The sequence below is a fragment of the Gilvirhabdus luticola genome, assembly GCF_040117515.1.
Classification (GTDB): Bacteria; Bacteroidota; Bacteroidia; order Flavobacteriales; family Flavobacteriaceae; genus Gilvirhabdus; species Gilvirhabdus luticola.
The window spans coordinates 288,357-346,027 of record NZ_JBEEEN010000001.1; the positions used below are offsets into that span (position 1 = coordinate 288,357).

Below are 57,671 nucleotides of genomic sequence, written 5' to 3' on the forward strand. Positions count from 1 at the left end.
ACTCAACTGGCACCATTTCTGCCATATCATATCTGAAACCATCAACTCCAAAATCCAACCAATATAATGCAATATCTCTAAACTTTGCCCAAGAATTTGGAACGATTTTGTCATTCCAAAATTCGAAGTGAGCTTTATAATCTTTACTTTCAAAGCCTTTCGGTAATTCAACAAAATCTTTTGTGCCATCTGGTTTTATACCATAATTTACTTTTACGGTTTCGTACCAATCATGGAAACTAGGCTGCGATAAACGCGAGCCATTTCCTGTCCACTTTGCTGGAATTTCTTTAAATTTCTTATCAGACATTGGGTGCTTTTCACCACCTAGCGGCAAATATCCATTCAGAAACTTTGGTACTTTAAATGCTTCTCCCGGGTTGTAATAAAAATTATTGTTTACATGATATGTTTTCGACGTATCGTCTGAAGCACCAAAATCTTCAACGCCTTCAGGATTTGTTAAGCTTTTATAATTACGAGCCACATGATTAGGAACAATATCAATTATGACCTTCATTTCGGCTTTGTGCGTACGAACAATTAACGCTTTAAACTCTTCCAATCTATTCTCAACATTCAATGCCAAATCTGGATTTACATTATAATAATCTTTAACGGCATAAGGTGAGCCAGCTCGACCTTTAACAATATCTGGATCGTCATTTGAAATACCAAATTGTGTATAATCTGTAATGACATCATGATGTGGTACACCAGTATACCAGATATATGTTACTCCTAAATCTTTAATTTCTTTGAGTGCTTTATTTGTAAAGTCGTTAAACTTTCCTACACCGTTTTCCTCTATGGTTCCCCAAGGTTTATTAGTTGTATTTGAGTTTCCAAAAAGCCTAGTAAATACTTGGTAAATAACTTCCTTTTTGGCTTGTTTTTTTGATGATATAGGTGCTCTGACTGGTTCTTTATATCTATTACAACTAAATAACATTACAACTACTGTAATTAAAAGATATGTAAGCTGTTTTTTCATTTGATAACTTGTTATAGGTCAATTTTAAATTCAGACACATTTTTTGTGTTCCAAATAAAAGGAATCGTTAATGTTTTGGTATTTGTATCCCAAATCATCTCAATTTTTTTTCCGTCCTGTTTAACGCGTCTAGGTTTTTCTTTTATATTATATATAACAACTTCTATTTGCTTTTGTGATGTGTGATAATCTGAACCCGTTTCTGCTTCAAATTCAATTTCTAAAATGTCTTTTTCTAGTTCGAATTCAAATTCTAAAAGCTCATATTGTCCCTTTTCAAAAGCTTGGTTTGTCAATCCGTCGTCATTATATAGTTCATATACACTTTCTTTAATAGATTCGTCAAAATAGTAATGAATAACCAATTCATTACCAGCATACTCTTTTGTAGATTGCATTGGTTTTGCCATAGGAATAATGGCTCCTGCACGAACAAAAGTTGGTATATTTTCTTTGTTTACCAATACAGTTTTTGTTTGTCCTCCAACCACTTTTTCATCAGTATAAAAATCGAACCAGATATTATTTTTTGGGAAATACACTTCTTTTTCTTTTACGCCTGAATTCACTATTGGGGTTATTAAAAAATCATTCCCCCATAAATATGTTGACATATTTGTTTGCAGCGATTTATTATCAAACTCTTCAAAAAATAAAGGTCGCATCAAAGGTGTTCCCTTTTGATTATTCTCAAAAGCAAGTGAATAATTATACGGTAGTAATTTATAGCGTAGCTCTATAGATTTTTTAGCATTTTGTTTTGTACTTTCCTCTCTAAACACAGGTTCACTTGGCACTTCTTCTTGTGCATGTGGCCTGTAAATAGGCTGAAAGACACCATATTGTAACCAACGCTTATAGAGCTCGTTGTCAGGATTTGCGCCAGCAAATCCGCCCAAATCAGAATGCATATAACTTAATCCTTGCATACCCATTTGTAAGGCAATTTCTGTTTGACTTTGCAAACCGCCCCAAGTTCTATTCACATCACCAGACCAAGGTATTAAACCAAATCGTTGAGACCCAGAATAGCCAGCCCTCATTAATATAAAGGGTCTTTGGTTTGGTAATACTTCATGGTAAGCCTCATTAACTAATTTTGCCCAATCATGCCCATAAATATTGTGTACTTCGTCTGCTGTTCCCATAGCGTGAATCAGATTTTTTGGATGCACTTCTGGCTCACCTAAATCACCCCAAAATCCGGTAACACCCAATTCAGATAAATCTTTATAAATATCTTTAAACCAATTATTTCCTTTTTCACTATAGATGTCAATTAAACCCGTATTTCCGAAATAGAAATCGTACTTAAATGGGTTTCCTATTGAATCTTTTGCTAAAACATCTTTATTCACTGCTTCTTCCCACCGCTTTGAAGTAGTTAAAATAAAGGGTTCTGTGATAAGAATAGTTTCAACATTATTATCTTTTAAATCCTTTATCATTTGCTTCGGATTTGGAAATGAATCTCTATAAAATTCAAGATTCCCCATGGTTCCTTGTATTGTTTTTCCAAACCAGTATAAATCAAGTATAATACCATCAACTGGAATTTTTTCTTTCTTAAATTTATTAATTGTTTCTATTGTCTCGCGTTGTGAATGATACCCAAATCTACTACAGAAATTACCCAAAGCCCAACGTGGTGGCATAGGTTGCTTTCCAGTTAAATTTGTATAGTTATCTATTAAATCATGCCAAGAATCACCTACAATAACTTGATAAGTTTTTCGTCCAGAAATAGTTTCGTAAGTAAGTGTATTGTCTTTTTTACTGTCTAAATCTAAAAAGCCAATTGGCGCATTATCAAAATGAATCATATATTGGTTTGAAGACAAAACTATTGGCAATGTGAAATTCAGTAAATCGCTGTATGTTTCATAACCATAATCGGCTTTATTGTAAAGTTCTAAACGGTTGCCACGACGATTCATTCCAAGAGCTCTTGCTCCACCACCATACAAAACTTCATCTTCATTCAAATTGAATTGTATGGTTTCAAATTCATCGTTTTTTTGATAGCCATTTCGTTCAGATGTTAATTCAGTTCCTTTATGCAAATATGATATATGAAAAGGCTCTTTTTGAATCTTAACCGTTATTCCTGAAGTTTTAAATGTAGCCATATTGCCTTCATCAATAAATTCATGAGACTCGAAGGTTGGTTCTAAAATGACAGCGTGTGAATTTTTATTAAATTTTTCTCCGTTTGGAATAAATGATGTTTCTACAATTTTAGAATTATAAAACTGAATTAAATAATTTCCATCAGAAACTTCAACAATCACTTGATTATCTTCAGTTAGATAAGCATTAATAAACTCTCTTTTCTTAATAGCTTCTGGAAACAACCAACGCATAGTTTCTTCAAAACTATTTCTCCAAAGCGCTTCGTTATGTTTTCCTTCAGGTACTAATTTGGATTGGATATTTTCAGGAGGAAATTCTTGACCTTTTAAGATATCAATAATGTTATTCATATCTTTTACTGTCTGATTAATTTCTTCAAAAGTTGTATTACCACCTTCTTTCCCTCCAGCTAAAAAATACATTTTTGTATCTTGAATATTTCCATGCGTTTTAGAAAAATCAATCATTTCTGGAGCAAACCAAAACGCTGGAGAATACACGCCAACTTTACCAAAGACGCTTGGGTATTTTAATCCTGCATAATGCGAAATAAGACCGCCCATTGAGCTACCAATAATGGCTGTATTTGCTTTATCTGTTAATGTATTATACTGCGAATCAATAAATGGTTTTAATGTTTCAACAATGAATTCAAGATACTCATCACCTTCTCCACCGCCATATTTCTCGTTAGACCAAGGTGAGTATTCATCTAATCTCTTATCGCCTCCATTATCAATTCCAACAACAATGACACTGAAACTTTCTTCTTTAAATAAGTTGTTAAGCGTTTCATCAACTTCCCATTCACCTGAAAATAATGAACTGTTGTCAAAAAGATTTTGACCATCGTGCATATAGACAACTGGAAAAGATTGATTAGAAGTTTTGTAGTTTGGTGGTAAATATATCCAAACTCTACGTTTTCGCTTTAATTGTGGGATTTCAAATTCTTCAGATAACACAAAAACATTATTTGCTTTTGTTGATTGTACACCGCCACTACTTTTATCCCAAATTAAAATTTTGACCTTTACAGTATCGTTTGATTTTTTAATAGTGTAACTACGATTATCAATTTGATTTCCCTCAAGATCTAGTTCTACAGTATCCCAAGAACCTTGTGTAAACTTAAAGTTAATCGTGCCTTTTAGATCATGAATTGTAATACTGTATAAGCCATCTTTTTTAACTAACTTATAAGAATCTTGTCCTCCAGACCAGCCTTCAAAATCTCCTGAAATATAAATTGACGCATTTTCTGATGTGTTTTCAGGTAATTCACTAACTATAAAAGTAACTTGAGCAAACGCAGTTTGATAAAGTAGAACAAATAGTATGTAAATCAGTTGTTTCATATTTAGTTAAACCTCTCGATTGCACTTCGACAAGTTCAGTGAGATACATTAATTTAATTTTGTTGTTAGTATGATGCTGCCTTTTTCTTTTAGTTCAATGGAGTCGTTCCAAATAAAAGTTTCGTTTGTAATAATATTTTTTAAGGATTTTCCTTGTAAGCCTATTTCAACATAACGATTTAAATCTAAAGTAATTGGTGAATCATTTTTGTTTATTATATGCACAACAATTTCATCATTAAGTACTCTAAACAAAAAATAAGTTCTCATAAAAGGTGAAAAGTGTACTGTTTTACCTTCGTGTATTGCTTTACTGGATTTTCTGTAATTCAACACTTTTTTCATGAAGTCTTGCATACTTTTTTGTTCATCTGTCAATCCTTCACCGGTAAACGCATTGACTTTATCTCCTTTCCAACCTCCTGGAAAATCTGTTCTTATTAAACCATGGTCCCCTGGATTTTCAGTATCGTTCATTAATATTTCTGTGCCGTAATACACTTGTGCAATTCGCGGCAAACACAATATATAACCCATTGCCATTTTGGTTTTGATTATATCTTCTCCAAACTCTGTATATACTCTACTTTTATCATGATTATCCATAAAAACCATGATATCATTCGGTTTAGCATAATTGAAATCGTTAGCTAAACCTTCATACATTTTAACCAAGCCTTCGTCCCATGATTCTTCTTCGTTTAAGCCTTCTTTAATGGCTTTAATCATTGGGAAATCCATGGTAGATTTTAAATTAGACTCGTACCCGTCATTATTCTTGTTTCCAGCTTGCCAATAAGCAACCAACAATGGGTTATAACTCCATTCTTCCCCAACAATCGAGAAATCAGGATATTCATTCATTATCGCTCCTGCCCAATCTGCCATAAAATTTTTGTCTGGATATGGATATGTATCTTGTCTAATTCCACCCAATTCTAACGTTTGAATCCACCAAATACTATTTTGAATGATGTATTTAGCCATGAACGGATTACGTTGATTTAAATCTGGCATAGTTGCAACAAACCAACCATCTGTATTTCCGCTTCTGTCACTTTCTGAAGCATACATGTCTTGATTTGTAGTTCTTCTATGATTAGATCTTTTGACAGTATTGTTGTTCCAATTTTCTTTATTTTCTTCAAAGTATTTTTGATTATTCACCCAATCATTAAAAGGCAAATCTTTCATCCACCAATGTTCCAATCCGCAGTGATTAGCAACTTGATCCATGATGAGACTTATACCTTTATCTCTTAATTTAATAGCAAGGTTTTTATAATCATCCATCGTTCCAAAACGAGGATCTACTTGATAATAGTCTGTAATTGCATATCCATGATACGACCCTATGTGCATATCATTCGTTAAAACTGGCGTTGGCCAAACAGATGTAAAACCCAATTCATGTATATAATCAATGTGGTTAATTATTCCTTGAATATCACCTCCATGCCTAGCGTAACCATCTGTTCTATCAATTTTAGTTTCGTTTAAACCTTCAACTATATCATTTGACTCATCTCCATTTGCAAAACGGTCTGGCGTTATTAGAAATATAGCGTCAGAACTATTGAAACCTATGAATTCTTCAGATGGTTTTATTTTTTCTTTTAACTCATAAGTATGTCTTTTTTCTGCGCCATCTTCATATTTAAAAACAATATCAAATTTACCTGCTTTAGTGTTCTCTGAAATTGTAAAATCAATAAATAAATAGTTCGGACTATCGGCTTTATGAACTTTATCAATTGTAACTCCAGCATAAGATATATTTGGAGTTGAGTTTCCAATATTATCTTCTTTAACTAATAATTGGAGTGATTTGTCCTTCAAACCAATCCACCAATTAGGTGGTTCAACTCTGTCTAAAGAAGTATTAGATATTTTAACTTCTTGAGCTACATCCTGATCTGTATTTTCTTCTTGTTGCTTGCAAGCTACAAATAGTGTAACACATATTAGCGCTAAAACAATATTTTTCATTTTTTAAACTTTAACAAGGTTATTTGGAGTTATATTCACCTTTTTGCCGTTAACCAAGATTTGTAAATCTTCAGTTCCGTTGAGTTGAAAATATGTTTCGTTTTGATTTACAACAACTTTTAAAATTTGGTTTCTAAAGTTAATTTTAAATGAGTAACCATTCCATAAATCAGGGATTTTAGGTTCAAAAGAAAGCATATTATTTTTAATTCGCATACCACCAAATCCTTCAACAACACTCATCCACGTCCCAGCCATAGATGTAATATGCAAACCTTCATGTACTTCTTTGTTGTAATCGTCAAGGTCTAGTCTAGATGTCCTTAAATAGAATTCATAAGCTTGATCCATCCTATCTAACTTCGCAGCCTGAATACTATGAACACAAGGAGATAAAGAACTTTCATGAACTGTAAATGGCTCATAGAAATCGAAATGTCGCTCTAACTCTTCAGATGTAAAGTGATCTTCAAAAAAGTAAAACCCTTGTAGGGTGTCTGCCTGTTTTATGTATGGTGAACGCAAAATTCTGTCCCAAGACCATTTTTGATTAATTGGTCTCTGGTCTTTTGGTAAATCTTTAACGGTAATTAATTCTTTATCTAAAAATCCATCTTGCTGAAGAAAGATATTTCTTTTTGTATCAAAAGGAAAATACATGTTATCAGCAACTTTTTTCCATTGATTCAACTCGTCATTCTCTATATTGGTAATATTAGTAATTCTCTTATAATCTTCTCCATATTCATTTTCAATCTTATGGATATTATCTAATGTATAATCAATGCACCACTTTGCTATATAATTGGTGTAAAAATTATTATTTACATTATTCTCATATTCATTTGGTCCAGTCACACCTAGTATAACAAACTTATCTTTGGCTTTAGAAAATGTAGCTCTTTGATTCCAAAAGCGTGCAATACCTATAAGCACTTCTAGTCCTTTTTCAACTATATAACTGTAGTCATTTGTAAATCGATAATAATTGTAAATAGCAAATGCAATGGCTCCGTTACGATGTATTTCTTCAAATGTAATTTCCCATTCATTATGACATTCTTCTCCATTCATGGTCACCATTGGGTACAAAGCTGCTCCGTTTGTAAAACCTAATTTTTGAGCGTTTTCAATAGCTTTTTCTAAATGTTTATGACGATATTCTAATAAGCTTCTGGCAACATTTTGATCTTTAGTTGCCATATAAAATGGAATACAATACGCTTCTGTATCCCAATAGGTGCTACCTCCATATTTTTCACCAGTAAATCCTTTTGGTCCAATATTTAAGGTTGAATCTTTGCCTAAATATGTTTGATTTAAATGAAAAATGTTAAACCTAATGCCTTGTTGGGCTTTGATGTCTCCATCAATCGTTATATCTGCCATTTCCCAAATGCTTGCCCAAGCATTTTTTTGCATTTTTAACAGACCTTCAAATCCTTTTGAAGTGGCTTTTGACAATACATTCTTTGCTGCTTCTTTTAATTGATTTTTGTCATGATTCCTATCAACCACATAGCCTCCAAACTTTTGAATAGTAAACGTATCATTTTTCTTAATTGAGGCAGAATACTGAAAGGCTATTTTAGTTTCATTCTTAAAAATTTCAGGAGCCAGATTTACTGCCGTATCATTAATTAAAAACTGTGATTGCATATAGGTACATGTATGAAAATGCGTTTTCATAGTATGTGCTTCTATAAAAGCCTGGTCATCATTATGGCTAACATTTGTTGTATTCCAAAATTTGTCGTCCCAATTAGTGTCTTCATTTGTAACGCCAGAATCTAAATATGGTTCAACGCAAATGTCCGCATCAGAATTCAAAGGTTTAATTGAATACTCAATGGCTCCAATCTCATCCAACTCAAGACTTAAAAATCGTTTGGTTTGGACACTAATTTCTACATTATTCTGAAGGATTGCAGTAAATGTACGAGACAACCATCCTTCTTTCATATTGAGTTCTCTTCTGAAGTTTTCTACTTTTTTACAGGAATATAAATCCAGTTGTTCTCCATTGATAGTAATATTAATTCCAATCCAGTTTGGTGCGTTAATTACTTTTGCAAAATATTCTGGATAGCCATTTTTCCACCAACCTACTCTTGTTTTGTCAGGATAATAAACACCTGCTATATAGCTGCCTTGAAAGGTTGATCCAGAATAATGTTCTTCAAAATTAGCACGTTGCCCCATGGCTCCATTACCAATACTAAATAAGCTTTCTGAAGATTCTACTCTACCTGCATCAAATCCTTCTTCAATGATTGACCAATTATCTGGTTTAATATAATCTTGGTTCATTTTAATCTTTTTTTATCAATTCATTTATAAATTCGGTTGAGATTTGTGTAAAATCCTTGAACACATAATCTGCTTCTTTTAATATATCTTTATCTCCAATGCCAATGGTGGTCATATTCGCTGAATTGGCTGCTTGAATACCAGCAATGGCATCTTCAAAAACAATACAATCCTCTGGTTTTATATTCAGCTTTTCTTTGGCTTTTAGGAAGACTTCGGGATTAGGTTTTCCTTTTGTGACACCATTACCATCTATAATAGCTTGAAATTTATCAATGAGTTTCACTCTTTCTAATATGGCTACAGCATTTTTGCTAGCTGAACCTAAAGCAATACCTTGTTTTTCTTCTATTAAATAATTCAATATCTTCGGGACATCTGGTAAAATTTCATTTTCGTCCATTTGATTTATATAACTCAAATAGTCTTTATTTTTTTGCGTCATAAGATGGTTGAAATCTTCTTTAGAAAGATTTTTTTGTCCCCATTCCAAAATTTTCTCTAATGATTTAACCCGGCTAACGCCTTTAAGTTGTTCGTTTTGTTCTTCAGTAAAATCTATTCCAATGCTTTTAGCTAGTTTTTTCCAAGCTACAAAGTGATACTTAGCTGTATCTACAATAACACCGTCGAGGTCAAATATAAATCCTTTTTTAGTCATTTGTTTCAACTATTTATCACTTACTCTTAATGTTAATATTCCTGATAATATCATTGAAACACCTCCAATAAATAGTGCATATACTGGATGGTTATCAAATATTTTGGAAACTAAAAAACCTAATATAGAAGCCGCTACAAGTTGAGGTATCACAATAAAGAAATTAAAAACACCCATATAATATCCCATTTTAGAAGCAGGAAGAGCTCCTGACAGCATAGCATATGGTACTGATAAAATACTCGCCCATGCTATGCCAACACCAATCATAGGTAACCACTCAAGGTTTAAAGAGGTTGGATTGGAAATGAAATAAATTGACATAAGACCAATACCTCCTGCAACCAGGGCTAGAAAATGAGTAAATTTTCTGCTTGTTTTTTTAGCTAAAATTGGAAGCAGAAAAGCAACTGCTGCAGCAATGATATTATAATTTGCAAACATTTCTCCTACTTGATTAGCTCCTTGATTATAGAGATGGGAAGTTGTGTCTGACGTGCTATAAATATGCTCTGTAACTGCTGGTGTCATATAAATCCACATAGAAAATAATGCAAACCATGAAAAAAATTGTACCCAAGCTAATTGCTTCATTACTTTTGGCATGGTTTGAAAATCATTCATTATAGTAACAAAGCCATTTTGATAATTATTATTTTTTTGCATTAGTCCAGAAAGGATCATTGCCAATCCTCCAAAGCTCAACAAGCCTAATGTTAGAACATATAGATCTTTTTTCATGTCATACATATAAATAAAATATGTGGATATAAGACCAACTAATAAAACAATAACACCATTTTTTAAATGAGAGCTACCGTTAATATTATACCAGTTTTCAGATCTAACTTCTTTGACAAAATCCTTTTTTTCTGATGCTGCAAATGCTTTCATTTCATCTGGTGAATATTCTTTTGATTTAATGACAGTCCATAAAACAGCAATAAAAAAAACAGCTCCACCTATATAAAAGGAGTATTTAACAGAGTCTGGAATTATACCTTCTGGAGCTACATTAGCAACTCCAAAATACGTTAAAATATTAGGCAGTTTAGAAGCTACATATGCGCCAATGCCAATAAAAAAACTCTGCATTGCAAATCCTTTAGTTCTTTGTGAGTCTGGAAGATTATCTCCTACAAAAGCTCTAAAAGGCTCCATAGAAATATTTATGGACGCATCCATAATCCATAGCATTCCTGCTGCAAACCAAAGTACAGGTGAGTTAGGCATTACAAACAATGCCAGCGATGCTAAAATAGCGCCTACTAAAAAATATGGTCTTCGTCTACCAAGTTTTGGATGCCAAGTTCTGTCACTAAAATAACCAATAATTGGTTGAACAATTAATCCTGTTAAAGGTGCTGCGACCCATAAAATAGGTATGTCTTCAATTTCTGCTCCAAGAGTTTGAAATATCCGACTTACATTAGCATTTTGAAGGGCGAACCCCATTTGAATTCCTAGAAATCCAAAGCTCATATTCCAGATTTCCCAGAAACCAAGTTTACGCTTTTGCATAATAGTATAATTAAGTTATTATTATTTCAATAAGAACTCTTATCAAAACCTAAATGAGAAGTGAAAATATGGGTTTTGAATTATGTTTGAATGCTGTAAATATATAAAAGTTTTTAAATATCTGATACTAAATTTTTATTTTGTTGATTCCCTTTCAATTAGTTCGGTTTCAATTATTACAGTCTGATAACTGTCATCTTCGCTATCTTTTTCTAATTTATCTATTAACAAATCAGCTGCTTTTTCACCAATCTTTTGCCCATGCTGACTAATGGTCGTAAGACTTGGGGTAGCGTGTTTAGACAATACACCATCTGTGTAGCCTATAAATTGAATGTCTTCAGGTATTTTCTTTTTAAATTTCCTGGCAACTTTCATCGCTGTAATGGCATATAATTCATTGACTGCAAATACACCATCAAGCTTTTTGTTTTGTTTAAATAGCTGCTCAATTTCTTGCTCCAAAGCCTCTAAATGATCCTCTGAAACAAGCCTGTCATCTACCTTTAAAATTAAACTTGCTTTTGCTGGTATTTGATTTTCCTCTAAAGCTTGCAAATACCCTTGAGTTCTTAATTTTCCAACATTTACGTAATCTTTGGTAGTGATGATAGCTATATTTTTACATCCAGAATTTATCAATTTATTTATAGCCTTCTTTGAGCCTTGAAAATCATCAACAATAACCTTATCGCAGTTCACTTCATTAACTACTCGATCAAACATAACAATAGGCATCCCTTGATTTATAGTCTCATGAAAATGATGATAATCTTGCTGTAATAGAGTCTCTTTAGAAATTGACAATATAAAACCATCTATACTACCATTGGCCAGCATTTCCATATTAATTACCTCTTTATCAAATGACTCGTTGGATAAGCCAACAATAACATTATAACCTCTTTTATTTGCAATCAATTCAATACCTCTTATTACTTTTGAAAAGAAATGGTGAACAATTTCTGGAATCATAATTCCAATTGTTCTGGTCTTTCTGTTCTTTAAGCTCAAAGCAATATTGTTGGGCTTATAGTTATATAATTTCGCGAATGCCTGAACTTTTTCCCTCGTATCCTCACCTATTTCTTTACTGTTTCTTAAAGATTTTGAAACAGTAGAAATAGAAACATCTAACTCTTTGGCAATCTGTTTTAGCGTAACTTTTCTTTTCATCAAAATCAATTTGTGATATTAAATATACTATAATATTAGTAATATGATAATTTGTTGGTTTTTTCTGTCATATTTATTAAATTAAAAAAAGTTTTCAACACGAAAACGTTTGCGTAGCAGTAATAATAAGGCCTCGCTCAAATCTTACATAAATTTTACATAAATTTATCTTGAGAAGTGAAAATATAACAAACTTATTAAGACATTAATTTAAAAGTATTGTATGAAAACATTATTTAAAGGTTTATTGTTTTCTTTACTTTTTGCTCCAATTATTGGATTTGGGCAAACTCAAGTAAATGGAACAGTAACAGAGCAATCATCAACTTTACCACTTCCAGGTGTAAATGTCATTATTAAAGGCACTGCATCTGGTACGGCAACAGACTTTGATGGAAATTATAATATCAATGTCAATAATGGAGATGTACTTGTATTCTCTTTTATTGGCTATCAAACACAAGAAATTGCTTATAACGGGCAAGCTACACTTAATGTACAGCTTGTAGAAGATGCTTCAGTTTTAGACGAAGTTGTTGTTATAGGTTATGGTAGTGTGAGAAAAGAAGATTTAACTGGAACTGCTGACTTAATCACATCTGATGATTTTAACCAGGGCCCCGTTGTTTCTGCACAACAGCTTATCGCTGGTAAAGTAGCCGGAGTTTCTGTAACTTCTGGAAGTGGAGCACCAGGAGATGGCCAATTAGTTAGAATTAGAGGAAATGGTTCTCTTTCATTAACAAACAACCCGCTTTACGTTTTAGATGGTATTCCTTTAGACGATGGAGGAGTTGGAGGGTCAAGAAATCCCCTTAATATCTTGAACCCAAATGACATTGAAAGCATGGTTGTTCTCAAAGATGCTTCTGCAACAGCCATTTATGGCTCTAGAGCAGCCAATGGTGTTATTTTGATTACTACTAAAAAGGGTAAGGATACTGATTTTAGATTTAACATACATTCTAAAGTAAATTTTCTTTCTCCAGTAGATAAAGTAGATGTTTGGAATGCAGAACAAGTAAGAGGTTATATTCAAAATATATTGCAAGATCCTGCAGCTGTTGCTCGATTAGGAAATGCAGATACCGACTGGCAAAATGAAATATATACAGACGCCGTTGGTACCGACCATTCTTTTAGTGCTTTAGGAGCAGCTTGGGGAATACCAATGCGTGCATCATTAGGTTATACAGATCAAGATGGTACTTTAGAGACCGATAATTTTACGCGAACAACTGCCTCCTTAACATTAACCCCTTCTTTATTGGATGATCACCTAAAAATTGATTTAAATGCTAGGGGCATGTACACGGAAAATAAGTTTGCTAATAGAGATGCCATTGGGAATGCCGCAACTTTTGACCCTACTCAACCTGTAATGAATGGTGACCCATTATTTGGGGGTTATTTTGCTTGGATAGACCCTTCTACTGGTTACCAATTGAATTTGGCAAATACAAACCCAGTAGCATTGATAGATTTTGTTGATGACACGGCTGAAGTTAAACGTCTTATAGCCAATGCTAAATTTGACTATAATCTTCATTTCTTTCCAGATGTAACAGCTACTATAAATGTCGGTATTGATAAATCTGATAGTAACGGAAGAAAAATTACTTCTGACTTGATTCCAACTTCTGACCAAAATTTTTCAGGTTCTATTTCTCGATATAGTAATGAGTTAACAAATAAATTGTTTGATGCTTACATCACCTACAAGAAATCAATTAATGATATTCATAATATTACATTTGTTGCTGGACATTCTTATCAATCTTTTGAAACTAATAATAGTGATTCAACTGTAGATTATACAACAGGAGAAGAATCAGGTGGAGGTATAGATAAAAGTGAGAACGTCTTATTATCTTATTTTGGACGAGCAAATTATGATTACAAAGGCAAGTATCTTCTAACGGCCACATTAAGGGCTGATGCGTCTTCAAAATTGAATCCTAAAGATCAGTGGGGCTACTTCCCTTCTGCAGCATTAGCCTGGAATATGCATAGAGAAGATTTTATGGAGGGTTCTGTTTTTAATGAGTTAAAATTACGTATTGGTTATGGAGAGATTGGAAATGTAAATGGTTTAGGCGATTATCAATTCCTAACTCGTTATACAGGAAACCAATCAACAGCAGGTTATCAGTTTGGAACCGGATTTTATCAAACATACAGGCCAGAACCTATTAATGATGATTTACGTTGGGAAGTCGGCAAGACAATTAATTTTGGTGTAGATTATGCAATTCTTAATAATAGGATTAGTGGTTCTGTAAATGTCTATAAAAAAGAGACCCAAGATTTAATTGCCTCTGCCTTTGTGGATCCATTTACCAATTTTGGTAATAGAGTAGATGCCAATATTGGTGATATGGAAAATAGAGGGATAGAATTTACTATAAATGTCATTCCTATTCAAACTGAAGATTTCGAGTGGACTATTGGTTATAATGTTGCTTTCAATGATAATGAAGTTACTAGTCTTCCTTTTAATCAACCTACTGGTGGAATAAGTGGTGGAGTTGGTAATAATGTTCAAATCCATACAGAAGGTCAGGTACCATATAGTTATTTGGTTTACCAACAGGTTTATGATGCAAATACAGGAATGCCTATTGAAGGTGTTTATGTAGATAGAAATGGAGACGACATCATTAATGATGATGATAGGTACTTGTATAAAAGTCCTTTTGCGGATGTTTTAATGGGATTAAACACTAATGTTTCTTATAAAAATTGGGATTTTGCTTTAGTTTCAAGAGCAAGTTTAGGAAATTATAACTATAATAACGTAGACTCTGCTAATGGTTACTTGAGAAGATTAACCCAGAATAACATAATATACAACCTACCTCAAGACGTATTAAATACACGTTTTGTTGAGACTACTGAAAATAATTTGTTAAGTGATTATTATGTTCAAGAAGCCTCATTCTTTAAAATTGATAATATTACTTTAGGGTATAGCATGCCAGATATTATAAAAGATATTGATTTAAGGCTTTATGCTTCTTTACAAAATGTATTGACAATTACTGATTATGAAGGTATTGATCCTGAAATAATATCTCAACAAGCAAACAGTACTCAATTGAGTGCTGGTATAGATAATAATTTTTATCCTAGACCTAGAATATTTACTCTAGGAGTTAATATAGATTTCTAAAAAAATTGAAGTATGAAAAATAGAATTAAAAAAATCATTGTATTGATCACTATCACTTTCTTTATGGCTTCATGTCATGATGATTTAAATCTATCTCCAATAGATCCTGATAGTTTTACGCAAGAAGATGTATTTGCAAATGCTGCTGAAGCCAAAGGTGCCTTAGCTAAAGTATATGCAGGTTTTGCTCTCACAGGTCAGCAAGGACCATCTGGTCAACCAGATATTGCTGATATCGACGAAGGGTTTTCACAGTATACAAGAATGCTGTGGAACCTTAATGAATTGACTACAGATCATGGAGTTGTTGGCTGGGGAGATCCTGGTCTTCCAGATTTGCATGGCCAAATATGGTCTAGTAGCAACGATTTTACCGAGGCTATGTATTCTCGTTTAGCTCAAGTAGTGTCATTTAGTAATTCGTTTATTCAAAATGCATCAGCCATTGACGATCCAGAAATACAAACGTATTTAGCTGAAGCTCGTTTTTTAAGAGCTTTTGCATATTACAATTTGATGGATATGTACGCCAACGTACCTCTAACTTCTGAAATTTCAACTGAATTACCTGAACAGAGTAATAGATCTGAAATTTTCGCTTTTGTTGAATCAGAATTATTAGACATTCAAAACACATTGATGGATAGTGGTTCAAATGAATATGGTCGTGTGGATAAAGTTGCTGCATGGGCTTTATTATCAAGACTATATCTTAATGCTGAAGTCTGGATTGGAATGCCAAAGTATAATGAATGCGTTACATATTCTAGTAATGTTATGAATTCTACTTACTCTATAAACATGAATGATGCCAATGGAAATGGAACAGCATATGATGAACTATTTTTAGCAGATAACGATACAAATGGGGCTCAAAATGAATTTATATATACAATTAATTTTGATGGAACCAGTTCTCAAACTTGGGGAGGCACAACATTTCTAGTTCATGCAGCAATAGGTGGATCAATGAACCCAACCGAATTTGGTGTTAATGGTGGTTGGGCAGGTATTCGTACTACTAAAAATCTAGTCAATAAATTTGCAGTAGACATTGATGCATTAAATTCTGCATTAGGCACACAATCTGATTGGGGTCTTGTTGGTGATGCAACTGAAAATGGTTGGGATGGTCCAGATATGGAAATGTATCAAACTGGCACTAATCAATTTGCCCTTTATGCAGATTTAGCTAGTGGATTTGCAAAATTCAGGTTTAATGAAGATTGGGGTAATAATTATGGAGATACTGGTGCTGATGGCACTTTGGAACCTGGTGGAGATAACATTGCTGTGCCAAGCCCAGGAACTTATTATGTGACTTTAGATTTGGATGCATTAACTTATACAATTACACCTTTTGCAAGTGATTCTAGAGCAATGTTTCACAGTGATGGCCAAAATTTAGAAATTGAAAGCATCCCTGCTTTTGAAGATGGCTATGCCATTACAAAATTCAAGAATGTAGATTCTAATGGAAATCCTGGTAGTCATGCTCCAGGTGATTTTGCAGATACAGATTTAGCAATGATAAGATTACCTGAAATCTATCTTAATTATGCTGAAGCAACTTTAAGAGGTGGCGGTGGTGATATGAATCTTGCAGTAAGCAAAATTAATGAAATAAGATTAAGAGCTTATGGTAATGATTCTGGAAACATTAGTGCTGGTGACCTTACTCTGGATTTTGTTTTAGACGAAAGATCAAGAGAGCTTTATTGGGAAGGCCAAAGACGTACAGATTTAGTTCGTTATAACTATTTTACGACAGGCAGTTATTTGTGGCCTTTTAAAGGAAATGAACCAGGAGGAATTGCAGTAGGTTCTTATAGAAATGTTTTTCCTTTACCTATTAACGTATTAGCTACTAATCCTAACCTAACGCAAAACGAAGGTTATTAAAATTAGAAAAAGATGAAAAATATATTTAAAATATCAAGTTATATTCTAGGTTTTCTATTAGTGTTTACATCATGTGATGATGTCGAAATTATAGAATTAAACCCAGGTCCTAGTAATAATGCTGTTGTATCTCTATCAGCTTCCAATCTTGTTTTAATAGAAGATGATGCAGATAGTGAGGTACTTACCGTATCTTGGAGAGAGCCTGTTTTTGGTTTTGATGCTGCAGCAACGTACAAAATTATGATTGATTTTGAAGGCGGAGATTTTTCTGCTCCACAAGTTATTCCTGTAGGTTCAAATCTTTCAAAAATTTTTAAAGGAAATGAATTGAATGGTAAACTTCTTTCATTAGGATTGGTTCCATTTGAAGAATCTAATGTTGATATAAAAGTTGAAACAACTTTAAGTGCTTCTCAAAAAATGATTTCTGAACCGGTTACTTTAACCGTCACTGCTTATTCTTCTTTGCTTGATCTTTCTACTACTTGGGGTGTTGTAGGTAGTGCTACACCTGGTGGATGGGGAAATCCAGATATTTTAGACTTGCCTTTTTACACCTCAAGTGAATCTGGCGTATATGTTGCCTATGTAACCTTAAGAGATGGTCTTATTAAATTCAGAGAAAATAATGACTGGACAAACAATTATGGGGATAATGGTGCAGATGGTACTTTAGAAGCTGGAGGTGCAGATATTCCTGTTACTGCAGGCACCTATTTAGTTACATTTGATACTAATAATTTAACATATACCATTGAAGATTATTCATGGGGGCTTGTTGGTAGTGCTACACCTGGTGGCTGGGGCAATCCAGACATTCCTGATCTAATGATGCAATATAATTCCTATCAAAATAACTGGGTTGCTGTAGTTACTTTAGCAGAAGGTCTAATTAAGTTCAGGTTGAATAATGATTGGGGCTTAAATTATGGAGACGACGGTGTTGACGGAACTCTAGAACAAGGTGGCTCTGATATTGCAGTAACAGCAGGTCACTATTTAGTAACTATGGATTTAAATACACTAACCTATACGATCGAAGAGATCGATGTTTGGGGTCTTGTAGGTGATGCAACAGCTAATGGCTGGGATGGACCTAATGAAAAATTTGTTCCAGACTTCGGTATTAATGAAGGCTATTATTATATTAATGGTGCAGTATTAACCAATGGTTTTATTAAAGTTCGTCAAAACGATGCTTGGGCAGTAAATTATGGTGATGATGGAAATGATGGTACTTTAGAAGCCGGAGGTGCAGATATACCAGTTACAGCAGGAACTTACAATATTGTTCTAAACTTTAGTGTAGATCCGCCTACAATAGCAATGTACCCTTGGTAATAATATAAATTTATTTGATTAATAAGTGTTGATAAAGCCTGTATATAGAATAATTTATTTATACAGGCTTTTTAATTAAAATTTAAAGTCTATGAAAAAAACAGTACTCACTTTTTTATTGTTTATACCTTTTGTATTATCAGCTCAAGTAACTACAAATCCAAGTCCTATAGAGGTAGATCAACCTGTAACGATAACTGTCGATATTACAGCTGCTACATGCAACTCTATAAGTAGTCCAGGTTCTGTATATATGCATGCTGGAATTGGTCCTGATAGTAACCCATGGAACAAAGTTCAAGGAAATTGGGGCATGGATGATGGTGTTGGCGAAATGACCGATAATGGCGATGACACCTGGAGTATAACAATTACACCCAATTCATATTTTGGCTTGACCGCTGGGGAAGAAGCAAGTGCTACAAAAATGGGTATGGTATTCAGAAATGAAGATGGCTCTCAAGAACTAAAACATGATAATGGTGGTTGTAAAGACTTCTTCTTTAATGTTGGCGCCTTTCAAGTTTCTATGATTAATCCAACCGATGGCAGTATTATTGTAAGTTCTGGTGGTAATACATCAGTTTTAGCCACTAATACCAATGGTGCTGCAGATTATGAACTATTTGCAAATGGCGTAAGTATTAATACGAGATTAAATTACGACGTTACTATGGGTGGACCTTACCAATACTTTTTTTCTGGTATAACTGAAAATCAACATTGTGATTTAGTTGTAACTCAAGGTGGTAAAAGTATTACAAAATCTTTTGTCATACTGGTTAATTCTGCACCAGCTCAAAACATGGCAGGAGGATTAGTAGATGGTATTAACTATGATAGCGGAGATAATACTAAAGCAACTTTAGTATTGAACGCACCTTTGAAAGATTTTGTCTATTTGGCCGGTAGCTTTCCTGGTAATGACTGGGAACCTAAACCCATGCATGCCATGAAAAAAGACGCCTCTGGTAAGTTTTGGTTCGAACTTACGGGTTTAACACCAGGTACCTATTACACCTATCAATATTGGGTTGGCGCACTCTCTCCAGTTGCCGATTCTCCGAAGCTTGTAAAAACAGCAGATCCATTTTCAACTTTAGTATTATCTCCTTTTGATGATCCAGGAAATCCTAATTTAGACCCCGGCTTACCTTCTTATCCTACAGGGCAAGAACGTGAAGTAACTGTGTTACAAACTGGGCAAACACCTTATTCTTGGACTAGTTTTACAAAACCAAAAAAAGAAGACCTTATAATTTATGAAGTATTAGTACGTGATTTTGATGCCAATAGAAATTTTCAAGATTTAATTGACCGTATAGACTACTTTAAAGATTTAAATATCAATGCTATACAACTTATGCCCGTTATGGAATTTGAAGGCAATGAAAGTTGGGGTTATAATACCGCATTCCATATGGCTTTAGATAAATTCTATGGAACTGAAGATAAGTTTAAAGAGCTAATTGACCTATACCACCAAAATGGCATTGCGGTAATTTTAGATCTGGCTCTCAACCATGTGTTTGGAAGAAGCCCTATGGTACGCATGTGGATGAACGATCCCGATGGTGACGGTTGGGGCACGGATGGTGATGATGAAACTGGTGATTCGAGTATGAGTACAGAAAATCCCTATTTGAATCAATATGAAACTCATGCATATAGTGTGGGTAATGATTTTGACCATTCAAGTACCTTGACACAATATTACACTCAACGGGTCATTAAGCATTGGATTGAAGAATTTAATATAGATGGCTTTCGTTGGGATTTAACAAAAGGATTTACTCAAAACTGTTCTCCAAGTAATGAATTTTGCACAAACTCTTTCCAGCAAGATCGCGTGGATATATTAAAAGCTTATGCAGACTATTCTTGGAGTCTTGATCCTGATCATTATGTAATCTTTGAGCATCTTGGCACTCCTGATGGATCTGATGATGAAGAAACCGAATGGGCAGACTATAGAATTGGAGAAGGAAAAGGCATCATGTTATGGGGAAAACAAACCGCCGAATATAATGAATTATCAATGGGTTATAATGCAACCATTTATTTTATGGGACATGATTCTAGAGGGTTTAGTGAGCCTAGGCTTGTAGGTTACGCAGAGAGTCATGATGAAGAACGTTTAATGTACAAAAATCTTCAGTTCGGAAATAGTAGTGGTAGCTATGATGTTACTGATCTTAATACTGCACTGTCAAGAATGCCAGCAATAGGAGCAGTTTCATTGACTATTCCAGGACCTAAAATGATTTGGCATTTTGGTGAATTAGGTATGGACAATTCTATTTTTATGTGTAGTGATGGAGTAACCATAAATACCGATTATGATGGTAATGATGATGGTGATTGTAAACTAACTACAAAGCCACAACCGCAATGGGATGAAATGTGGTTAAACGATCCTAACCGAAGACAAGTTTATGACGATTGGAGTCGACTGATTTCATTGAAGATCAATGAACCTGTATTTGAAGGTAGTTATTCTATAGACTCGCCAGTAAGCCCAAGCAATTTAATTCCAAAAATATATATTTGGGATAATGCATTACCCAATTTAAAAAATGTTGTCATTCTTGCTAATTTTGATGTAACCTCTCAAAATGTGGTTCCTAATTTTCCATACACAGGAACTTGGTATGATTTAATGGATGAAACTGGAACGACGTCTATAACTGTTAATAGCACCACAGATCCAATAAGCATCCCTGCTGGTGAATTTAGAATTTATGGTAATCAAGCCTCTACATTAAGCGCTAATGATATTTTATTAGAAGATTTTACACTTTATCCTAATCCAACCAAAACTTCTTTTCAGATTACAAAACCTGTAGAAAATGTATCGGTTTATGATATCACAGGAAAATTGATAAAAACTTATAATGGTGGCTTTCCTGCAAGATATGAATTTGGAGTATCAGAAATGGCTGATGGTATGTATTTGATAAAAATTGAATCTTTAGAAGGTTCTGTTACTAAACGGTTAATAATAAACTAAACAAGATCATAGTAAAAAATATTTATAAGCCTATTCCTTAACAGAGTAGGCTTTTTTTGTTGTCTTAAAAAAAATAAAATAAACTGATAAAATTGCTTTCTCGTCGAATTAATCTTTACATTTCGCTTGTTTTATTTAAAAAATTATATTTTAACTTATAATTACCTATTTAGCTCAAAACTTATTTATGATGAAAAGAAGCCTCATCTTATTTATTGCTGTATTTTTTTTCTCATTCTATACTATCTCTTCACAAACATGGACAGAAAAAAGTGAAGATGAAACATATACTGCAAGACATGAATTTGGATTTGTTCAGGCAGGAGATAAATTTATCTTGTTTGGCGGACGAGAATCTTCACAAACATTAGATGTTTACGATTATACTACCAATACTTGGTCTAATGGAGGTATGGCACCAATTGAGTTTAATCATTTTCAAGCTATAACTTATGAAGGTCTGGTTTGGGTCATTGGAGCTTTTAAAGACAACGACTTCCCTATTGAAGAACCTGTAGATCATATTTACATGTACAATCCAGCAAGTGAACAATGGATTCAAGGCATGGAAATTCCTGCATCAAGAAAACGTGGAAGTGCAGGATTAGTAATTTATAATAATAAATTTTATCTCGTCGGCGGAAACACGATGGGTCATGATGGCGGTTATGTATCTTACCTTGACGAATTTGATCCAGCAACAGGAATTTGGACACAATTAACAAATGCTCCGCGTGCAAGAGATCACTTTCACGCAGTTACATTTAATAACAAACTCTATGCCATTGGTGGCAGGTTAACAGGTGGTACAGGAGGTGTTTTCGAGCCACTGGTTCCTGAAGTAGATGTTTATGATTTTACTACCGAAATGTGGTCAACTTTAGATGCAAGCAAAAACATTCCAACAACTAGGGCTGGACTGGCTGTCGTAGTTTTTGATGATGAAATATATGCCATTGGTGGCGAGGCTCCAGGATTTCTTCGTGATCAAGTTGAAGCCTATGATCCTGTACTTAATTCATGGTCTACAAAAAATAGTTTAAATTATCCAAGACATGGAATTCAGGCCATTGTTTCAGGAGACGGAATACATGTAACCTGTGGAAACTTAAGCGGATCTCCTATTAAAGAATATGAATATTATGGAACGGATAATCCACAAGGTAGCCCAAACGTTAATAGTACGTTTGAAGCAGATGAAACTACCAAATCATTTACTTATACAGAATTAGAAGGAAGCGTTCCAGTCCAAATAAATGTATCAAATTCATTAGGAACTACTGGAACCTATATAGATACTATGGAATTAACTGGTTCTGCAGATTATACTTTGGATGAATCCTATGATAACAGATTGGTTGGAGTAAACGGAAATTTAATTGTTGAAGTTACTTTAAACGATACCACCAAACCAACCAACAATGCAACTTTAGTCATTACATACAATAATAGTTCTACAATAAACGTATCATTAGAAGGATCACTGGATACCGGACTATCTACAGAAACTCAAAGTTTAAACCGCATTAAGCTTTATCCAAACCCAGTTAAAGATTTATTTTCAGTTAATAAAGATATTTCTGGTTTAGCTATTTATGACATCACCGGAAAATTGATAACAAAGTTCAATGGCCATTATAACAAAAACCATTTATTTGATGTTTCGAGGTTTCCCAAAGGGCTATATTTTACAAAAATTGAAGATGAGAATGGTATGATTTTAACCTCAAAATTAGTGAAGCTTTAATCGTATATACATTTCGTATTATCCGCTTTTACGTAATACGATTTATAATTTCTGGCCTTTTTATCCATACAACCACATAAATCAAGAAGTTCTACATTTTTAAAATCTACGGGATGGCTTTCTGCCTGTAGCGCAATATATCCTTGATTGAGTGGCTGACCATCTTTTGCCAACCATTCTTCTTTATTATCTACACCATTGTTTTTCCATTCTTCATCAGCACCTTTGGTCAATAAGCCACCGCCAATCATAGGGTTTAAATACGTAAAAACCGTATCACTTTCTATAATATGAATTATTTTCTCATCTCCCAATACTATAGCTTCTGCATGAACCCATTGATCACCATGATAGGTTTTAGAACTACTTGTAATACAGTGATTATAATTGATTGAATCATCCATTCTTACAATTGTACCTGGTGTACAAAGATTTCCTGTTGCTCTTTCATCTTTACCGCTTCCTCCTAAAAACTGCATTTCAATAGAAACTGGAAAATTTTGATTTAAACTATTTGAAGCAGCAGATTGCGAATGCAACATAATACCACTATTTCTAAATGCCCATGAAGGTCCTCCTGGTACTTGTTCTCCAGTAAAACGATAATCTAATTTTACTTTGTAGTAAGAAAATGGTTTTTTGTAATAAATATGCCCGAATTGATTGGTAAATGTATCGTAATCTTTATAAATTACTCTTAATATGCCATCTTCTACTATAAAGGTGTTCTTATAGTTATCATCTACTTTATGACCAGCAATTTTAATTTCCCAATTACCTAAATCTTTACCATTGAATAATGAAATCCATTCTTCTTTATCAACATCAATTGATATGTTTTCTTTTGAATTTTTACAGCTAATAAATCCAAATAATACTGTTAAAATTAATAATGTTGTTCTCATGTATAGTTTATTATTCTAATCTTACACTTATAAACCCAATACCATGTTGCTTTTCTAATTCGTTCTCTGGAATTTCAGGTCCTATAGAAAATTGGATGCTTTCAACTCTTTTTATATCAAAATTTGGAATAATGCTATGCTCTAAATAATAAGGCAGAAAACTTGGATATGGTCTTGGCAAAGTAATAGTTTTTACTTGTTCAAATTCTGATAATTGCAATCTGTAATCATTAATTTCCGTGCCAATTTCTATTACACTTCCATAAGAAGCGCCATCATCAAGAACCAATGCTATTTGTAATTTGCAGGGTTTTTCATTTAAAGACCTACCATGAAAAACAATCTCTTGTTTAGTAGATAAATCTGAACGTCTCCCCTTAATTTTATCAATTATAAAATGCTTAAATGAATAGTCATAAATAGGCTTTGTATTCAAGTTTTCGTTATCTGCAACAAACAACTTTTCAATATTCATTCGATATTCAGCTTCACCTCTGTTTTTTGTAGGCTCTAATCTAAATTCAGGTCGCCATTGTCTTACCAATAAATCAGAGTCTTCGGCTGCATTAAATAAGTAAATTGGATTATCTTTTGAAACTATGGCCACTTTATATGGCTGTCTATCGTAAAAATCCCAATCATATAAATTCCCTGCTTTTTCAGATGGATACGTAATTTGTGAATTATCTTCATTTTTTACAATAATGTTATAATTTAAAAATCCAACAGGAAGTTTTTCGGAAGGAATCGTTGCAGAAAATTGATAATTTCCTATAGACTCCATTTTATAACTAAAATAATTATTGAAACCTGAATTGCCAACAAGCATTATGTCTTTTGGTGATTCAGGGGCAATATATTGAACCAATATTTCTAATGTTGTATTTTCAGTAATTTCTTCAGTTGGATCATGTTTAAACCAAGGTTTATTAACTGTAGTTTTAGGTGCATAAAAATCGTTTAGCTTATTCGTTTTAAAAGCATCATCTTTTTTCCATTTTTTTGAACTACCCTTTTTACTAATCATATAAGTTCCTGGCCTTATTGAAAAGGTATTGTCGTGAACTTTTGGTGTAAATGTATTACCATCATTAATTGCCTCAATATTGAAATCAGCACCTAAACTATTCAGATTTACTGACATCTTATGGGTTTCCCATTTTATAACAGCAACTGTTTTATTCGGACTATTCCTTCCAAAGGGATTATCTACCCATACAGCATCTGGCATGACCTCTAATCGCCAAATACCATTATTTATTTTATCTAAAAAGTAGGCACCTGTACCATCATATTTTACAACAGATGAATTTCCAAAACCTGCTATCTCCTTTAAAGTTTTTTCGTTATTAGGAATTGAATTTGTTGAATTTGTATAGAAGAATTTTGTATCAGAATTATATTCAGCCAAATCACATTTATAATCAACTTTAAAATTCTCAAAGCTCATATTTTCAGGATAAACGCCAAACTCTTTATACATAGATACTTCATGAAAAACTTCAGAACTTATCTTTAAAGCCAATGCTTTTGAAGGTGTATAACTCAAATTCATGTAATGCGTATTATATTCAGTATTATGTGGTGCTAAATAGGTAGGGTCATACGCAAAATGTGTCCCAATTTGTATGCCAGCAGTTCTAAAACTTCTTGCCATTGCTGGATAAATATATGAGCGACCAACATCTGCAGCATCAAATTCATATACCAATTTTGCACCTTTATTAATTTTAAACACGCTATCAAAGGGCATATTATAGTCGTTTACATTGGGCAGCAAATTTCCAGATAATTCTTTACCATAACCTAATCCAGTTGGGTACCATTGGAATGTACCTCCTTGAACATTCCCTTTATAATAGGCATCCATAAAATGTACAGCATGACTCATATTGTAAAAAATAGGTTTTTTAGTACCTGTTTTACGCATGGCATTAGTCATACCTTTAACAAATTCAGTTACTTCTTCGGTTTCACCTCTATGGTGAGGCTCATTACTAACTTCGAAAGCAATTAAATTTGGCTCGTCTTTATATGCAATTCCAGTATATGGATTAACATGATTTAAGAATTGTTCTAAATAATTGTACTGTGCTTTAATACATTCTGGATTTTCCAAACAATTTGCTTTTCCGTATTTAGCAGAAAATCCAGGTGTATCCTCATTTGGTTCTGGCCAGCCATTACCCCAAAATGCAATAGGTGTTATCACATAATTGATATTGTTATCCTTTAGTTTTTTTAGTAAATAATCGAAGGTCTTTAAGTGTTCGTTCTCTATTAAATTACCTAGTGTATCACTGATTTCTGTATCCCAAACGTGTAAACGATACAAATCGAACCCCAATCTAGTAAAGTGATACACATCATTATCAATAGCTTCTTTGGGGTCAATTCCCATTTGTTTCGCTTGTCTGTAAGCATGAGCAAAAGGCACAGAATAATTTACGCCAAAGCCTTTAACTTCTTTTTTTGTTTCAGACCAACGCATGACGCCATTATCATCAACATATACATTTTTACCATTTGGTGATCTTTGAGCAAAAGAATTCGCAAATAGTAAGCAACAAAAAATCAGAATCCCTTTAGAAAAAAAGTTGGTTTTCATAATTAGAAATATTTAGTTTGATATAGATTATTTGCCAAATTTTTAAGCATTTCAGCAGTAGTTTCAGGTGTAATGTCCCGTTGAGGCGTGGCAAATAACTCGTAACCAACCATAAATTTCTTAATAGTTGCACTTCGTAATAATGGCGGATAGAAACTCATATGCCAATGCCAATGTTCATTATTTTCTCCATTTGAAGGTGCTTGATGAATTCCGCTAGAGTATGGGAAAGAACAATTAAATAATTTATCATATATTTTTGTTAAAACAGAAATAGCCTCGGCAAAGAGTAGCGTATCTTCACTTGTTAATTCAGTGATATTTTTTTGACGTGATTTCGGAATTATCATAGCTTCAAATGGCCAAACCGCCCAAAACGGTGTCAAGACAACAAATGCTCTATTTTCAAAAATGATCCGTTCATTGAGCTTCAATTCTTGTTTTAAATAATCTTCCAGAAGAGTTATATTATTCTCTTTAAAATATTTTAATTGCTGTTTGTCCTTTTTAAAAACTTCATTCGGCAATGTAGAATTACTCCAAATTTGTCCATGAGGATGTGGATTGCTACAACCCATTATGGTTCCCTTGTTTTCAAAAATTTGAACATAATTAATATTAGGCAACTTACTCAATGATATAAACTCACCTTGCCATGCATGAATTACTTTTTGAATACTTTTAACAGTCATTTGAGCCAAACTTTTAGAGTGATCTGAACTAAAGCATATTACTTTACAAAATCCTTGTTCGCTTTCAGCCTTGAGCAAACCATATTGAAAACTAAACGTTTCACTATCATCCTGTAGCGCAGAAAAATCATTAACAAACACAAACACATCTTCATAATTTGGATTAACATCTCCATTGGCTCGAATGTTTCCAGCACATAAATAGCAGGTCTTATCATATTTAGGTCTTTTTTCGACAGTAGTTTCCTCTTCCTGCCCTTGCCATGGGCGTTTTGATCGATGTGGAGAAACCAAAACCCATTCACCTATTAATGGATTATAACGTTTATGCGAATAGTTTTTTAAATCTGAATTCATTTTATCCCTAATAATTTTGATTTAGAAGACGCGTGCCTTCCGAAAGATTTATAAAATATATTGAACATTCCAATTTGAATGTGTCTTTATAAATGCTTGAAATAGACTGAACAAACTCGTCCACATATCCTTTTTCTACAATATTTATTGTACAACCGCCAAAACCTCCACCCATCATTCTAGCTCCAATTACATGAGGACTTTCTATTGCTTTTTCAACTAAAAAATCTAATTCTTTACAACTAATCTTAAACTGATGTTGAGCTCCATAATGAGCTTCAAAAAGTAGTTCTCCTAACCCAATTAGATTATTCTCCATCAACATTTGTCCAGCTTTTAGCACACGCTTATTTTCTTGGATTATGTATAATGCTTTTTGATAATCGTCTTCAGAAATCTCTGATTTTATAGATTCCAAATTTTCTTCTGTAGCATCTCGAAGTGCAGAAACATTTAACAGTTTTGCTACTTTTTCACAAACATTTCTCCTGTCATTATATTCTGCATCTACTAAACTGTGACTTACATTGGTGTTAATTAAAACCAATTGGTAGTCTTTAAAATCTACTTTATAAGGTTTAGCTCCGTGTGTTCTACAATCTAGAAGTAAAGCGTGATCTGGCACACCAAACATACTTGCGTACTGATCCATGATACCACATTTTACGCCTACATAATTATGTTCGGCTTGCTGTGATATTAGAATCATTTCAGACTTAGAAAGATTTAAACTGAAGATTTCATTCAACCCAAAAACAATACTGTTTTCTAGTGCAGCAGAAGAAGACAATCCTGCTCCACTAGGGATATCGCCTCCAAATACCAAATTAAAAGGTTTAACTTTTAATCCTTTTTTCTGAATTTCGGCAACAACGCCTATTATATAATTTCTCCAATTCCCATTTTTAATTGATTGAATGTTTTCAATAGGAAACTGATATAATTCATCATTATCAAAAGCATAAACTGTACATAAATCATTATCACTTTTAGCAATAGCAGCAACGATACTTTTATCGATTGCTGCGGGAAATACAAAACCCTCATTATAATCGGTATGCTCTCCAATAATGTTTATTCTACCTGGTGAATTTATAAGCAAAGGTTCATTTTTAAATCTTTGCTGAAAACATGAATTAATTCTATTAACCAAACTACTATTCATAACTGTTTGTAATCCTAAAGTAACATTAGAGTGAATTTCTAATTATTAAAGCATTAGGGTTTTCAATTTTTAACTGTTCGTTATTCAAAACCATTTGTGCAAGTCTTTTTCCCATAGCTTTAAAATCTGTAGAAATAGTAGTGATTCCATTTTCAACTATTTCTTTTAAAAGAGTGTCGTTATAAGAAATTATACCAATATCTACACCCACTTTAAGACGTTGCTCTTTTATTTTTTTAATCAAAACAATTAAATTCTGATCATCTAAAATCAAATAGACTTCACCTTTTTTTAACTCTCTATCATTTAAAGTATTAATAACTTCATGCTGAAAATTGGTGCTTTTCCTAAACTTCTGAAATCCAATAAGCATACCTTGCGGCTGTTTTTTTTCAGGAAATAAAAGAACTATTTTATTGTATTTGTTTAAGAGCACTAAAGATTGCCTCAAACTGTAATAAATATCATCTTCGAAATTCTGATAAATAGCAGGATATTTCGATAGTTCTTCGTTAGTTTGATCAAGAATATACACTTTATCTTCAGGCAATTTTTCAATTACTATATCTGTATTTCTTAAATTGGCTGGCATGATAATGTAATAACTATAGTTACCTATACTATCGTAAATCAATTTTCTAAACATATCACTACTGAAATGATGAAAGAAAATATCTACTTGAATATTGTCCCCAAGATTATTTAAAAACGAATTGTACAGATCTTCTTTAAAAGCATTTAGCTCATCAAATAGGAGAAATATTTTTTGCGTAACATCTATATTTTCGCTTTTTACGTAGTACCCTTTACCAGAAATAGATTCAACTATACCTCTGGTCTTTAATTCATTGAAGGCAGTTAAAACAGTATCTCTTGAAAGCGAGTACTTATTTTTTATACTATTGATTGAAGGCAACTTATCACCTTTTTTTAGCAAACCACTGGTTAAACCATCTTCTATAGAAGAAACAATTTGCTTGTATTTAGGAACACCAACGTTCTCTTCAACTAAAATTAAACTCATGCTACAAATATAAAAAAAACTGGTAGGTACTGGTAGGTTTTTTTAAAATATTATTACTACTTTAGCAAATAAATGGTATTTACAATTATGAAAAACATAAAGTTTAATCCATCAATATTAGGATTATGTTTTTTTGCATTCTTATATATAACTTGTTCTTCTGAAGGTAATAATTCTGATAATGATTTTATAGACGACACAACGGATGATGGAATAATAATTCTACCTGATGATGATTTCTTCTATTATGGTGCAGATCTATCTTATGTTAACGAAATGGAGGATTGTGGAGCTTCTTATACAGATGCAAACAATGTAACTAAAGACCCTTTTACCATTTTTAAAGAAGCTGGTACAAATCTTGTAAGAGTTAGACTTTGGCATAATCCAACTTGGACAAATTATTCCAATTTTGAAGATGTAAAAAAAACAATTCAGCGCGCAAAAACACAAGGCATGAACGTGCTTTTAGATTTTCACTATTCAGATCATTGGGCTGATCCAAGCAAACAAGAAATTCCTTCTGCTTATCTAGACCAAATTAATAACACTGAAGCTTTAGGCAATTTATTATATGATTATACTTTTGAAACATTAAGTAATTTATCAAATTCAAATTTACTGCCAGATATTGTACAAGTTGGTAATGAAATAAACGGCATGATTCTACAACAAGGAGAATTGGTTTGGCCAATAGACTGGACCAGAAATGCATCGCTTATAAATAAAGGTATCAAAGCAGTTAGAGATTTTTCCGAAGAAAAGAATAAAGAAATTGAAGTTATGTTACATATAGCGCAACCGGAAAATGGACTTTGGTGGTTTGAACAAGCAACACAAAATGGTGTTACAGATTACGACTGGATAGGCTTGTCCTATTATCCACTCTGGTCAGAATATACATTAAACAATGTTGGTACACCAATAAGCACATTAATAAATACATATAACAAACGTTTAATGATTGTAGAAACCGCCTATCCTTTCACATTATCAAACAATGATCCAGCTAACAACATTTTAAATGAAGATGCTTTAGTTTCTGGGTATCCAGCAACTCAACAGGGTCAATTGGATTATCTCAATCAATTAAAAACAGTTGCTAAAAACGCAGGAGCAGAAGGTATAGTGTATTGGGAACCAGCTTGGGTTTCAACAGGATGTAGCACACTTTGGGGACAAGGTTCACATTGGGATAATGCCACGCTTTTTGATCATGACAATAAAGCCACTTTAGGTATGCAATTTTATAATGGCTCATTATGATTAAATATCATCTGAATGTTCTTTTTGCTTTTGTTTTACTTTTTTGTGGAGTATTCTCTATTCATACGCAAACGAGGGAAGTAATTACTCTAAAGGATGATTGGAAATTCCAAAAAGGAAACCCAGAAAATGCTTTCAAGGTAAATTTTGATGATTCAAAATGGGAACAAGTTACGGTTCCTCATGATTGGGCGATAAAAGGTCCATTTGATAAAGAAATAGATATTCAACGAGTAGCTATTGAACAAAATGGCGAAAAACTTCCAACCGAAAAAACAGGAAGAACGGGTGCTTTGCCCCATATTGGAACAGCTTGGTATAGAAATACCTTTACGCTTCCGGAGAATGCGAAAAGTAAAAAAGTAATTCTTCTTTTTGAAGGCGCAATGAGCGAACCTCAAATCTATTTAAATGGTAAAAAAGTTGGTGAATGGGCTTACGGTTACAGCTATTTTTATTTTGATGTTTCAGAATTCATCATCGAAGGTGAAAATACTCTTGCAGTAAAGTTAAGTAATGAAGCATATGCTTCTCGTTGGTATCCTGGCGCTGGACTTTACCGAAACGTTTCACTTATTATAAAAAACAATGAAAGCATTGATCAATGGGGAATGTTTATAACAACACCTTTTGTTAGTGAAGATAATGCTAAAGTGAATATAAAAACCAAAGTATCTACTGGTGAAAATAGCCACGTAGTAACCACAATTTTTGATGCTAAAGAAAATAAGGTCAGTTCAAATAAAACAGCTACAAAATTTGGAAACGAATTTGAACAAAACATAAAGGTTGAAAATCCTAATTTATGGAACACAGAAATGCCATACCTATATTCCGCGATAACGCAATTGTTTGTTGATAACGAATTAAAAGATGAAGTCACTACTCGTTTTGGAATTCGAGATATAAAATATGAATCTGGCAAAGGTTTGGTTTTAAATGGCGAAGTCACCAAATTTAAAGGCGTTTGTTTGCATCATGATTTAGGGCCTTTAGGTACAGCAGTCAACAAGGCTGCATTAAAAAGGCAACTAACCATCTTAAAAGATATGGGCTGCAATGCCATTAGAAGCGCCCATAATATGCCATCGTTTGAACAATTGGAATTATGTGACGAAATGGGATTTTTGTTTTTAGCTGAAAGTTTTGATGAATGGGCAAAACCAAAAGTTGAAAATGGATACAATCGGTTTTTTGAAGAATACGCTGAAAAAGACGTGGTCAATTTAGTCCAAGCTACAAGGAATCATCCATCTATTATTATGTGGAGCGCAGGCAATGAAGTACCAGATCAATGGGGAAATGACGGTGTAAAACGTGCGAAATGGTTGCAAGATATATTTCATAGAGAAGACCCAACACGGCCAGTAACTGTTGGTATGGATCAGGTAAAAGCTGTTATGGAATCTGGTTTTGGAGCACTGTTAGATATTCCTGGATTAAACTATAGAGTTCACTTATATGAAGAAGCTTATGAAAATTTTCCACAAGGATTTATTTTGGGGTCTGAAACTGCTTCAACAGTAAGTTCTCGTGGAATTTATAAGTTTCCTGTTGTGCAAGAAGACATGAAAAAATATGATGATTTACAATGCTCTTCTTATGATCTGGAAGCCTGTTGGTGGTCTAATGTTCCTGATGAAGATTTTGTTCTACAAGATGACAAGCCTTGGGTTATAGGTGAGTTTGTTTGGACTGGTTTTGATTATCTTGGAGAACCAACACCATATGACGAAGCCTGGCCATCCAGAAGTTCTTATTTTGGGATTTCAGACTTGGCAGGCTTACCAAAAGACAGATATTATTTATACAGAAGCAGATGGAATACAAAAGACAAGACACTTCATCTTTTACCACATTGGAATTGGGAAGGACGTGATGGCGAAACCACACCTGTTTTTGTCTACACAAATTATGATAGTGCTGAACTTTTTGTAAATGGAAAAAGCCAAGGTGTTCAAAAAAAGAATAGCTCTACACCTCAAAACCGTTACAGATTAATGTGGATGGATGTTAAATACAAACCTGGAACTCTTAAAGTTGTCGCTTTTGATGAAGGTGGAAAACCTATTGCTGATAAAGAAATTCATACTGCTGGAAAACCAAATGAACTAATATTGGAACCTGACAGAGAAACAATAAAAGCTGATGGAGAAGACTTATCTTATGTAACTGTTTCCGTAGTTGATAAAAATGGTATTCCTTGTCCTACAGCAACCAATCAATTGAATTTTGAGGTTAAAGGCAAAGGGATTTTTAAAGTCGCCTGTAATGGCGATGCGACGTCATTAGAAATGTTCCATTTACCAACAATGAAGCTTTTTAGTGGAAAATTGGTTGTAACCGTTCAATCTCTAAAAGAAGCTGGTGATATAGAATTGATAGTAAAAGGTAAAGGATTAAAAACAGCTAAAATCACTTTAAATTCTATCAATTAATCTTCCTTTATTAACTGCTTTTCTAAATCTTCCAGTGACACACCTTTGGTTTCTGGCATAATATAGATAACCCATAAAAATTGGAACATCATCATTATTGCGAAAACCAAAAACATTGCTCCTGCTCCAATCTTTGCAATTAAAAAAGGAACAGATGATGGTATGATAAATGCTAAAATCCAATGGGTTGAAGTTCCTATGGATTGCCCATAAGACCTTACATGGTTCGGGAAAATTTCAGAAATAAACACCCAAATTACAGCGCCTTGTCCAATTGCATGTGCACCAATAAATACAAATAATGAAATTGGAACTACAATACCAGACCAACTAAAGAAAAATGCCATTGAGACAAACAAAAGGGACACAATATATCCAATAGACCCTATTACCATTAGTTTTTTTCTACCCAACCTATCAATAAGATACATACCTAAAAGAGTAAATATTAAATTGGCAATTCCAATACCAATACTTCCTAAAAGAGCTGCTTGATTGGCCAATCCGGCTTCAACAAAAATCCGTTTTGAATAATATAAAAATGCATTTATTCCAGAAAACTGATTAAAGAATGCTATAGCGAAAGCCAATAGAATGATAAACTTATATTTCTTTTGAAAAACAGATTCTTTTGGTTTACTCATATCTTTCTCTAAAATTTTTGAAACCACTTCGTCTGAATTTGAATTAGGATCAATAAGTTTTATGACTTGTTTGGCCTCTTCATGTCTCCCTTTAATAAGTAACCATCGTGGACTCTTTGGAACAGTAAATACCATAAGCGTATAGATAAAAGCTGGAAGAGCTTCGATACCAATCATCAATCTCCAACTACTATTTTCTATATAAGAGCTTATTAAATAGTTGGAAATAAAAGCAACCAAAATCCCGAAAACAATATTGAATTGATAAGTTGCAACTAGTTTCCCTCTGTTTTTTGCTGAAGCAATTTCAGAAATATAAGCAGGAGCCGCTATAGTAGATGCTCCAACACCTAAACCACCCATAAAACGAAAAAATCCAAACATCCACGGATCATTAGATAATCCAGAACCTAAAGCAGATACTGTATAAAGAATGCCAATCCAAATTAGCGTTTGCTTCCGCCCAATAGAATTCGTTGGAATTCCACCGAACAACGCTCCAAAAATAGTTCCGAATAGAGCCGAACCAACAACTATATATCCATGAAAATTATTATTACTTCCAAACAATGTATATTCACTCCACATAGATTGTAAATCCTGTTCCGCTCCAGATATTACAACAGTATCAAAACCAAATAAAAACCCAGCTAGAGCAACAGTAATAGACCAAAAAAATATTTTCTTATTCATTAGTTAGTTTTTTAGTGTTACTAAAGATAAGTTAATTTATAAAAGTGAAGTTATAAAAAAAGCCTCTCAAGAAATGAGAAGCTCAATGTGCGGGCGGAGAGACTCGAACTCTCACACCTCGCGGCACTAGATCCTAAGTCTAGCGTGTCTACCAATTCCACCACGCCCGCAATAAGGACTGCAAATATAAGCAAGATTTTTATATTGCAAACTTCTGCAACCAAAAAACGTTCTTTTTTTATACTTTTGAAAAGAACATAAACTTTCCAAATGAAAAACATAAAATCCTACGTCCAGGAAAATAAAAACAGATTTATAGACGAACTCATAGAACTTTTAAAAATTCCGTCAATTAGTGCAGATTCAACTTATAAAAATGATGTTTTAAAAACGGCCGAAGCAGTAAAAATACAATTAGAAAAAGCTGGCTGTGATAAGGTTGAGATTTGCGAAACCAAAGGTTATCCAATTGTTTTTGGCGAAAAAGTTTTTGACAAAAGTTTACCAACAGTTTTGGTGTACGGACACTATGATGTACAACCACCAGACCCTTTAGATCTATGGAATTCTCCACCTTTTGAACCTGTCATAAAAAGTACGGAACTACATCCAGAAGGCGCTATTTATGCTCGTGGCTCATGTGATGACAAGGGTCAAATGTATATGCATGTAAAGGCTCTGGAATATATGGTTGCAACTAACCAGTTACCGTGCAATGTGAAATTTATGGTTGAAGGGGAAGAAGAAGTTGGCAGCGAAAGTCTAGCCGATTTTGTTAAAGATAACAGAGAAAAGCTTAAAAATGATGTGATTTTGATTTCAGATACTGGAATGATATCAAAAGAGACACCTTCTATTACCACAGGGTTACGTGGGTTGAGTTATGTAGAAGTAGAGGTCACAGGACCAAATAGAGATTTACATTCTGGATTATATGGCGGAGCTGTTGCCAATCCTATTAACATATTGACCAAAATGATTGCTTTTCTTCATGATGAAAACAATCATATTACTATTCCAGGATTTTATGATAAAGTTGAAGAGCTTTCAAAAGAAGAAAGAGCAGAAATGGCAAAAGCACCTTTTAATTTAGATGATTATAAAAAAGCTTTAGACATTGAGGCAGTCTATGGTGAAACTGGTTACACAACCAATGAGAGAAATTCAATAAGGCCAACATTAGACGTTAATGGAATTTGGGGTGGATATATTGGTGAAGGTGCAAAAACAGTTATTGCCAGTAAAGCCTTTGCTAAAATATCAATGCGATTAGTACCTCATCAAGATTGGAAAGAAATAACAGAATTATTTAAAACACATTTTGAAAGTATTGCTCCAAAAGGTGTTAAAGTAAAAGTAAAACCTCATCATGGTGGTCAAGGCTATGTAACACCAATAGACAGTATTGGCTATAGAGCAGCAAGCAAAGCTTATGAAGAAACATTTGGCAAAACACCAATTCCTCAACGCAGTGGTGGTAGTATTCCAATAGTTTCTCTTTTTGAACAAGAGCTAAAGAGCAAAACTATCTTAATGGGCTTTGGGTTGGATAGTGATGCTATACATTCTCCAAACGAGCATTTTGGAATTTGGAATTTCCTAAAAGGCATAGAAACCATCCCGTGGTTTTATAAGTATTACACTGAATTGTCTAAATAAACTTTTAGACTTTCTGGCTTAAATGAAAAACCAACATAACAACCATCTACTTGAACTTCTGTTAGCAACTACTCTAATTAGTACTTCAGGAGTTTTAGGAAGATATATAGATTTACCTTCTCCAGTAACCATTTGGTGGCGCTGTATTTTAGGGACATTTTTTCTTTATCTATTCTGTAGATTTAAAAAATATAATCTTAATGTAAGGTCAAAAAAAGACATTTCAAGAATTGTGTTAAGCTCCATATTACTTGGAGCCCATTGGATTACCTATTTTTATGCTTTGAAACTCTCTAATGTAGCATTGGGTATGCTATCTCTTTTCACTTTTCCTGTAATTACAGCCTTTATAGAGCCTATTTTTTACAAAACCAAATTGGATTTAGTCCATATCTTTTTGGGTCTATTGGTCATTTTAGGCGTTTATATTTTGGCTCCTGAATTCAATTTTCAAAGTTCTCAAGTAAAAGGAGTTATGTTAGGTGTGCTTTCGGCTTTTTGTTTTGCTTTGCGCAATGTTTTATTAAAAGGTCAAGTTATTAGATATAATGGTACTGTGCTTATGACATATCAAATATTGATTTTAAGTTTTGTTTTGCTTCCATTCGTGTTTATTTTAGGAACAAATAATATCAACACACAATTTCCTTACGTCATATTACTCGCTTTGTTTACCACAGCAATAGGCCATTCTTTGTTTATCCATAGTTTTAAAAACTTTTCCGTGAGCACTGCCAGCATCATAAATAGTCTTCAGCCTGTATTAGGGATAATTATGGCATATCTAATTTTAAATGAAATACCAGCATCTAATACACTTATAGGAGGCTCATTAATTCTGGCAACGGTGGTCATTGAGAGCATGCGTTCTAAAAAAAGAAAAGTTTAAAAAAATTGCCTTAAAAATTAGTTTTAAAATTCAAACCATATTTTTAAGGCAATAAAACTAAAAACCTATTTAAAATCTGTGGTACTCTGTTATAATTTTATATTATTAGTTTATGGTAATTGAGACAAAATCTTTCAGGGTTTAAACAAAGTGTTAGATAAAGGTAATAATCACTTCCAAAGACCAACGTAACAATTGTTACACCCAACCTTTATCTATACTAAATTTAACTTTGCTTGTAACATTTGAAACTTTTTTGCGTTCTAATAAACAATCAATCAAAACAAATAAGTTATGTTAAAACAATTTTTTATAATCTGTTCAGGTTCTGATACAGATATTTTAGAGAACTGTTCTAAAGGAGAACAGAATAAATACGCAGGCATTGGTGCCACAGTATTCTTCACGGCAGTTATGGCCTTTATTGCTTCGAGCTACGCTCTTTATACTGTATTTGACAACTTATTAGCATCTATTTTTTTTGGATTTGTTTGGGGCCTTCTTATTTTTAATTTAGACCAGTATATTGTTTCGACAATTAAAAAAAGAAAGAATGTTATAGATGAGCTCATACAAGCAACTCCTCGAATTTTTCTTGCTATAATTATTGCTATCGTAATATCTAAACCTTTAGAATTAAAAATATTTGAAAAGGAAATTAATCAAGTCCTATTAGAACAAAAAAATGATCTAACTCTTGTTAATAAAGATCAAATTGCGCAACAATATAATCCTACAATTGAAGATTTAAATACCGATATTAAATCGTTAAAACAACAAATAGATACTAAAGAAGCAGAAGTAAATGCTTTGTACGATACGTATATAGCTGAAGCAGAAGGAAGAGAAGGCACAATGCTTTTAGGCAAAGGTCCTGTATATAAAGAAAAAAGAGAGAAACATAATGCATTGTTAACAGAATTGCAACAACTAAAAGCTGAAAATAAGGCTAAAATCGCTTCAGCAGAAACCCAAATTGAAAATCTTAAAAGTGATTATGAAACTCAAGTTCTTAACTCACAACCTATTATTGATAATTTTGATGGTTTAATGGCTCGTGTTAATGCTTTAGGATCTTTGCCTTGGTTGCCATCATTCTTTATTTTTCTTTTGTTTCTGGCTATTGAAACCTCTCCCATTTTTGCAAAATTATTATCTCCTAAAGCTGAGTACGATTTTAAATTAGAAGATCAAGAAACTGCCATTAAAACTTGGGTAGAGCAAAAGGTAAACCAACGCAATATCCTATTACAAACAGACATGTCTATAAATAACAAAATTTATAATGACATTGCAGACGAAGAAGAACTTTATAATTATAAACGGAAAAAAGCAAGAGAATTGATGCAATTACAAGCAGATGCCTTTTTTAAGCATCAACAGAAAGCACTATAGAATTGCGACAACATTTTCTAAATTTTCTACAGATTCTATTGTTTTAAAATGGTTAAATAGCTCGTTGTTTCCTAAACCAATAATAGAAAATCTTTTCTGCCTGGAAATGGCTTCGTTATGAATTTTTGCAATGGCATTTATACCAAAGCTGTCTATTCTGTTTAAGCCAGTTATATTAAGCGTTAAACCATCTCTTTTATCAAAAATATGTTGGAACTTTTTTTGAAATAAATGAACATTATACTTTACTAATATCCCTTCTACTTCAAAATAATTGTGATTGTTTTTAATTGTTAATTCCATTTACATAATTATTAGGTTAATGTTTTGACTCAAACTTTCTGTTTAAGTCACATTTTAATAGATTTAGAGGAGTAAATCTGAATTTTATTTTATGCTACTTTCATCGATTTTAAATGTTCATACATTTCACGACATCCAAAACCAGTAATAAATAGCTTTTTATTTTTGTCTAAAGATTCTCTATACAAATCTTCAAATGCCAAAACACCATGATTATCTATACTGGTTAAATCATCAATGTTAATAACAAGCCTACTCGTTGTATTAAATATATTTTCGAAATGCGATTTAAATTTATTTACGTTTGATTCATTTAGAGAGCCCTTTATTTCAAACGTATCTCCTAGATTTACAATTTCTAGTGCCATAGTAAATGTTAAGTTTTAGTTATTTAGATTTAGAGCTATTAATCAATTAACTACTATAAATATCTAAAGAATAAATTGATTCTCATGATTTTTTCGACGAATTGATTTTAACTTTGGACAAACAGACAAAACTCAATTTTTGATCTAAACTGACTAAATATAATCATGCGAAAATTACTAACTTGTACTAATTTTTTTCCATGAAACCAATTGTTAGAAAAGCTACTTTAGACGATATTCAAATCCTTTTGGATTTTGAGCAAGGTGTCATTGAAGCAGAGCGACCGATGGACCCAACAATAAAAGAAGGGAAAATTAATTATTATAGTATTTCAGATCTAATAAAAAGTGATACATCTGAAGTTTATGTTGTAGAAATAAACAAAGAGATTGTTGCATCAGGTTATGCAAAAATCAAACCTGATAGACACTATTTAAAGCATGACAAACAAGGTTATCTCGGGTTTATGTTTGTGCCAGAAAAGCACAGAGGAAATGGATATAATAAACTTATCGTAGATGCTCTTTTGAAATGGTGTAAAGAAAGAGAAGTATTTGAAATAAGGCTTGATGTTTATGATGACAATCTTCCTGCCATAAAAGCCTATCAGAAATCAGGGTTTAAAAAGCACATGATTAATATGCGTTTAGATATTAAAGACTTAAATATTCATAATTTTGAAAACTAATTAATGAATTATAGCACCATTAAGCTTACACCTACTCAGGCAGAAAAATTCCTTATAGAATTATTTGGTATAAAAGGTAAAGCATATATTCTTCCAGGAGAAATTGATCTTAATTTTAGAATTAGAGTTAAGAATTTTGATTGCTATATATTGAAAATATCGCGTCCAAATGAAAATGAAGACTATCTCGATTTTCAGCAAAAATTATTGCTTCATATTCAAGAATCAAAGGTAAATCTAAACACTCCAAATGTAATTAATGATTTAAGCGGAAACTCCATTTCAGAGACTATTGACAACCAAGGCAATAAAAGATATGTTCGTTTAATTTCTTGGATAGAAGGTAGGCTCTGGAGTTCGGTTAATCCACAATTAGATGATTTACGGTTTAGCTTGGGTAAAAAATGCGGATTGATTACAAAAACTTTACAAGAGTTTAAACATGAACAATCAACTAGAGAATTTGCTTGGGACATTGCAAAATCTCTTTGGACAAAAAAGCATTTGCATTTATTTTCTGTTGATAAAAAACAAATCGTATCATCATTTCAACAACAATTTGAAGCATTTCAAAAATCATATGTTCTACTTCGAAAAAGTGTTATTCATAATGATGCCAACGATAATAACATTATTGTTTCTGAAAATTTATTACAACCAAAAGTAAAAACACTTATAGATTTTGGTGATGCCGTCTATTCTCAAATTATTAATGATGTGGCTGTTTGCTGCGCTTATGCAATAATGCATCACAATGATCCGCTGGAAGCAGCTCTACCTATAGTAAGAGGTTATCATTCAAGTTTGAATTTACTTGAAGAAGAGTTATATCATTTATACATTGCAATAGCTATGCGTTTGGTAATTTCAGTTACTAAATCTGAAATAAATAAAATTGAAGAACCAAAAAATGAATATTTACTTATTAGTGAAAAACCTGCTTGGGAATTATTAAAAAAGTGGCATGCAATTAGTCCTGATTTTGCCTATTTCAGCTTTAGAGCAGCTTGTGGTTTTACAGCGCATCCAAATGAACAAAAGTTCAATCATTGGGCATCTAAACAGACTATTTCATTTACTAATTTATTTCCAACTATTAACAAAAAGCAAATCCATCTATTAGATTTAAGTGTTTCAAGTAGTTGGATTGGTCATGAAAAAGAATTCAATGATTTAGATTTTTTTCAGTTTAAAATTAATAAACTTCAGAAGCAAGTTCCTTATAAAATTATTGCAGGTGGTTATTTAGAACCTCGTCCCATTTACACCTCATCAGAATATGATAAAATTGGAAATCTTGGTAGAGAAAGTAGAACCATACATTTAGGAATAGACTTTTGGCTTCCCGAAAAATCTCCTGTTCATTCACTATATGATGGTGTTGTAATTACTGCCATTAATGATTCTGGCAATAAAGAATATGGCGGTTTAGTCATATTAAAACACACTGAAGACAGTTTTGAATTCTATACACTTTATGGACATTTAACAGTAGCAAGTGCAACGCAACATCATATTGGTGATCTGATTAAAAAAGGGGATGAAATTGGTAAGATAGGTAATCATCCGGAAAATGGAAACTGGTCTCCTCATCTTCATTTTCAAGTTATGCTGTCCATGTTAAATTATTCTATTGATTTTCCAGGTGTAGCATATTTCAATCAAATTGATGTTTGGAAAAGTATCTGTCCAGATCCAAACTTATTATTTAATTTTAAGGAACTTCAGCATAAACAAAAAATTTCGAATGAAGACTTAATTTCTTTTAGAAAGAAGCATTTAGGAAAAAGCTTAAGACTTCAGTATAAAACACCAATTAAAATGGTTCGTGGTGTAGGTCAATATCTCATGGATCAAAATGGTAGAAAATACCTTGATACTGTTAATAATGTAGCTCATGTTGGCCATGAACATTATTCAGTAGTCAAAGCTGGACGAGAACAAATGGCACTTATCAATACCAATTCTCGTTATTTGCATGAAAACATTTATGATTTAGCCAAAGAATTGATTGAAACCTTACCTCCAGAATTAAACGTACTACATTTTGTGAATTCAGGAAGTGAAGCCAATGAATTGGCAATTAGAATGGTAAAGGCTGCAACAGGTAGTCGTGAAATAATTGCTAGTGAATTTGGTTATCATGGAAATACCAATATATGTATCGATATTTCATCATATAAATTTGATGGAAAAGGTGGAAGTGGTGTTCCAGAACACACACATATTATTCCTTTACCAGACAGTTTTAGAGGAAAATATAGAGGCACAAATACTGGTGAAGAATATGCGAATGAAGTAAAAAAATGTTTAGAAAGAATAAAAAATGAAGGTAAAGAAGTAGGTGGTTTTATCATCGAACCAATTATAAGTTGTGGCGGACAAATAGAACTACCGGAGGGATTTTTAGCAGAAGCCTATAACTTAATTCGAAATGCTGGAGGTATTTGTATTTCTGATGAAGTACAAACTGGATGCGGTCGAATGGGGAAATCATTCTGGGGATTTCAGTTGCATCATGTTGTTCCTGATATAGTTACCATTGGAAAACCTTTAGGCAACGGACATCCTATTGCAGCTGTTGCCTGTACACAAAAAGTGGCAGAGAAGTTTGCAAATGGCATGGAATACTTTAACACTTTCGGTGGAAATCCTGTATCGTGCGCCATTGCTACTGAAGTTTTAAGAGTTGTAAAGCGTGAAAAGCTTCAAGAAAATGCCTTACACGTTGGTAAGTTTATAAAATCTGAATTGCAAAAATTAGCAAAAGAATTTCCAATCATCGGTGATGTGCGCGGACAAGGGTTATTTCTTGGAATTGAATTTGTAGATACAAAATCCAATCAAATAGTAGAAAAAACAGATTATTTAGCCAATAGAATGAAAGATTATGGCATTTTGATGAGCATTGATGGAAAAGACCATAACGTTTTAAAAATAAAACCGCCATTAGTTTTTACAAAAGATAATGCCATTGAACTACTATTGTATTTAAAAAAGATACTTAATGAAGATTTTATGAAAATTTAAAATTTTCTATCAGGATTAAAAGCATCCAAATTTAATGATGCTCTTTTATTTGAAATAATTTCAGAAACCAACTTTCCGGTTCCTGTTGCCATACTTAATCCCATCATGGCATGTCCAGTAGCAATGGTAAGATTGTTACATTTTTGAGATTTTCCAATGTATGGTAGTCCATCTGGAGAAACTGGTCTTAAACCAGAAGCTGCTTGCCTTTTTTCTTCTTCGGTAGGTTTTATATCTGGGTAGTAGGAAGTTGTAGCATTGGCTATAGCTTCTACTCTAACTTTATTTATAGTTTGGTTAATACCGGCAATTTCCATTGTTCCAGAAAAACGCGTAAAACCGTGCATTGGTGTTACCGCTACTTTAGCTTCGGTTAAAATTGCTGGAATTGTAATACCTGTATCTTTTTCTGTATTTATTCTATATCCTTTACCAGCTTGTAGCAATAATTTTAAATTTAATTTTTTACTTAATATAGAACTCCATGAGCCAGCTGCTAAAACAAATTCATCAGCTTCTAAAGTTTGCTTATTTGTTTTAATTGAAGCAATCTTACCTCCTTGAAAATTTAGATCTTCAACTTTCTCATTTTTATAAAACTTTACTCCAACCTGTTCAAGATATGCTTTCATTTCTTGCATAAATTCTGTAGGAGTAATATGAGAATCACATTCATAGAATGTTGCTCCTTTAACATTAATGTTTACATTAGGCTCTAATTCTTTTAATTCATTTACACTAATTTCTCTTGCTTGTAAACCTTCTTGCTTTGCTAAATTCACCGTTTTTATTTCGCCTTCTAAAGCCTTATTAGTTTGACACAACATGAATAATCCGTTCTTTTGGTAGTGAAATGAAAAGTTTTCATCACGTTTTATATCATCATATAAATCCTGGCTTAGCAACGAGATATTTTTAATAAAAGGAATAGCCTTATTCACATGTTTTTGTGAGCAAGATTTATTGAAAGCCCAAACCCATTGTAAGAAGTTTAAATCTAATCTTGGTTTTATATAAAGAGGACTTGATTTATCAAACATCCATTTTAAACCTTTCTTCATAACTCCGGGTGCTGACAATGGAATGATATGACTTGGTGATAAGTATCCAGCATTGACATAAGACGCTCCAGAATCTAAATTAGATTGGTCGATAACGGTAACAAGATATCCTTCTTTTTGCAAATAATATGCAGAACACAATCCAATAACACCACCACCTATTATGATTATTTTTTTACTCATAATACTTGAAATCCGTGAGCATAAGGATCTGTAATATCTATGGTAATGGTATTATGCCCATAGATTTTTGCCCATCCTTTTATACTTGGAATTATAGCTTTCTTGTCTTCCAAATACGCTTCCTCTTCAATACAACCAATAAATTTGCTACCAATATAACTTTCGTGAATGTATTCTTCCCCTTTTTTTAGTTTTCCTTTTGCATGTAATTGTGCCATGCGTGCAGATGTTCCGGTACCACAAGGACTTCTATCTATGGCTTTATCTCCATAAAATACAGCATTTCTTCCAGTAGATTTTGAATCGATTGGCTTTCCTGTCCAAAGCATGTGTGAAACATCCCTTATTGTTTTATTTTCTGGATGAATAAAGAGATTTGGATATTTCTCATTTATTCGTTTCCTAACAGTTTGAGAATATTGAATTATCTTGCCTGCAGTAAAATCTTGAAGCCCTGAAAAATTTATCTGTATATCAATAATAGCATAAAAATTTCCACCATAAGCTACGTCAAAAATAAGTTCACCTAATTCTGGGCAATCTATAGTTAAACCTTCTTCAGCCAAATAACTTTTAACATTTATAAGTTTTACCCAATCTACATTATTCCCTGTTTGTTCATATTCTATATTAACCAAACCAGCAGGAGCTTCCATTTTGATTTTTCCTGGAATTTTTGGCGTTATTAATCCTTCTTCAAGTGCCACGGTAATCGTCCCAATGGTTCCATGACCACACATGGGTAAGCAACCAGAAGTTTCGATAAATAAAATGGCAAAATCGTTTTCTGGATTATGCGGTGGATATATAATACTTCCACTCATCATGTCATGACCACGTGGTTCGAACATTAGTCCTTTTCGAATCCAATCAAATTCCTTCAAAAAATGCAATCGCTTTTCGTTCATGTTCTGCCCAACCAAGTTGGGAGCACCATGCTTTATAACCCTTACTGGATTTCCACATGTATGAGCATCAATACAAACAAAAGTATTGCTACTCATTTTTAACTTTTTGAATGTAGTTATTCACTCTTTTTTCCATGATTGCTAAAGTCACTGTACCTTGTTCTAAAATAATTTCATGAAATTCTCTAATATCAAATTTTTGCCCGAGCTCGGATTCTGCTTTTTTGCGAAGTTCTCTGATTTTGAGCTCACCTATTTTATATGAAAGTGCTTGACCAGGCCAAGAAATATAGCGATCTGTTTCAGTATTAATCTCATGAAGCGATAATGCTGTATTTGATGCCATATAGTCTACAACTTGCTCTCTAGTCCATCCTTTAGCATGAATCCCAGTATCGACCACTAGTCTACAAGCGCGCCACATTTCGTAAGTGAATTTTCCAAACTGCTCATAAGGTGTTGTATACATTCCCATTTCATCTGCTAAAAATTCAGAATACAATCCCCAACCTTCTCCATAAGCCGATAGATACAAATCTTTTCTAAATTGTGGAATACTATCACCAAGCTCATTATTTAAACTACCTTGTAGATGATGTCCTGGAACCGCTTCATGAACAGTTAATGATGGTAGTGTATATAATGTTCTGCTTGGTAAATCGTATGTGTTTACCCAGTAATATCCTGGGTCAGTACTATTTGCTTCTGCACCAATATAACGGCCACTTGTGTATTTTGGTGCTATCGCGTCTGGTACTGGAGCTACTCCATATGGTTTTCTTGGTAAGGTTTTAAAAAAGCGCGGTAATTGAGCATCAGCTCTTTTTGACATATCTCGTGCAATCATCAATAATTCTCTTGGTGATTTTGCATAAAACTGCTCATCAGTTCTTAAAAAATGAAAGAAATCAGAAAAACTTCCTTTAAAATTTAGGTCTGCAATAATCTTTTCCATTTCAGCCTTTATTCGAGCTACTTCTTTCAATCCAATTTGATGAATATCGTCTGCAGTATATTGTTTGCTTGTGGTATAAAAATTGATCCTGTTATGGTAATAATCGTTTCCATTTGGGAGATCTGAAGCACCTAAAGTGATTCTTGATTTGGGCAAATATTCTGTTTCAAAAAATGTTTTAATTTTTTTGAATTGGGGCACAACATTATTTTCAACTGCATCTTTTGCTGCAACTAACACAGAATCTTTTTGAGATTGTGTTAAATCTGAAGGCAGCTCTTTAAAGGGAGAATAATAGAAACTGTCTTCAAAGCTTTCAACAATATGATCATTATACGAAGACTCGTAACCATTAAAAATTACTTTAGGTTGAATCATTCCTTTTTCTAAACCTTCTCTTAAAATTACAAAATGCTGATCAACAAATTCAGGAATTGCATTGAGCTTATTCAAATACTCTTTTACTTGTTTATAATTAGTTAAAGGTCTTACCTCATAAGGTAAATTATTATGAAAACCTGCGTCAGAGAGCAACGGATTCAAATAAGCTTCAAACTCATAATAGTCAATTTTATCTTGTAATATAAATTTTAAAAGTTCTAATGAAATTTGGTCTGTTTCTTTGAGATTCTCATTATCAATTTTCGATAGTTCTTCTAATGTAGATTGTGCATATTCGGCTTCGGCTTTAAAGTATTCTTTTGTAAATACCCCTAGTGGATAAACCTCTTCGTCATAACCTTCATAATCTTGGTAATTAGTGATTATATTTTCTAATTCTTCTGAAGCATTACATGTCTTTTCTTCAGCACAAGAAAAAAATAATATGATTGTAAAGACAATTAGTAATTTAAAATAGTTGACACTCATGACTAAATTTTGCTTGTTGTTGTTTTTCCATTTACAAGTCTAGAAATTTGTAACGGATTTTCATTTTTTAATTCGTCTGGCAATAAATTATTTGGCCAATTTTGGAAACTAAATGGACGTACCCACCTGTTGATGGAATGAATTCCCACTGCCGTAAATCGGCTATCTGTTGATGCTGGATAAGGCCCTCCATGAACCATAGCTGGGCAAACTTCTACGCCAGTTGGAACACCATTGTAAATAATACGTCCAACACGATTTTGTAATGCATTAATTACATTTGAGTATTTGTCTGCTTCTTCGTTTTCAGCTATCACGGTTCCCGTAAGTTGACCCTCCAAATTTGAAATAATTTGTTCCAATTCTTTGACATCTTTACACTGCACTACCATAGAATACGGCCCAAAAACTTCATGATGTAAAGTCGTATTCTCTAAAAAGGTTTTGCCTTCAACAGTTGTTATTGCCTGTCTTGCATAATTATCTTTAACATCTGCATCATGAATTGCAACAACAGTCAACTCGGCTTGTGAAAGTGCCTTTGACCTATTGTTTTCGTAAGCACCAATTATACTTGGATGCAACATACATGTTGGTTCGATTTTTACAATTTCGTCTGACAATTCTTTAATAAAATTAGAGAGCGTTTCGCCTTTTATTCCTAACAATAATCCAGGATTGGTGCAAAACTGTCCAGTACTTAAAGTAATAGAAGATGCATATGTTTTGGCAAGACTTTTACTTCTGTTTTTTAAGGCTTCTGGGAGTATTACAACAGGATTGATACTTCCCATTTCGGCAAAAACTGGAATAGGTTCTTCACGTTGAGAAGCCAGATCATATAAAGCTCTGCCTCCTCTTATACTTCCAGTAAATCCAACAGCCTTTACACCAGAATGTTTAACTAACTGAACACCAACTTCAATACCACTGCTATTTAAGTTCGAAAATACACCATTTGGCATACCTGTTTTTTCAGCTGCTTTTATAACTGCAGATGCAACCAATTCTCCAGTTCCAGCGTGCATAGGATGTGATTTTACTATCACAGGACAGCCGGCAGCTAATGCGGCAGCGGTATCTCCACCAGCAGTTGAATATGCAAGAGGAAAATTGCTAGCTCCAAAAACCACAATTGGACCTAACGGAATAAGCATTTTTCTTAAATCTGGTTTGGGTACTGGAGTTCTATCTAGTTGCGCAGTATCGATTGTAGCATCTACCCAAGAACCTTCTGAAACTAATTCGGCAAAACTTCTTAACTGAAAAATTGTTCTACCTCGTTCTCCTTTTGCTCTTCCTTCAGGTAATCCTGATTCTGAACAATAGGTTTGAATCAATATATCATCTAAAGCTATAATCTCATCTGCTATTGCATTGAGAAATTCTGCCTTTTTCTTTCCAGAAATTGTTCCAAAAGTCATAAAAGCATTCGAAGCCAACGATACTGCTGTGTCTATTTCCTCTGAAGAAGCTTCAAAAAAAACGTGTTGGTTTTCAATATTCAATTGTGGATTGAACGTTTTAAATGTTTTAGAACCATTTGCTGATAGCTCACTCCCTGTATAATTCTTCCCTGTAATCATTTTAAATTAACTTTTTTTAAATGTGCTTCTAAATTAATTGGTTTATAAACAATATTCGTAGAAACTGGATATTTATTCAATAAATCTTTTGGTCTTATTGGTCTTTTTTCAAAACCTCCTCCACAATTTGGGCAAACATGATGCAAAATAGTCTCTACACAATGCTTACAATATGTACATTCGAAAGTACAAATCATTGCCTCTTCGGAATCAAAAGGTAACGGTTTATTACAATTTTCGCATGTTGGTCTTATTTCTAGCATTATTTGTTCTAAACTAAAACCTTCAAGTTTTTATAGTCAGACAAAACTGGTCTTGTTCTTAAAGCTGTTTCAATAACATTAATAACATGTTCACGCTCTCTACCATGTAACGGTAATCTAGGTGCACGAACATTTTCTGTTCCAATTCCTGTGTAGGTTTCAGCCAATTTAATATTCTGCACTAATTTAGGGTTAATATCTAACTCTAACAATGGTAAAAACCAACGGTAGATTTCTAAAGCTTCTTTAATTTTTCCAGCTTTTTGAAGTTCGTAAATGGCTACCGTTTCTGCTGGAAAAGCACAAACAAGTCCTGCAATCCATCCATCGGCTCCCATTAGTAAGCTTTCTAATGCTACAGTATCTACACCTGTCATTATTTTCAAGCGATCGCCAAATCGGTTTATAATGCGAGTTACATTTGAAACATCTCTTGTTGATTCTTTTACTGCTTCGATATTACTGCATTCTAAAAGTTCTTCAAACATATCGAGAGTTACTTCTATTTTATAATCTACTGGATTATTATATATCATTATTGGTAAAGATGTACTATTGGCAACAGCCTTGAAATATTCAATAGTCTCTCTATCTCCAGCTTTATATCTCATTGGTGGTAACATCATCAAACCTTTTGCACCATCATCTTCTGCTTGTTGTGCAGCTTTGATTGCCCCTTTTGTAGATTGCTCTGCAATGTTCATTAATACTGGAACTTGACCTTTAACAATTTCTATTGTTGAACGCGTTAAAGTTCGCTTTTCATCTTCTAATAATGTACTAGCTTCACCCAAAGTTCCGCCTAAAACTATACCATGCACTCCAGCCTCTAATTGTGCATTAATATTGGTTTCAAACATTTTTAGATCTAACTCATCCTTATCATTAAATTTTGTTGTAACAGCTGGCATTACGCCTTCCCATTTAAAGCTCATAATATTTGTTTTTTTAGTTATTCAAAATTATTAATTCATAAAGCAAATAATAATAGTCATTTATTCAATATTGATACTATATTATCTTATTTTTGTAATTATATATATATTATTGAATATTATAATACCATGAAAGTACTTCCATTTAAAATACCAAAACCAGAACAAGATGCTTTGGTTTATCAGGAAGATATGGATTCTATTTTCTATGACAAGCTACATCAACACGAAGAGATTCAGATTAGTTACATTCTTGAAGGTCAAGGAACTTTAATTGTTGGTGATACCATTAATTATTTTAAATCCAATGATATTATTGTAATTGGTAGCAATTTACCTCACGTTTTTAAAAGCGATGAAAGGGCTTCATTATCCTCAAAAATGATTAGTCTTTTCTTTACTAAAACATCTTTTGGAAATCATTTTTTTGAACTAGAGGAATTAAATACTCTATCTAAATTTTTTAATAGAGCAAAACTAGGTTTTGCAGCAACATCATCTAAAAACAGTATTTCTGAATTATTTTTGAGCTTAAAAACAGCTTCAAAATTTGAACGCTTTTTAATTTTGCTGCAACTCATTAAATTATTGTCTTACTGTAATTACATTAGTCTTTCTTCTTTTATAAATGAAAAAAAATACACTGAAGTAGAGGGAAAACGAATGCAAAATGTTTTTGAATATACAATGAGTCATTTTACAGAAGATATTACTTTGAGCAAAATATCGAACATTGCTAATATGACAAAGAATGCGTTTTGTAAATATTTTAAAAGACGTACAAATAAAACATATTTTAAATTTTTGAATGAATTAAGAGTTGAACATGCCAGTAACCTTTTGTTGTCTGTGAACGATTTCTCTGTTGCAGAAATAGCATATCAGTCTGGATTTAATAACATTTCTAATTTTAATAGACTATTTAAATCAATTAAAAAGGAATCGCCTTCTATGTTTAGAAAATCAAATTTTAGGTTATGAAAAGAGAAAGACTCATTATCATATACACAATATGTGTTTTAATAACTGTTTACGGATTAGTTTCAGGTAAATTTTTGTTTTTACTTTTTGTATTGCCATTAGGCTTTGGGTTTTTTAATAAAAACAAAAAAGACAACTAATTAGGATTTTTTTATAAATTTTGTGACAATCACAATATTCTGTCCATCAACTTTTCCTTCTATATATTCCGAATTTTCATGATCTAGACGAATGTTTCTAACAGCTGTACCTTGTTTGGCAACTATACTGGAACCTTTTACTTTTAAATCTTTAATTAGCACAACAGAATCTCCAGCTTGTAAAACTACACCATTTACATCTCTATGAATAACTTTATCTGCTACGTCTTCATGCTCTCCAGTTGCTCTTGCCAATGCCAAAGCTTCATCATTTAGATACATCATATCTAACAAGTCTTTTGGCCAACCTTCTCTACGAATCCTTTGCAACATTCTCCAAGCCAATATTTGAACTGCAATATGCTCACTCCACATACTATCGTTTAAACATCGCCAATGATTTGGATTCATTTCAGAGTTTCCTTCTATCTGATCCAAGCAGATATTACAAACCAATAAACTATTATCAACATTTTCATTTAATGATGGTGGTACAATATATTGTTTTAAATCTTTATTAGAAGAACATAATTCACACGAATTATTACTTCTATCTTGTAAGGTTTGTAAGACACTCATCAAATTAAATATTTATGCTGCGAAAATACTGTATTGTAAATAAAAAAGGATGCCATCTGGCATCCTTTTAATAAACTTTTTAGACTTTACTTATTTTGAAAGTTCAAGGACATGTGTATAGATTCGGTCTCCATGTACTCCTGTATAATATTTTCCAGCCTTTTTACCGTAAGCTTTTCTTGCTTCTTCAGTATCCCAATGCGCTCTAAATAATTCGCCATTTCGATCAAACATTTTTTCCATATCACTCATAGATTCAAAGAAAAAAGCTTCTCCATATTCTGTTCTGTCTGCTCCATAAGCATGAGCAAAAGGAAAATATGCTTTTATATACTCATTTTTATGAACTACATTTTCTAAATACTCATCTCTTGTTTCTTTAAACTCTGCATTGGTACCATCTTCTGGAAAAGCAAAATGATTAGTTCTCCAATATAGTATCATATCTTTTGTAGGTGCTTCAGAAAAACCTTTAGTGCCAGACATTACAGCATAAATTTCATCGGAATGCTCATTGGCATAATAGGCATTTCTTTTTTTGAAATAAGCGCTTCTTTCATCAGCATCTTGCCAAGCTTCTTGAGCTAATTCGCCGTTTCTAGTTGCTGCTTTATCGATATCGTCCCAAGATGCATAAACTCCCACTACAATTAATTCTGAATTGTCTGGAGACATGCGATGCATATAAACACCATATCCCATTATATGCTCATTTTTCATGGTGACTTTATCTAAATATTCTTTTTCGACAGCAATCCATGTATCCTTGTCAAAATCTTCGTAATCCATATTCCAATGCATGGTAGTTACAGTATAATACTCTGGTACCGCTTGTGCTGCATCTTGTGCTAAAACTAGATTAACATTAAATAAGAATAGCATAATTAATGTAGTAATAAATCGATTGGTTGTTTTCATAATGTGTTGAATTTAGTTATTTAAATGTTTAATTAGATACTAGTTAAAGGATTAGGGGAATCTTAACATTGCTATTAATTAATGATTCGAGGAAAGATAATTACTTGCAATCTCAAATGTACAAAAAAAACAAAGTAGTTTCATGAAAAGTGAGAATTTTCAGCAAAATCATATAAATTGTGATAAAAAAAAGGAAGTCGATTGACTTCCCTTTTTTTGTAATCTAAATAAAATTAAATCTATAAATTTATACTAGTATAAACATAATCACTGTGTACACCTTTAAAATATTTACCCATAGCCTTTCCTTCTTCTTCAGTCATAGCATCTTTTCCTAATTCTCCATTTTTATCAAACATTCCACTTAAATCATTTAAAGATTCTATAACAAAAACTTCCATGAAATCTCTCCTATCATCGCCCCATGCATGCAGACTTGGATAATATGCTTTTATCAGATCATTTTTCTTATACACATTTTCAACTTGTTTCATACGAAGCTCATTAAATTCTTTATTAGAACCATCATCAGGATAAGCCATTTTATTCTTACGAATATAAACTACCATATTTTTATCTGCTGGAGCTGCTGGAAGTTTTGCTCCTGCCATAGTAGCAAATATTTCGTCAGAATGGTAATCAGAAAAATATGCAGCCTGCTTATCTAAAAAAGCATTTCTTTCGGCTTCATCTGGCCAAGCCTCTTTTTCAAGTTCACTGTTTCTTGCAGCCGCTTTTTCAATATCTTCCCAAGTTGGATAGGTTTGAACATAAATAACCTCTCTACTATTATCAGTTAAAAGATGTGTGAGATAAGTAGAAGATCTAATATGTTCATTCTTTTTAGTCACCTTTTCCTTGTACTCTTTTTCAGCTGCTACCCATTCTTCATTAGTTCCTTCATTATCCAAATTCCAATACATCGTGGTCATTGTAAAATATGCCGGACGTTGGTCTTCTTGAGAAAAAGAATTTGTGCTAAACAATAATAGCATTGTAAATGCTGCAATAAATAATCGATTAGTTGTTTTCATAATTAGTTAAAAAATTAAGTTAGTATAATGATTAATAATATTATTCTCAATAAAAGATTTTAGGGAATCTTTTGATTTTGCTTTAAATGTAAGAATTGGGGAGAATAATGATTGATGAATTCAAATATACAAAAAATAATATCACTTTGTAAGAATTTTCTATAATTCTAATGTGTCTCTTAATTTCTTGGGCATTGCTTTTATTACCATTTCATAAGAATGGTCCATAAGTTCTAAAATAAGTTTAGGAGATAATTCAGATTTATAAATTGCAATAGTATTCCAGTGTTTATTACTAACATACGGTCCTGGATAAACACTTTCATATTGCTCCCTTAACTGAATGGTATATTCAGGATCACATTTTAAGGTAATTGAAGCTTCACCTTTATCCCATTTATCTAAAGGAGCAATAACAAACATCTTGCCTAATACTTTAAAGACAAGCGTATGTTTGTCAAAAGGAAATTCTTCTGTTGTTGCTTTTTTCTTTAAACAGTAATTTCGAAGTTCTTCTATATTCATTCTGAAATTTCAAATAAAATAGGCTTACTTGGTGAGGCGTCATTTTCAAAAGGTGCTATTTGGAGGTTTAAAAAATAAGTGCCGTCTTTTACAGAGTTCGGGACGTAAATGAATTCTGTAATAGTAGCATCCAACCTTAATTTCCCATTAGTGTTCCAAAATGCATTATGAGATAACAATTGACATTCGTCTCTTTCTTTATCTACACTCGGTAAATCTATAAGTAAATGTTTGATATCTTTGTTTCGCAAATAGATCGCAGCTTCTTCTAATAAATATGGTGGATTAGTATGCGAATACTGTTTGGTTAATTTTTCTAATGTATTTGGTATTGAACGTAAAACAATAGCGTCTCTTTTTTTGTTTCCCATTGCAAATTGAATTTGCTTTTTAGAAATGACAAAATCGCCATTGAGTTTTTCTGGTGCAACAGTAATTACTTCAGTTAAAAAGAAGAATTGTTTTAAATTTTGATTTATAGAATGAACTTTTTCTGTAATATGTCCTGCACATTCTGTGTGTGTCCCATGAGCATGTGGATTGAAAGAAATAGTATTAAAATTGACGCAAGCTCCATGCTCAACACTTACTATATCACCATCAATTTCTACAGGTTCAATTTTTGGTTCATCAACATACCATGCATTAACATTGCTTTTTGAAGCTCTTAATGGAATCGATATGTCTAAAGGTTTTGATAAATCTATTGTATATTTTTTCGAATTGTATTGTATTGTAGCTATCATCTCTCAAAGATACTAAATCATAAATAGTGAAGATGCAATACCATCTGCTAAAAACTTTCCTTTTTTGGTAAGTTGTAAACTATTGTTTAAATAATTAATCAAATTATTATCTATATGCGGTTGTACATTCTTTAACAAGAAATCTAAATAGTTACTTCCAAATTCTTTCTCCGTGGTTTCAATAGAAATTCCCCAAATAGTTCTTATTGATGTCATAATGTATTCGTTATAAATATCGTTTTGTGAAAGGGTTTCTCTTGTGCTTGGCAATTCGTTATTTTGAATTGCTCTCATGTATTTTATATTGTTTGAAATATTCCAACTTCTAGAATTTCCATTATATGAATGTGCTGAAGGACCAATGCCTAAATACAATTTCCCTAGCCAATAAGAAGTGTTATGTTTAGAAAAATAATCAGGTTTTCCAAAGTTTGATATCTCATATTGAACAAACCCTCGTTTTTCTGTTTCTTCAATTAGGTGATTAAAATGTTGTAATGTCAAAGCTTCATCAATTGGAGGATATGTTCCTTTTTTAATAAAAGAATGTAAAGCTGTTTTAGGTTCAACTGTTAGCGCATAACTCGAAATATGATTGATTCCAAAACTAAAAGCAGTTTGTAGGTTATCATGCCATTTTTCAAGGGTCATATTCGGAATTCCATAGATTAAATCAATTGTAATATTATCAAAGTAGTTAGTTGCTACAGACAAGCAATCATTTGCTTCGTTTGAATTATGAGCGCGATTCATACTTTCTAAATCATCATCAAAAAAAGATTGAATACCTATACTTAAACGGTTTATTTGTGTTTGTTTTAATTTGTTGATTTGTTGATTGGTTAAATCGTCCGGGTTGGCTTCCAAAGTGATTTCTGGATTTTCTGAAACAGTATAGTTATTATTAATGGTGCTGATTAGCAAATTCAATTCTCTTTCAGATAATAAACTTGGAGTGCCTCCACCAAAATAGATAGTTTCAACAGTCTCATTAATCTCATCTTTTCGCAACTGTAACTCGTGGACTAAAGCTTGTACGAGTTCATCTTTTTTCTTCATTGAAGTAGAAAAATGAAAATCACAATAATAACATGCTTGTTTACAAAAAGGAATATGGATGTAGATACCACTCATCTTAATTTGCCATAGATCTAACCAATTTTATCTTCATTCTGCTTTACAAATGCACTCCAACCAGAATAACTTTTACCAACTGTTACTTTACCAGAGTTATAAAAATGGCAGACTGCTGCTGCAAGTCCATCTGTGGCGTCAAGGTTTTTTGGTAAAGTTTTTAAATCTAATAATGTTTGTAGCATTTTTGCAACTTGCTCTTTACTGGCGTTACCATTTCCTGTAATAGCCATTTTAATCTTTTTTGGCAAATATTCTGTAATTGGAATTTGTCTAGACAAGCCTGCAGCCATTGCAACACCTTGTGCTCTTCCTAGTTTTAGCATACTCTGAACATTCTTCCCATAAAAAGGAGCTTCAATGGCAATTTCATCTGGATGGTGTGTATCTATAAGTTCAATAGTTCTTTCAAAAATAAGTTTAAGTTTTAAGTAATGGTCATGATATTTTTTCAAGTCCAACTCATTGAGCTGCATAAATTGCATGCTTTTGTTTACAACTCTAATAAGACCAAAACCCATTATGGTTGTTCCTGGATCTATTCCTAAAATTATTTTGTCTTTATTCATTAATCACAAAATTGGCAACCACTTAAAGAAAATGACAGACCAATAGTTACAGTAAGTAAATCGCCATTAAAAGAACCATAACCATCTGTTATTGGATCAAAATCTTTACTAAATCCTAAAATGTAAGATGTGTCAAGATACAGAGAAAATGTTTCAGAAATACCATAATGAAACTCTACTCCTGCCATGACGTTAAAAAATGATACTTTATTATCAGAATAACCACTCAATGGCTTTACAAAACTCATGCCTGGTCCAGCATGAGCAATAATGCCAATTCTATTTGGTGTAAATGTTAAGGCTCTATTAGCATCATAGACTAATTGTGCATTTACCCTTGAGTAATTTAATTTAAATTCTGGTGAATTGTCTGCACTTTTAATTCTATTATATCCATAATCTAATTTTGCGCCAAACTGATTACTAAACATATTCTGAACTCCAAGATTAATAGTTGGTAAATTGAGTGAGTTAGCTTCAAAATCTTCTACAAAACCATTACTTGATGGAAAGTTAGCACCAAATGCAATTTGCCCTTTCCAAATGCTAGTTTGACTTTGAGAAAACCCTGATAATGCTAATGAAACAAAACCCAGAAAAAGAATATAGTGTTTTAGTGTTAAGTTCATATTATAAATTAGTTTAATTTGTGGCTATGTTTTTTTCATTGTCTTACAAATCTAAACAATTCTTTTTTGTTATAATTAAGTTGAGCATTGTAGTTGGTGCATGTTATTTTATTTATAAAAAATTAGCAGATAATCCTGATTTAAGATTTAATGATTTTTATCAATTTTTAACCGAAAATGATGTCTTTTCGTTAAAAAATATATTTTTTTTAC

General features: G+C 32.8%; 44 protein-coding genes and 1 tRNA gene (2 of these 45 cut by a window edge). 15 read left to right on the plus strand and 30 right to left on the minus strand.

What is annotated here, in order from left to right:
• From AAFP94_RS01390 to AAFP94_RS01420, 7 genes are all read right to left on the minus strand, one after another.
• A protein-coding gene (locus AAFP94_RS01390) for an alpha-amylase family glycosyl hydrolase (protein ID WP_316660988.1) crosses the window boundary here: on the minus strand, positions 1-994 show its 5' portion. 884 nt of this gene lie to the left of the window's left edge; only the first 994 of its 1,878 coding nucleotides appear in the window; the start codon lies at positions 992-994; its stop codon lies beyond the left edge, outside the window.
• Positions 995-1,005: 11 nt separating this feature from the next.
• The gene (locus tag AAFP94_RS01395; RefSeq protein ID WP_316660987.1) at positions 1,006-4,485 is read right to left on the minus strand and encodes a TIM-barrel domain-containing protein; all 3,480 of its coding nucleotides are present in this window, start codon (positions 4,483-4,485) and stop codon (positions 1,006-1,008) included.
• A 48-nt stretch (positions 4,486-4,533) separates the two neighbouring features.
• Complete coding sequence (locus tag AAFP94_RS01400) at positions 4,534-6,474, minus strand: glycoside hydrolase family 13 protein (RefSeq protein ID WP_316660986.1); 1,941 nt, start codon at positions 6,472-6,474, stop codon at positions 4,534-4,536.
• 3 nt (positions 6,475-6,477) lie between these two features.
• Positions 6,478-8,784 carry a glycoside hydrolase family 65 protein gene (locus tag AAFP94_RS01405; protein ID WP_316660985.1) on the minus strand — a complete coding sequence of 769 codons (2,307 nt, stop codon included), beginning with the start codon at positions 8,782-8,784 and terminating at the stop codon, positions 6,478-6,480.
• A gap of 1 nt (position 8,785) precedes the next feature.
• The gene (gene pgmB / locus AAFP94_RS01410) at positions 8,786-9,445 is read right to left on the minus strand and encodes a beta-phosphoglucomutase (protein WP_316660984.1); all 660 of its coding nucleotides are present in this window, start codon (positions 9,443-9,445) and stop codon (positions 8,786-8,788) included.
• A gap of 9 nt (positions 9,446-9,454) precedes the next feature.
• Positions 9,455-10,966, minus strand: coding sequence for an MFS transporter (locus AAFP94_RS01415; protein ID WP_316660983.1), 1,512 nt, complete (start codon positions 10,964-10,966; stop codon positions 9,455-9,457).
• Between the two features lie 135 nt (positions 10,967-11,101).
• Positions 11,102-12,142 carry a LacI family DNA-binding transcriptional regulator gene (locus tag AAFP94_RS01420; protein ID WP_316660982.1) on the minus strand — a complete coding sequence of 347 codons (1,041 nt, stop codon included), beginning with the start codon at positions 12,140-12,142 and terminating at the stop codon, positions 11,102-11,104.
• Between the two features lie 223 nt (positions 12,143-12,365).
• Between AAFP94_RS01420 and AAFP94_RS01425 the strand changes: the two genes are divergently transcribed.
• From AAFP94_RS01425 to AAFP94_RS01445, 5 genes are all read left to right on the plus strand, one after another.
• A complete protein-coding gene (locus tag AAFP94_RS01425) occupies positions 12,366-15,314 on the plus strand; it encodes a SusC/RagA family TonB-linked outer membrane protein (RefSeq protein WP_316660981.1) in 2,949 nt (982 codons plus the stop codon).
• A 12-nt stretch (positions 15,315-15,326) separates the two neighbouring features.
• Positions 15,327-17,216: a RagB/SusD family nutrient uptake outer membrane protein gene (locus AAFP94_RS01430; RefSeq protein ID WP_316660980.1), complete on the plus strand. Its 1,890-nt coding sequence runs from the start codon at positions 15,327-15,329 to the stop codon at positions 17,214-17,216.
• A gap of 12 nt (positions 17,217-17,228) precedes the next feature.
• Complete coding sequence (locus AAFP94_RS01435; protein ID WP_316660979.1) at positions 17,229-18,560, plus strand: SusE domain-containing protein; 1,332 nt, start codon at positions 17,229-17,231, stop codon at positions 18,558-18,560.
• A 91-nt stretch (positions 18,561-18,651) separates the two neighbouring features.
• A complete protein-coding gene (locus tag AAFP94_RS01440) occupies positions 18,652-21,570 on the plus strand; it encodes an alpha-amylase family glycosyl hydrolase (protein WP_316660978.1) in 2,919 nt (972 codons plus the stop codon).
• Positions 21,571-21,760: 190 nt separating this feature from the next.
• The gene (locus AAFP94_RS01445; RefSeq protein WP_316660977.1) at positions 21,761-23,317 is read left to right on the plus strand and encodes a Kelch repeat-containing protein; all 1,557 of its coding nucleotides are present in this window, start codon (positions 21,761-21,763) and stop codon (positions 23,315-23,317) included.
• On the opposite strand, the gene AAFP94_RS01450 is transcribed toward AAFP94_RS01445, so the two are convergent.
• Genes AAFP94_RS01450 through AAFP94_RS01470 form a run of 5 tightly spaced genes read right to left on the minus strand, consistent with a single transcriptional unit; the run spans position 23,314 to position 30,068 of the window.
• Entirely contained in the window at positions 23,314-24,222 is a 909-nt protein-coding gene (locus AAFP94_RS01450; protein ID WP_316660976.1) for a 3-keto-disaccharide hydrolase, read from the minus strand. The genes AAFP94_RS01445 and AAFP94_RS01450 overlap by 4 nt on opposite strands.
• 10 nt (positions 24,223-24,232) lie before the next feature.
• Positions 24,233-26,830 (minus strand): glycoside hydrolase 5 family protein, encoded by a 2,598-nt coding sequence (locus AAFP94_RS01455; protein ID WP_316660975.1) that lies wholly within the window; start codon positions 26,828-26,830, stop codon positions 24,233-24,235.
• A 2-nt stretch (positions 26,831-26,832) separates the two neighbouring features.
• On the minus strand, positions 26,833-27,879 hold the full coding sequence (locus tag AAFP94_RS01460) for a UDP-glucose--hexose-1-phosphate uridylyltransferase (RefSeq protein WP_316660974.1): 1,047 nt from the start codon (positions 27,877-27,879) through the stop codon (positions 26,833-26,835).
• Between the two features lie 7 nt (positions 27,880-27,886).
• The gene (gene galK, locus AAFP94_RS01465) at positions 27,887-29,044 is read right to left on the minus strand and encodes a galactokinase (RefSeq protein WP_316660973.1); all 1,158 of its coding nucleotides are present in this window, start codon (positions 29,042-29,044) and stop codon (positions 27,887-27,889) included.
• Positions 29,045-29,069: 25 nt separating this feature from the next.
• On the minus strand, positions 29,070-30,068 hold the full coding sequence (locus AAFP94_RS01470; RefSeq protein ID WP_316660972.1) for a winged helix-turn-helix domain-containing protein: 999 nt from the start codon (positions 30,066-30,068) through the stop codon (positions 29,070-29,072).
• Between the two features lie 87 nt (positions 30,069-30,155).
• Between AAFP94_RS01470 and AAFP94_RS01475 the strand changes: the two genes are divergently transcribed.
• Together AAFP94_RS01475 and AAFP94_RS01480 are read left to right on the plus strand one after the other, a co-directional pair.
• Positions 30,156-31,334: a glycoside hydrolase family 53 protein gene (locus tag AAFP94_RS01475; RefSeq protein ID WP_316660971.1), complete on the plus strand. Its 1,179-nt coding sequence runs from the start codon at positions 30,156-30,158 to the stop codon at positions 31,332-31,334.
• The gene (locus tag AAFP94_RS01480; protein WP_316660970.1) at positions 31,331-33,772 is read left to right on the plus strand and encodes a DUF4982 domain-containing protein; all 2,442 of its coding nucleotides are present in this window, start codon (positions 31,331-31,333) and stop codon (positions 33,770-33,772) included. Before AAFP94_RS01475 ends, AAFP94_RS01480 begins: the two co-directional genes overlap by 4 nt.
• On the opposite strand, the gene AAFP94_RS01485 is transcribed toward AAFP94_RS01480, so the two are convergent.
• Both AAFP94_RS01485 and AAFP94_RS01490 read right to left on the minus strand, forming a co-directional pair.
• A complete protein-coding gene (locus AAFP94_RS01485) occupies positions 33,769-35,109 on the minus strand; it encodes a sugar porter family MFS transporter (protein ID WP_316660969.1) in 1,341 nt (446 codons plus the stop codon). The genes AAFP94_RS01480 and AAFP94_RS01485 overlap by 4 nt on opposite strands.
• 88 nt (positions 35,110-35,197) lie before the next feature.
• Positions 35,198-35,279: transfer RNA gene (locus AAFP94_RS01490), tRNA-Leu, on the minus strand.
• A 100-nt stretch (positions 35,280-35,379) separates the two neighbouring features.
• On the opposite strand from AAFP94_RS01490, the gene AAFP94_RS01495 reads away from it, so the two are divergent.
• The 3 genes from AAFP94_RS01495 to AAFP94_RS01505 all read left to right on the plus strand — a co-directional run bounded on the left by AAFP94_RS01495 (position 35,380) and on the right by AAFP94_RS01505 (position 39,052).
• Positions 35,380-36,768 (plus strand): dipeptidase, encoded by a 1,389-nt coding sequence (locus tag AAFP94_RS01495; protein WP_316660968.1) that lies wholly within the window; start codon positions 35,380-35,382, stop codon positions 36,766-36,768.
• Between the two features lie 22 nt (positions 36,769-36,790).
• On the plus strand, positions 36,791-37,657 hold the full coding sequence (locus AAFP94_RS01500) for a DMT family transporter (protein WP_316660967.1): 867 nt from the start codon (positions 36,791-36,793) through the stop codon (positions 37,655-37,657).
• Between the two features lie 294 nt (positions 37,658-37,951).
• Positions 37,952-39,052 (plus strand): DUF4407 domain-containing protein, encoded by a 1,101-nt coding sequence (locus AAFP94_RS01505; RefSeq protein ID WP_316660966.1) that lies wholly within the window; start codon positions 37,952-37,954, stop codon positions 39,050-39,052.
• Here the strand turns inward: AAFP94_RS01505 and AAFP94_RS01510 are convergent.
• Positions 39,047-39,355, minus strand: a complete 309-nt coding sequence (locus AAFP94_RS01510; protein ID WP_316660965.1) for an STAS domain-containing protein — start codon at positions 39,353-39,355, stop codon at positions 39,047-39,049. The two genes, AAFP94_RS01505 and AAFP94_RS01510, sit on opposite strands and share 6 nt — an antisense overlap.
• An 89-nt stretch (positions 39,356-39,444) precedes the next feature.
• Positions 39,445-39,723, minus strand: a complete 279-nt coding sequence (locus tag AAFP94_RS01515; RefSeq protein ID WP_316660964.1) for an STAS domain-containing protein — start codon at positions 39,721-39,723, stop codon at positions 39,445-39,447.
• Between the two features lie 200 nt (positions 39,724-39,923).
• On the opposite strand from AAFP94_RS01515, the gene AAFP94_RS01520 reads away from it, so the two are divergent.
• Both AAFP94_RS01520 and AAFP94_RS01525 read left to right on the plus strand, forming a co-directional pair.
• Positions 39,924-40,412 (plus strand): GNAT family N-acetyltransferase, encoded by a 489-nt coding sequence (locus AAFP94_RS01520; RefSeq protein WP_316660963.1) that lies wholly within the window; start codon positions 39,924-39,926, stop codon positions 40,410-40,412.
• Positions 40,413-40,415: 3 nt separating this feature from the next.
• Positions 40,416-43,442 (plus strand): aminotransferase class III-fold pyridoxal phosphate-dependent enzyme, encoded by a 3,027-nt coding sequence (locus AAFP94_RS01525; RefSeq protein WP_316660961.1) that lies wholly within the window; start codon positions 40,416-40,418, stop codon positions 43,440-43,442.
• On the opposite strand, the gene AAFP94_RS01530 is transcribed toward AAFP94_RS01525, so the two are convergent.
• The 6 genes from AAFP94_RS01530 to AAFP94_RS01555 are packed head-to-tail and all read right to left on the minus strand — an operon-like array spanning position 43,439 to position 50,203.
• Entirely contained in the window at positions 43,439-44,686 is a 1,248-nt protein-coding gene (locus tag AAFP94_RS01530) for an NAD(P)/FAD-dependent oxidoreductase (protein WP_316660959.1), read from the minus strand. The two genes, AAFP94_RS01525 and AAFP94_RS01530, sit on opposite strands and share 4 nt — an antisense overlap.
• Positions 44,683-45,690 carry a 4-hydroxyproline epimerase gene (locus AAFP94_RS01535; protein WP_316660957.1) on the minus strand — a complete coding sequence of 336 codons (1,008 nt, stop codon included), beginning with the start codon at positions 45,688-45,690 and terminating at the stop codon, positions 44,683-44,685. The genes AAFP94_RS01530 and AAFP94_RS01535 overlap by 4 nt, the downstream gene beginning before the upstream one ends.
• Positions 45,683-47,419: a DUF885 domain-containing protein gene (locus tag AAFP94_RS01540; protein ID WP_316660956.1), complete on the minus strand. Its 1,737-nt coding sequence runs from the start codon at positions 47,417-47,419 to the stop codon at positions 45,683-45,685. The genes AAFP94_RS01535 and AAFP94_RS01540 overlap by 8 nt, the downstream gene beginning before the upstream one ends.
• Positions 47,420-47,421: 2 nt before the next feature.
• On the minus strand, positions 47,422-49,005 hold the full coding sequence (locus AAFP94_RS01545) for an aldehyde dehydrogenase (NADP(+)) (protein ID WP_316660955.1): 1,584 nt from the start codon (positions 49,003-49,005) through the stop codon (positions 47,422-47,424).
• Positions 49,002-49,268 (minus strand): DUF1272 domain-containing protein, encoded by a 267-nt coding sequence (locus AAFP94_RS01550; protein ID WP_316660953.1) that lies wholly within the window; start codon positions 49,266-49,268, stop codon positions 49,002-49,004. The genes AAFP94_RS01545 and AAFP94_RS01550 overlap by 4 nt, the downstream gene beginning before the upstream one ends.
• An 8-nt stretch (positions 49,269-49,276) precedes the next feature.
• A complete protein-coding gene (locus AAFP94_RS01555; protein ID WP_316660951.1) occupies positions 49,277-50,203 on the minus strand; it encodes a dihydrodipicolinate synthase family protein in 927 nt (308 codons plus the stop codon).
• A gap of 129 nt (positions 50,204-50,332) precedes the next feature.
• Between AAFP94_RS01555 and AAFP94_RS01560 the strand changes: the two genes are divergently transcribed.
• Both AAFP94_RS01560 and AAFP94_RS01565 read left to right on the plus strand, forming a co-directional pair.
• Positions 50,333-51,184 carry an AraC family transcriptional regulator gene (locus tag AAFP94_RS01560; RefSeq protein WP_316660950.1) on the plus strand — a complete coding sequence of 284 codons (852 nt, stop codon included), beginning with the start codon at positions 50,333-50,335 and terminating at the stop codon, positions 51,182-51,184.
• A complete protein-coding gene (locus AAFP94_RS01565) occupies positions 51,181-51,324 on the plus strand; it encodes a hypothetical protein (protein WP_316660948.1) in 144 nt (47 codons plus the stop codon). The genes AAFP94_RS01560 and AAFP94_RS01565 overlap by 4 nt, the downstream gene beginning before the upstream one ends.
• On the opposite strand, the gene AAFP94_RS01570 is transcribed toward AAFP94_RS01565, so the two are convergent.
• From AAFP94_RS01570 to AAFP94_RS01605, 8 genes are all read right to left on the minus strand, one after another.
• Positions 51,325-51,903, minus strand: a complete 579-nt coding sequence (locus tag AAFP94_RS01570) for a PhnA domain-containing protein (protein ID WP_316660946.1) — start codon at positions 51,901-51,903, stop codon at positions 51,325-51,327.
• A 90-nt stretch (positions 51,904-51,993) separates the two neighbouring features.
• Positions 51,994-52,821 carry a hypothetical protein gene (locus AAFP94_RS01575; RefSeq protein ID WP_316660942.1) on the minus strand — a complete coding sequence of 276 codons (828 nt, stop codon included), beginning with the start codon at positions 52,819-52,821 and terminating at the stop codon, positions 51,994-51,996.
• Positions 52,822-53,060: 239 nt separating this feature from the next.
• Positions 53,061-53,855, minus strand: a complete 795-nt coding sequence (locus AAFP94_RS01580) for a hypothetical protein (RefSeq protein ID WP_316660940.1) — start codon at positions 53,853-53,855, stop codon at positions 53,061-53,063.
• Positions 53,856-54,014: 159 nt separating this feature from the next.
• Entirely contained in the window at positions 54,015-54,380 is a 366-nt protein-coding gene (locus tag AAFP94_RS01585; RefSeq protein ID WP_316660938.1) for an MmcQ/YjbR family DNA-binding protein, read from the minus strand.
• Positions 54,377-55,126 carry a cyclase family protein gene (locus AAFP94_RS01590; RefSeq protein ID WP_316660936.1) on the minus strand — a complete coding sequence of 250 codons (750 nt, stop codon included), beginning with the start codon at positions 55,124-55,126 and terminating at the stop codon, positions 54,377-54,379. Before AAFP94_RS01590 ends, AAFP94_RS01585 begins: the two co-directional genes overlap by 4 nt.
• Positions 55,127-55,138: 12 nt before the next feature.
• Positions 55,139-56,260 (minus strand): radical SAM family heme chaperone HemW, encoded by a 1,122-nt coding sequence (gene hemW / locus AAFP94_RS01595; RefSeq protein WP_316660934.1) that lies wholly within the window; start codon positions 56,258-56,260, stop codon positions 55,139-55,141.
• Between the two features lie 17 nt (positions 56,261-56,277).
• Positions 56,278-56,829: a crossover junction endodeoxyribonuclease RuvC gene (ruvC, locus tag AAFP94_RS01600; protein ID WP_316660932.1), complete on the minus strand. Its 552-nt coding sequence runs from the start codon at positions 56,827-56,829 to the stop codon at positions 56,278-56,280.
• Entirely contained in the window at positions 56,829-57,458 is a 630-nt protein-coding gene (locus AAFP94_RS01605) for a cell envelope biogenesis protein OmpA (RefSeq protein ID WP_316660930.1), read from the minus strand. The genes ruvC and AAFP94_RS01605 overlap by 1 nt, the downstream gene beginning before the upstream one ends.
• A 26-nt stretch (positions 57,459-57,484) precedes the next feature.
• Here AAFP94_RS01605 and AAFP94_RS01610 point away from each other — a divergent pair, with 26 nt between their 5' ends.
• Positions 57,485-57,671, plus strand: partial view of a hypothetical protein gene (locus AAFP94_RS01610; protein WP_316660928.1) — the beginning only. 785 nt of this gene lie beyond the right edge of the window; 187 of the gene's 972 nt are visible here — the first part of the coding sequence; it begins with the start codon at positions 57,485-57,487; its stop codon lies off the right edge, out of view.

Excerpts from the sequence above, each read along its gene's own strand:
- AAFP94_RS01435 (WP_316660979.1), top strand. The coding sequence starts at position 17,229 with ATGAAAAATATATTTAAAATATCAAGTTATATTCTAGGTTTTCTATTA.
- AAFP94_RS01555 (WP_316660951.1), bottom strand. The coding sequence starts at position 50,203 with ATGAGCTTTAAATGGGAAGGCGTAATGCCAGCTGTTACAACAAAATTT.
- AAFP94_RS01405 (WP_316660985.1), bottom strand. The coding sequence starts at position 8,784 with ATGAACCAAGATTATATTAAACCAGATAATTGGTCAATCATTGAAGAA.
- AAFP94_RS01535 (WP_316660957.1), bottom strand. The coding sequence starts at position 45,690 with ATGAGTAGCAATACTTTTGTTTGTATTGATGCTCATACATGTGGAAAT.
- AAFP94_RS01545 (WP_316660955.1), bottom strand. The coding sequence starts at position 49,005 with ATGATTACAGGGAAGAATTATACAGGGAGTGAGCTATCAGCAAATGGT.
- pgmB (WP_316660984.1), bottom strand. The coding sequence starts at position 9,445 with ATGACTAAAAAAGGATTTATATTTGACCTCGACGGTGTTATTGTAGAT.
- AAFP94_RS01450 (WP_316660976.1), bottom strand. The coding sequence starts at position 24,222 with ATGAGAACAACATTATTAATTTTAACAGTATTATTTGGATTTATTAGC.
- AAFP94_RS01480 (WP_316660970.1), top strand. The coding sequence starts at position 31,331 with ATGATTAAATATCATCTGAATGTTCTTTTTGCTTTTGTTTTACTTTTT.
- AAFP94_RS01510 (WP_316660965.1), bottom strand. The coding sequence starts at position 39,355 with ATGGAATTAACAATTAAAAACAATCACAATTATTTTGAAGTAGAAGGG.
- AAFP94_RS01460 (WP_316660974.1), bottom strand. The coding sequence starts at position 27,879 with ATGAATTCAGATTTAAAAAACTATTCGCATAAACGTTATAATCCATTA.
- AAFP94_RS01500 (WP_316660967.1), top strand. The coding sequence starts at position 36,791 with ATGAAAAACCAACATAACAACCATCTACTTGAACTTCTGTTAGCAACT.
- AAFP94_RS01395 (WP_316660987.1), bottom strand. The coding sequence starts at position 4,485 with ATGAAACAACTGATTTACATACTATTTGTTCTACTTTATCAAACTGCG.
- AAFP94_RS01585 (WP_316660938.1), bottom strand. The coding sequence starts at position 54,380 with ATGAATATAGAAGAACTTCGAAATTACTGTTTAAAGAAAAAAGCAACA.
- AAFP94_RS01565 (WP_316660948.1), top strand. The coding sequence starts at position 51,181 with ATGAAAAGAGAAAGACTCATTATCATATACACAATATGTGTTTTAATA.
- AAFP94_RS01590 (WP_316660936.1), bottom strand. The coding sequence starts at position 55,126 with ATGATAGCTACAATACAATACAATTCGAAAAAATATACAATAGATTTA.
- AAFP94_RS01575 (WP_316660942.1), bottom strand. The coding sequence starts at position 52,821 with ATGAAAACAACCAATCGATTTATTACTACATTAATTATGCTATTCTTA.
- AAFP94_RS01485 (WP_316660969.1), bottom strand. The coding sequence starts at position 35,109 with ATGAATAAGAAAATATTTTTTTGGTCTATTACTGTTGCTCTAGCTGGG.
- AAFP94_RS01550 (WP_316660953.1), bottom strand. The coding sequence starts at position 49,268 with ATGCTAGAAATAAGACCAACATGCGAAAATTGTAATAAACCGTTACCT.
- AAFP94_RS01455 (WP_316660975.1), bottom strand. The coding sequence starts at position 26,830 with ATGAAAACCAACTTTTTTTCTAAAGGGATTCTGATTTTTTGTTGCTTA.
- AAFP94_RS01445 (WP_316660977.1), top strand. The coding sequence starts at position 21,761 with ATGAAAAGAAGCCTCATCTTATTTATTGCTGTATTTTTTTTCTCATTC.
- AAFP94_RS01520 (WP_316660963.1), top strand. The coding sequence starts at position 39,924 with ATGAAACCAATTGTTAGAAAAGCTACTTTAGACGATATTCAAATCCTT.
- AAFP94_RS01415 (WP_316660983.1), bottom strand. The coding sequence starts at position 10,966 with ATGCAAAAGCGTAAACTTGGTTTCTGGGAAATCTGGAATATGAGCTTT.
- galK (WP_316660973.1), bottom strand. The coding sequence starts at position 29,044 with ATGAATAGTAGTTTGGTTAATAGAATTAATTCATGTTTTCAGCAAAGA.
- AAFP94_RS01570 (WP_316660946.1), bottom strand. The coding sequence starts at position 51,903 with ATGAGTGTCTTACAAACCTTACAAGATAGAAGTAATAATTCGTGTGAA.
- AAFP94_RS01515 (WP_316660964.1), bottom strand. The coding sequence starts at position 39,723 with ATGGCACTAGAAATTGTAAATCTAGGAGATACGTTTGAAATAAAGGGC.
- AAFP94_RS01605 (WP_316660930.1), bottom strand. The coding sequence starts at position 57,458 with ATGAACTTAACACTAAAACACTATATTCTTTTTCTGGGTTTTGTTTCA.
- ruvC (WP_316660932.1), bottom strand. The coding sequence starts at position 56,829 with ATGAATAAAGACAAAATAATTTTAGGAATAGATCCAGGAACAACCATA.
- AAFP94_RS01540 (WP_316660956.1), bottom strand. The coding sequence starts at position 47,419 with ATGAGTGTCAACTATTTTAAATTACTAATTGTCTTTACAATCATATTA.
- AAFP94_RS01505 (WP_316660966.1), top strand. The coding sequence starts at position 37,952 with ATGTTAAAACAATTTTTTATAATCTGTTCAGGTTCTGATACAGATATT.
- AAFP94_RS01560 (WP_316660950.1), top strand. The coding sequence starts at position 50,333 with ATGAAAGTACTTCCATTTAAAATACCAAAACCAGAACAAGATGCTTTG.
- AAFP94_RS01470 (WP_316660972.1), bottom strand. The coding sequence starts at position 30,068 with ATGAGTTTAATTTTAGTTGAAGAGAACGTTGGTGTTCCTAAATACAAG.
- AAFP94_RS01530 (WP_316660959.1), bottom strand. The coding sequence starts at position 44,686 with ATGAGTAAAAAAATAATCATAATAGGTGGTGGTGTTATTGGATTGTGT.
- hemW (WP_316660934.1), bottom strand. The coding sequence starts at position 56,260 with ATGAGTGGTATCTACATCCATATTCCTTTTTGTAAACAAGCATGTTAT.
- AAFP94_RS01425 (WP_316660981.1), top strand. The coding sequence starts at position 12,366 with ATGAAAACATTATTTAAAGGTTTATTGTTTTCTTTACTTTTTGCTCCA.
- AAFP94_RS01580 (WP_316660940.1), bottom strand. The coding sequence starts at position 53,855 with ATGAAAACAACTAATCGATTATTTATTGCAGCATTTACAATGCTATTA.
- AAFP94_RS01420 (WP_316660982.1), bottom strand. The coding sequence starts at position 12,142 with ATGAAAAGAAAAGTTACGCTAAAACAGATTGCCAAAGAGTTAGATGTT.
- AAFP94_RS01475 (WP_316660971.1), top strand. The coding sequence starts at position 30,156 with ATGAAAAACATAAAGTTTAATCCATCAATATTAGGATTATGTTTTTTT.
- AAFP94_RS01440 (WP_316660978.1), top strand. The coding sequence starts at position 18,652 with ATGAAAAAAACAGTACTCACTTTTTTATTGTTTATACCTTTTGTATTA.
- AAFP94_RS01525 (WP_316660961.1), top strand. The coding sequence starts at position 40,416 with ATGAATTATAGCACCATTAAGCTTACACCTACTCAGGCAGAAAAATTC.
- AAFP94_RS01400 (WP_316660986.1), bottom strand. The coding sequence starts at position 6,474 with ATGAAAAATATTGTTTTAGCGCTAATATGTGTTACACTATTTGTAGCT.
- AAFP94_RS01495 (WP_316660968.1), top strand. The coding sequence starts at position 35,380 with ATGAAAAACATAAAATCCTACGTCCAGGAAAATAAAAACAGATTTATA.
- AAFP94_RS01430 (WP_316660980.1), top strand. The coding sequence starts at position 15,327 with ATGAAAAATAGAATTAAAAAAATCATTGTATTGATCACTATCACTTTC.